At 62.7% G+C, this 56,597-nt stretch carries 56 protein-coding genes and 1 pseudogene (2 of these 57 cut by a window edge); 21 read left to right on the top strand and 36 right to left on the bottom strand.

All coding sequences use genetic code 11. From position 1 onward, the window contains the following. The 8 genes and pseudogenes from P9292_RS06530 to P9292_RS06495 form a co-directional block, all read right to left on the bottom strand. Positions 1-664: the 5' portion of an ABC transporter permease gene (locus tag P9292_RS06530; RefSeq protein ID WP_309958382.1), read on the bottom strand. The gene continues 281 nt to the left of window position 1, outside the view; 664 of the gene's 945 nt are visible here — the first part of the coding sequence; it begins with the start codon at positions 662-664; its stop codon lies beyond the left edge, outside the window. Further along, positions 661-1,617, bottom strand: coding sequence for an ABC transporter permease (locus tag P9292_RS06525; RefSeq protein ID WP_244830116.1), 957 nt, complete (start codon positions 1,615-1,617; stop codon positions 661-663). Before P9292_RS06525 ends, P9292_RS06530 begins: the two co-directional genes overlap by 4 nt. A 75-nt stretch (positions 1,618-1,692) precedes the next feature. After that, positions 1,693-1,890 (bottom strand): annotated as a pseudogene (locus P9292_RS06520) (ABC transporter substrate-binding protein); the annotation flags it as partial. A 40-nt stretch (positions 1,891-1,930) separates the two neighbouring features. Further along, positions 1,931-3,202 (bottom strand): IS256 family transposase, encoded by a 1,272-nt coding sequence (locus tag P9292_RS06515; RefSeq protein ID WP_409015145.1) that lies wholly within the window; start codon positions 3,200-3,202, stop codon positions 1,931-1,933. Next, positions 3,117-4,685, bottom strand: a complete 1,569-nt coding sequence (locus tag P9292_RS06510; RefSeq protein ID WP_309958381.1) for an ABC transporter substrate-binding protein — start codon at positions 4,683-4,685, stop codon at positions 3,117-3,119. The genes P9292_RS06515 and P9292_RS06510 overlap by 86 nt, the downstream gene beginning before the upstream one ends. Before the next feature lie 94 nt (positions 4,686-4,779). Further along, on the bottom strand, positions 4,780-6,054 hold the full coding sequence (locus P9292_RS06505) for an FAD-binding oxidoreductase (RefSeq protein ID WP_309958380.1): 1,275 nt from the start codon (positions 6,052-6,054) through the stop codon (positions 4,780-4,782). Between the two features lie 22 nt (positions 6,055-6,076). Then, on the bottom strand, positions 6,077-6,745 hold the full coding sequence (locus tag P9292_RS06500; protein WP_250468443.1) for a haloacid dehalogenase type II: 669 nt from the start codon (positions 6,743-6,745) through the stop codon (positions 6,077-6,079). Between the two features lie 196 nt (positions 6,746-6,941). Next, the gene (locus tag P9292_RS06495; protein WP_309958379.1) at positions 6,942-8,420 is read right to left on the bottom strand and encodes an aldehyde dehydrogenase family protein; all 1,479 of its coding nucleotides are present in this window, start codon (positions 8,418-8,420) and stop codon (positions 6,942-6,944) included. A gap of 237 nt (positions 8,421-8,657) precedes the next feature. Between P9292_RS06495 and P9292_RS06490 the strand changes: the two genes are divergently transcribed. Together P9292_RS06490 and P9292_RS06485 are read left to right on the top strand one after the other, a co-directional pair. Next, on the top strand, positions 8,658-9,530 hold the full coding sequence (locus P9292_RS06490) for a GNAT family N-acetyltransferase (RefSeq protein ID WP_309958378.1): 873 nt from the start codon (positions 8,658-8,660) through the stop codon (positions 9,528-9,530). A 113-nt stretch (positions 9,531-9,643) separates the two neighbouring features. Then, positions 9,644-11,053, top strand: coding sequence for an HdeD family acid-resistance protein (locus P9292_RS06485; protein WP_244830110.1), 1,410 nt, complete (start codon positions 9,644-9,646; stop codon positions 11,051-11,053). 10 nt (positions 11,054-11,063) lie between these two features. Here the strand turns inward: P9292_RS06485 and P9292_RS06480 are convergent, their stop codons facing one another. Then, positions 11,064-11,804: a beta-ketoacyl-ACP reductase gene (locus P9292_RS06480; protein WP_244830109.1), complete on the bottom strand. Its 741-nt coding sequence runs from the start codon at positions 11,802-11,804 to the stop codon at positions 11,064-11,066. Between the two features lie 34 nt (positions 11,805-11,838). Next, positions 11,839-12,477 (bottom strand): TetR/AcrR family transcriptional regulator, encoded by a 639-nt coding sequence (locus P9292_RS06475; RefSeq protein ID WP_250468447.1) that lies wholly within the window; start codon positions 12,475-12,477, stop codon positions 11,839-11,841. 95 nt (positions 12,478-12,572) lie between these two features. Between P9292_RS06475 and P9292_RS06470 the strand changes: the two genes are divergently transcribed. Continuing rightward, the gene (locus P9292_RS06470) at positions 12,573-13,685 is read left to right on the top strand and encodes an MBL fold metallo-hydrolase (protein WP_309848130.1); all 1,113 of its coding nucleotides are present in this window, start codon (positions 12,573-12,575) and stop codon (positions 13,683-13,685) included. A gap of 94 nt (positions 13,686-13,779) precedes the next feature. On the opposite strand, the gene P9292_RS06465 is transcribed toward P9292_RS06470, so the two are convergent. From P9292_RS06465 to P9292_RS06455, 3 genes are all read right to left on the bottom strand, one after another. Next, positions 13,780-14,013, bottom strand: a complete 234-nt coding sequence (locus P9292_RS06465) for a pentapeptide MXKDX repeat protein (RefSeq protein WP_309848131.1) — start codon at positions 14,011-14,013, stop codon at positions 13,780-13,782. A 70-nt stretch (positions 14,014-14,083) separates the two neighbouring features. Further along, entirely contained in the window at positions 14,084-14,860 is a 777-nt protein-coding gene (locus P9292_RS06460; protein ID WP_309958377.1) for a molybdopterin-dependent oxidoreductase, read from the bottom strand. 19 nt (positions 14,861-14,879) lie between these two features. Next, entirely contained in the window at positions 14,880-15,494 is a 615-nt protein-coding gene (locus P9292_RS06455) for a cytochrome b/b6 domain-containing protein (RefSeq protein ID WP_309958376.1), read from the bottom strand. 322 nt (positions 15,495-15,816) lie between these two features. On the opposite strand from P9292_RS06455, the gene P9292_RS06450 reads away from it, so the two are divergent. The 3 genes from P9292_RS06450 to P9292_RS06440 all read left to right on the top strand — a co-directional run bounded on the left by P9292_RS06450 (position 15,817) and on the right by P9292_RS06440 (position 17,561). Continuing rightward, positions 15,817-16,362, top strand: a complete 546-nt coding sequence (locus P9292_RS06450) for a sigma-70 family RNA polymerase sigma factor (RefSeq protein WP_250469490.1) — start codon at positions 15,817-15,819, stop codon at positions 16,360-16,362. Then, complete coding sequence (locus tag P9292_RS06445) at positions 16,359-17,000, top strand: DUF1109 domain-containing protein (RefSeq protein WP_250494149.1); 642 nt, start codon at positions 16,359-16,361, stop codon at positions 16,998-17,000. Before P9292_RS06450 ends, P9292_RS06445 begins: the two co-directional genes overlap by 4 nt. Positions 17,001-17,183: 183 nt before the next feature. After that, the gene (locus P9292_RS06440; RefSeq protein WP_250468453.1) at positions 17,184-17,561 is read left to right on the top strand and encodes a DUF1090 domain-containing protein; all 378 of its coding nucleotides are present in this window, start codon (positions 17,184-17,186) and stop codon (positions 17,559-17,561) included. 4 nt (positions 17,562-17,565) lie between these two features. Here P9292_RS06440 and P9292_RS06435 read toward each other — a convergent pair whose 3' ends face one another. The 3 genes from P9292_RS06435 to P9292_RS06425 form a co-directional block, all read right to left on the bottom strand. Continuing rightward, positions 17,566-18,429: an NmrA family NAD(P)-binding protein gene (locus P9292_RS06435; protein WP_309848132.1), complete on the bottom strand. Its 864-nt coding sequence runs from the start codon at positions 18,427-18,429 to the stop codon at positions 17,566-17,568. Between the two features lie 113 nt (positions 18,430-18,542). Then, on the bottom strand, positions 18,543-18,956 hold the full coding sequence (locus P9292_RS06430) for a DUF1801 domain-containing protein (RefSeq protein ID WP_244830100.1): 414 nt from the start codon (positions 18,954-18,956) through the stop codon (positions 18,543-18,545). A gap of 172 nt (positions 18,957-19,128) precedes the next feature. Then, positions 19,129-20,352, bottom strand: coding sequence for a PepSY-associated TM helix domain-containing protein (locus tag P9292_RS06425; protein WP_309958375.1), 1,224 nt, complete (start codon positions 20,350-20,352; stop codon positions 19,129-19,131). A 248-nt stretch (positions 20,353-20,600) separates the two neighbouring features. Between P9292_RS06425 and bluB the strand changes: the two genes are divergently transcribed. After that, positions 20,601-21,257, top strand: coding sequence for a 5,6-dimethylbenzimidazole synthase (gene bluB / locus P9292_RS06420; RefSeq protein WP_250494152.1), 657 nt, complete (start codon positions 20,601-20,603; stop codon positions 21,255-21,257). Positions 21,258-21,455: 198 nt separating this feature from the next. Then, positions 21,456-22,190, top strand: a complete 735-nt coding sequence (locus P9292_RS06415; RefSeq protein WP_309848134.1) for a DUF4148 domain-containing protein — start codon at positions 21,456-21,458, stop codon at positions 22,188-22,190. 6 nt (positions 22,191-22,196) lie between these two features. Here P9292_RS06415 and P9292_RS06410 read toward each other — a convergent pair whose 3' ends face one another. The 4 genes from P9292_RS06410 to garD form a co-directional block, all read right to left on the bottom strand. Continuing rightward, entirely contained in the window at positions 22,197-23,378 is a 1,182-nt protein-coding gene (locus tag P9292_RS06410) for a lipocalin-like domain-containing protein (protein ID WP_309848135.1), read from the bottom strand. Then, on the bottom strand, positions 23,378-25,945 hold the full coding sequence (locus tag P9292_RS06405) for an FtsX-like permease family protein (protein ID WP_309958374.1): 2,568 nt from the start codon (positions 25,943-25,945) through the stop codon (positions 23,378-23,380). Before P9292_RS06405 ends, P9292_RS06410 begins: the two co-directional genes overlap by 1 nt. After that, positions 25,942-26,643: an ABC transporter ATP-binding protein gene (locus P9292_RS06400; RefSeq protein WP_244830087.1), complete on the bottom strand. Its 702-nt coding sequence runs from the start codon at positions 26,641-26,643 to the stop codon at positions 25,942-25,944. The genes P9292_RS06405 and P9292_RS06400 overlap by 4 nt, the downstream gene beginning before the upstream one ends. 174 nt (positions 26,644-26,817) lie before the next feature. Further along, entirely contained in the window at positions 26,818-28,410 is a 1,593-nt protein-coding gene (gene garD, locus P9292_RS06395; protein WP_244830086.1) for a galactarate dehydratase, read from the bottom strand. A 195-nt stretch (positions 28,411-28,605) separates the two neighbouring features. Here garD and kdgD point away from each other — a divergent pair, with 195 nt between their 5' ends. From kdgD to P9292_RS06380, 3 genes are all read left to right on the top strand, one after another. Beyond that, on the top strand, positions 28,606-29,523 hold the full coding sequence (gene kdgD, locus P9292_RS06390; protein WP_244830083.1) for a 5-dehydro-4-deoxyglucarate dehydratase: 918 nt from the start codon (positions 28,606-28,608) through the stop codon (positions 29,521-29,523). Between the two features lie 89 nt (positions 29,524-29,612). Further along, positions 29,613-30,977, top strand: coding sequence for an MFS transporter (locus P9292_RS06385; protein ID WP_309848140.1), 1,365 nt, complete (start codon positions 29,613-29,615; stop codon positions 30,975-30,977). Positions 30,978-31,580: 603 nt separating this feature from the next. Beyond that, a complete protein-coding gene (locus tag P9292_RS06380) occupies positions 31,581-32,936 on the top strand; it encodes a hypothetical protein (protein ID WP_309848141.1) in 1,356 nt (451 codons plus the stop codon). Between the two features lie 20 nt (positions 32,937-32,956). Here P9292_RS06380 and P9292_RS06375 read toward each other — a convergent pair whose 3' ends face one another. The 5 genes from P9292_RS06375 to P9292_RS06355 all read right to left on the bottom strand — a co-directional run bounded on the left by P9292_RS06375 (position 32,957) and on the right by P9292_RS06355 (position 37,565). Beyond that, positions 32,957-33,289 carry a DUF2322 family protein gene (locus tag P9292_RS06375; RefSeq protein ID WP_309958373.1) on the bottom strand — a complete coding sequence of 111 codons (333 nt, stop codon included), beginning with the start codon at positions 33,287-33,289 and terminating at the stop codon, positions 32,957-32,959. Positions 33,290-33,334: 45 nt separating this feature from the next. After that, complete coding sequence (locus P9292_RS06370) at positions 33,335-33,829, bottom strand: MOSC domain-containing protein (protein WP_309958372.1); 495 nt, start codon at positions 33,827-33,829, stop codon at positions 33,335-33,337. A gap of 48 nt (positions 33,830-33,877) precedes the next feature. Then, positions 33,878-35,176, bottom strand: coding sequence for an MFS transporter (locus P9292_RS06365; RefSeq protein ID WP_309848144.1), 1,299 nt, complete (start codon positions 35,174-35,176; stop codon positions 33,878-33,880). Positions 35,177-35,247: 71 nt separating this feature from the next. Next, a complete protein-coding gene (locus tag P9292_RS06360; protein WP_309958371.1) occupies positions 35,248-36,048 on the bottom strand; it encodes an enoyl-CoA hydratase/isomerase family protein in 801 nt (266 codons plus the stop codon). Then, the gene (locus P9292_RS06355; protein WP_309958370.1) at positions 36,045-37,565 is read right to left on the bottom strand and encodes a CoA-transferase; all 1,521 of its coding nucleotides are present in this window, start codon (positions 37,563-37,565) and stop codon (positions 36,045-36,047) included. The genes P9292_RS06360 and P9292_RS06355 overlap by 4 nt, the downstream gene beginning before the upstream one ends. A gap of 197 nt (positions 37,566-37,762) precedes the next feature. On the opposite strand from P9292_RS06355, the gene P9292_RS06350 reads away from it, so the two are divergent. The 6 genes from P9292_RS06350 (at position 37,763) to P9292_RS06325 (ending at position 42,528) form a co-directional block, all read left to right on the top strand. Beyond that, positions 37,763-38,428 carry a TetR/AcrR family transcriptional regulator gene (locus tag P9292_RS06350; protein ID WP_244830074.1) on the top strand — a complete coding sequence of 222 codons (666 nt, stop codon included), beginning with the start codon at positions 37,763-37,765 and terminating at the stop codon, positions 38,426-38,428. 127 nt (positions 38,429-38,555) lie between these two features. Beyond that, positions 38,556-39,335, top strand: coding sequence for a 3-ketoacyl-ACP reductase (locus P9292_RS06345; RefSeq protein ID WP_309958369.1), 780 nt, complete (start codon positions 38,556-38,558; stop codon positions 39,333-39,335). Between the two features lie 8 nt (positions 39,336-39,343). Continuing rightward, on the top strand, positions 39,344-40,507 hold the full coding sequence (locus P9292_RS06340) for a dihydrodipicolinate synthase family protein (RefSeq protein ID WP_309958368.1): 1,164 nt from the start codon (positions 39,344-39,346) through the stop codon (positions 40,505-40,507). 4 nt (positions 40,508-40,511) lie between these two features. Then, a complete protein-coding gene (locus P9292_RS06335) occupies positions 40,512-41,363 on the top strand; it encodes a sugar phosphate isomerase/epimerase family protein (protein WP_309958367.1) in 852 nt (283 codons plus the stop codon). A gap of 92 nt (positions 41,364-41,455) precedes the next feature. Beyond that, a complete protein-coding gene (locus P9292_RS06330; RefSeq protein ID WP_309958366.1) occupies positions 41,456-41,914 on the top strand; it encodes a GNAT family N-acetyltransferase in 459 nt (152 codons plus the stop codon). Further along, a complete protein-coding gene (locus P9292_RS06325) occupies positions 41,911-42,528 on the top strand; it encodes an NAD(P)H-dependent oxidoreductase (RefSeq protein WP_309958365.1) in 618 nt (205 codons plus the stop codon). The genes P9292_RS06330 and P9292_RS06325 overlap by 4 nt, the downstream gene beginning before the upstream one ends. A 51-nt stretch (positions 42,529-42,579) precedes the next feature. Here P9292_RS06325 and P9292_RS06320 read toward each other — a convergent pair whose 3' ends face one another. Continuing rightward, positions 42,580-44,028 (bottom strand): PLP-dependent aminotransferase family protein, encoded by a 1,449-nt coding sequence (locus P9292_RS06320; protein WP_309958364.1) that lies wholly within the window; start codon positions 44,026-44,028, stop codon positions 42,580-42,582. Between the two features lie 105 nt (positions 44,029-44,133). Between P9292_RS06320 and P9292_RS06315 the strand changes: the two genes are divergently transcribed. Further along, positions 44,134-44,880: an NAD(P)H-binding protein gene (locus P9292_RS06315; RefSeq protein WP_309848152.1), complete on the top strand. Its 747-nt coding sequence runs from the start codon at positions 44,134-44,136 to the stop codon at positions 44,878-44,880. Between the two features lies 1 nt (position 44,881). Here the strand turns inward: P9292_RS06315 and P9292_RS06310 are convergent, their stop codons facing one another. After that, on the bottom strand, positions 44,882-46,000 hold the full coding sequence (locus P9292_RS06310; RefSeq protein WP_255784700.1) for a porin: 1,119 nt from the start codon (positions 45,998-46,000) through the stop codon (positions 44,882-44,884). A 151-nt stretch (positions 46,001-46,151) separates the two neighbouring features. Here P9292_RS06310 and P9292_RS06305 point away from each other — a divergent pair, with 151 nt between their 5' ends. Further along, positions 46,152-46,595, top strand: a complete 444-nt coding sequence (locus P9292_RS06305) for a hypothetical protein (RefSeq protein WP_309958363.1) — start codon at positions 46,152-46,154, stop codon at positions 46,593-46,595. Positions 46,596-46,863: 268 nt separating this feature from the next. Next, positions 46,864-48,894, top strand: a complete 2,031-nt coding sequence (locus P9292_RS06300; protein ID WP_309958362.1) for a glycosyl hydrolase family 28 protein — start codon at positions 46,864-46,866, stop codon at positions 48,892-48,894. A gap of 76 nt (positions 48,895-48,970) precedes the next feature. Here P9292_RS06300 and P9292_RS06295 read toward each other — a convergent pair whose 3' ends face one another. The 5 genes from P9292_RS06295 to P9292_RS06275 form a co-directional block, all read right to left on the bottom strand. Next, on the bottom strand, positions 48,971-50,242 hold the full coding sequence (locus P9292_RS06295) for a hypothetical protein (protein WP_250527952.1): 1,272 nt from the start codon (positions 50,240-50,242) through the stop codon (positions 48,971-48,973). Positions 50,243-50,408: 166 nt separating this feature from the next. Further along, positions 50,409-50,939, bottom strand: coding sequence for a hypothetical protein (locus tag P9292_RS06290; RefSeq protein WP_244830059.1), 531 nt, complete (start codon positions 50,937-50,939; stop codon positions 50,409-50,411). Positions 50,940-50,963: 24 nt separating this feature from the next. Beyond that, complete coding sequence (locus P9292_RS06285; RefSeq protein WP_244830057.1) at positions 50,964-51,902, bottom strand: CsgG/HfaB family protein; 939 nt, start codon at positions 51,900-51,902, stop codon at positions 50,964-50,966. Between the two features lie 14 nt (positions 51,903-51,916). Further along, positions 51,917-52,357, bottom strand: coding sequence for a curli assembly protein CsgF (locus P9292_RS06280; RefSeq protein ID WP_250468527.1), 441 nt, complete (start codon positions 52,355-52,357; stop codon positions 51,917-51,919). A 33-nt stretch (positions 52,358-52,390) separates the two neighbouring features. Beyond that, positions 52,391-53,071, bottom strand: a complete 681-nt coding sequence (locus tag P9292_RS06275; RefSeq protein WP_284507839.1) for a CsgE family curli-type amyloid fiber assembly protein — start codon at positions 53,069-53,071, stop codon at positions 52,391-52,393. A 289-nt stretch (positions 53,072-53,360) separates the two neighbouring features. Between P9292_RS06275 and P9292_RS06270 the strand changes: the two genes are divergently transcribed. Beyond that, on the top strand, positions 53,361-53,561 hold the full coding sequence (locus P9292_RS06270) for a hypothetical protein (RefSeq protein WP_309958361.1): 201 nt from the start codon (positions 53,361-53,363) through the stop codon (positions 53,559-53,561). A 39-nt stretch (positions 53,562-53,600) separates the two neighbouring features. Here P9292_RS06270 and P9292_RS06265 read toward each other — a convergent pair whose 3' ends face one another. The 4 genes from P9292_RS06265 to P9292_RS06250 form a co-directional block, all read right to left on the bottom strand. Then, complete coding sequence (locus P9292_RS06265) at positions 53,601-53,948, bottom strand: ribbon-helix-helix domain-containing protein (RefSeq protein WP_309958360.1); 348 nt, start codon at positions 53,946-53,948, stop codon at positions 53,601-53,603. Positions 53,949-54,047: 99 nt separating this feature from the next. Next, positions 54,048-55,631, bottom strand: a complete 1,584-nt coding sequence (locus P9292_RS06260) for a GMC family oxidoreductase (protein WP_309958359.1) — start codon at positions 55,629-55,631, stop codon at positions 54,048-54,050. 81 nt (positions 55,632-55,712) lie between these two features. After that, positions 55,713-56,360: a twin-arginine translocation signal domain-containing protein gene (locus P9292_RS06255; RefSeq protein WP_309958358.1), complete on the bottom strand. Its 648-nt coding sequence runs from the start codon at positions 56,358-56,360 to the stop codon at positions 55,713-55,715. Between the two features lie 61 nt (positions 56,361-56,421). Continuing rightward, on the bottom strand, positions 56,422-56,597 hold the end of the coding sequence (locus P9292_RS06250) for a VOC family protein (protein WP_309958357.1). Its footprint extends 223 nt past the window's final position; 176 of the gene's 399 nt are visible here — the last part of the coding sequence; its start codon lies off the right edge, out of view — the gene reads right to left on this strand; the stop codon is at positions 56,422-56,424.

The following is a 56,597-nucleotide window of genomic DNA, read 5'->3' as shown; positions in this document are numbered from 1 at the left end:
CGACGCGAGCGATATAGAACAGCTTCTCGCCGCGCGCTCTTGCCACCTGCACGTATTCGAGCGTCATGATGTTGACCGCGAGCGAGCGCGAAATGCGGAACGCGCCGGGAATGTAGGCGAGCGCGGCGACCATCGTCAGCATGGGAATCGACGAGCCGAACGCGGCGATCACCACCAGCGCGAGCACCTTGCTCGGAATGGAGATGAGCGCATCGAAGAAGCGGCTCAGGATTTCATCGACCCAGCGGCCGGACACAGCCGCGATCAGACCGAAGAACGTGCCGATGAAACTCGCGAGCAGCGTCGCCGCAAGCGCGAGGCCCACCGTGTACTGCGTGCCGTACAGCACGCGGGAAAGCATGTCGCGGCCGAGATAATCGGTGCCCAGCCAGTGCGCCGCGCTATAGCTGCCGAAGATGTCGATGGAAGTCATCGCGCCGCCTTTGTACGGCGCGACGAGCGGAGCCAGGAACGCAACCGCGAGCCAGAAGACGACGATGAAAAGACCGATCAAGCCGAGCACCGAGAAGCGTCCGGCGAGACGTCGCAACGGGCCGCGCTTCTGCACGACGACCGGCGCTTCGGCCACGTCCGGTAGTCCGGGATCCGGCTCGTACATGACCTGCGAGGCGTGTGGCACGTGAGGTGTCGAGGGACGATTCATCGTTGACGCAGCCTCGGGTTGGATACGATCTGGGCCAGGTCGGCAATCAGCACGAGCGCGAGATACGCCGCGCAGAACACCATGACGCAGCCCTGCACGAGCGGCATGTCGCGGTTGGTGACGGCATCGACCATGAGGCTTGCAAGACCGGGATAGTTGAAAATCGATTCGACGATCACCACGCCGCCGAAGAGATACGAGAGACTCAGCGCCACCGCGTTCGCAATCGGGCCGATGGTGTTGGGCAAGACGTGCCGCAACACCACGCGCATCGGCGATGCGCCCTTGAGACGCGCCATCTCCACGTAAGACGCGTTGAGCTGATCCAGCACCGCCGCGCGCGTCATGCGTGCCATTTGCGCGACGATCACGCAGCAGAGCGTCATCACCGGCATCGCGTAGACCCGCAAGAGCGCGCCGAACGACGACACATCCGAGAGATACGAGAGCGCTGGCAGCCAGCGCAGCTTCACCGCGAAGATCAGGACGGCGATGGTCGCGACGAGAAACTCGGGCACGGCCACGGTCGAAAGCGTCAGCACGTTGAGCGCGCGGTCGAGCAGCGAGCCGCGAAACATGGCCGACACGATGCCGATGAAAAGCGCCACCGGCACCGAAACCAGCGCGGTCAAACCGGCCAGCACGAGCGAATTCGGCAGACGCGAGGCGATCAGCTGACTCACCGGGAGATTGTTCGACAGCGACGTGCCGAAGTTGCCCGAGACCACGTGCACGAGCCATTGCACGTAGCGTTGCAGCGCGGGCTGATCGAGCCCGTACTCGTGACGCAGCGCCGTGACCTGCTCGGGCGTGGCCGCCTGGCCGAGCGCCTGCTGTGCGGCATCGCCGGGCAAGAGACCCGTGATGCCGAACACCACCGCCGAGACGATCAGCAAGGTCAGCAACGCGAGGCCGATGCGCGTGGCGACGAGTCGTTGCGCATGAACTTTCATCGGATATCGCCTCCGGTTTGAGGTTCGCGCGCCGTCCGTTGAGGGCGCGCGATGTCGCTTGAGACGCAGCGTGCATTACGCCGTGAGCCAGACCTTTTCCGCGAACATGAAGCCGCCGAGACCGGCGAGCGGAATTGAGCCGAGGCCCTTGAGCTTCGCGGTGTGGGCATCGAGGGAACTCTGGAACATCGGAATGCCGATGCCGCCGTCCTCGTGCACGAGCTGCTGCATGTCGCCGTAGATCTTCTTGCGCTTGGCGTCGTCCGGCTCGCCGAACCTGTCCGCATTTTTGTGTGCGAGGCGGTTAGCGGAGTCACCCGCGTGCGTTGGTAAAACGCTCTCCAAACAGGATGGCAAACTGGTTCATCGCGGACGACCAGTCGAACGCCGCGCGTACTGACTTTGCCAGCACGTTGCGCAATGCCAGCCACAGCAGCTTGATGGCGGCCTCGTCATTGGGGAAGTGGCCGCGTGTCTTGATGATCTTGCGTAGTTGCATGTTCAGACTCTCAATGGCGTTTGTGGTGTAGACAACACGGCGTATGTCCGGCGGAAACACGAAGAACGGTGTGACGTTCTCCCACGCCCGTCGCCACGACTGCACGATAGTCGGGTACTTCGCACCCCACGGGCCTTCGGCAAAGGCCTCCAGGGCCTGCTGAGCGGCCTGTTCACTCGCGGCGGCATAGACCGGGCGCAGCGCTGCGGCCACGCTCTTGCGGTCCTTGTAGCTGACGTACTCCAGACTGTTGCGGATCAGATGCACGATGCAGGTCTGCACGGCCGTGCGCGGGTACGCCGTGCCAATCGCCTCAGCCAGTCCCTTCAGGCCGTCGACCACCGCGATCAGGATGTCCTGGCAGCCCCGGGTCTTCAGTTCGTTGAACACTTTCAGCCAGAACTTCGCCCCTTCGGTCTGTTCGATCCACAGGCCGAGCACATCGCGCTGGCCGTCGGCCTGAATGCCCAGCGCCAGATACACCGCCTTGTTGCTCACCACGCCGTCGCCACGGATCTTCACACGCAGCGCGTCGAAGAACACCACCGGGTACATCGGCTCAAGCGGACGGCTTTGCCAGGCGAGCGCTTCAGCCATGACTTCGTCGGTGACCGAGCTGATGAAATCGGGCGAAACCTCGGTGCCATAGGCTTCGGCCAGAAACGCCTGGATCTCGCGCACACTCATGCCGCGCGCGTACATGGCGATGATGCGCTCGTCGAAACCGGTAAAACGGCGCTCGTGTTTCGGAATCAGGATGGGTTCAAAACTGCCGTCACGATCACGCGGCAGATCGACCCTGAGCGGGCCATAATCGGTGATGAGCGTCTTGCCGCTGGCGCCGTTACGTTCGTTGTCCTGGCCGTCGGGTTTCGGCTGCCCCGCCAGGTAGCCCAGATGCATCTTCATCTCGGCGCCCATCGCGCGCTCGATGAGTGCCTTGTTGAACGCCAGCATCAGGTCCTGGACCTCGATGGGCGTCATCGGGCCTTTGACCAGGTCATCCAGCAGACCTTCCGGAAGGGCAGGCAGCGGCCCTCGGGCCGCTGCCTGAGAAGCGACGGTGCGTTTCTTCTTCATCGGCATATCCATGACTTTTACCTCTCATAATATGCCTCGCCCACAGAATTACGGATAGGTCCCGCTCGCCGCGCGCGGCCACCAGCATCTGGTCGAACTGCGGGTTCTTCCAGTTGGCTTCGTTCCACGGTGCGTCGGACTTAAAGAACTGCGTGAACAGCACATCCGCGCTCGGGCGTGCGTTGATGTTGCCGTAGCCGAGCGGATGCTTCATCCAGTGATTCGACCAATAGCCGTCGGCGGGCACGCGCACCACTTGCAGATTCAGGCCCGCTTGCGGCGCGACCTGTTGCAAGAGCACGGCCATTTCGACCGAACCCTCAGCCGCCGGCGATGCGTACAGTTGCACCGGCGCGCTGCCGAGTTTCGCCTTCTGGAAATAGAACTTGGCCTTGTCCGGATCGAACTTGCGTTGCGGCAGACCGGCCATGTAGTACTTGTTGGTCGGATCGATCGGCTGGTCGTTGCCGATCGCGCCATAGCCGCGAAACACGGTCTGGCGAATCTGGTCGCGATCCATCAAGTGCATCATGCCGCGCCGGAAATCGCTCGTGCCCGTGATGCCGCCGTCGTCGCGCACGATCAGGTCGGTGTATTGACCCGTCTTCGTTTCCAGCACGTTGAAGCCTTGCGTGCCCTTGATGCGGTCCGTCGAGCGCGCGCTCACCGCGTTGATCAGTTGCACGTCGCCGGACAGAAGCGCGTTGACGCGCGCGGATTCATCGGCGATACCGATCAGCTCCACTTCGTCCAGATGCGGCAAGCCCGGCTTCCAGTACTTCTCGTTGCGCACGCCGACCGTACGCACGCCTGGCGTGAATTCCTTGACCTTGAACGGACCCGTGCCGATCGCCGTCTTGAAGTCGGTGGTGCCGTCCTTGATGATGAGGAAGTGCGAATCCGCGAGAATCACGGGCAGGTCGGCGTTCGCGCCGGCGAGCGTGATGGTCACTTCGTTCGGGCCGGTGGCCTTCACGTCCTTGAACTGGTCGGCAATGGTCTTGGCCTTCGAGCCGACCGCTGCATCCTTGTGACGCATCAGCGAATAGATCACGTCCTGCGGCGCGAGCGACTTGCCGTCGTGGAACTGCACGCCGCTTCTGAGCTTCACGACCCACACGGTCGCGTCTTTCGTTTCGAGCGATTCAGCCAGCGACATCTGCGCGCCGAGATGCGAATCCAGTTCGGTCAGGCCGTTGTAGATCATGAAGCCGCGCACGTAGTCGGTGCCGAGCGCGCCCTTGGCGGGGTCGAGCGTATCGGCGGACGAAGAAGATTGCGTCGCCACGCGAATCCGTCCGCCCTGCTTCGGCTTTTCCTGCGCGAACGCGGCGCCGCTCACGGAAAGCAGGCCCGTGCCGGTGACGGACAGCAAGCCGCCCGCGGTCAGCGCGCGCAGCACGCTACGGCGCGACGCGCCTTTTTTCGTCAGTTCGTCGAGCCGGATACCGGCATGGTCGACTGCATCAGGCGATTGATCGATGCTCATGAACTTCTCCGCGTGAGATTGGGGCTGAATGAATCGCCGGCTCGGTTGTTTCCGGCTGGCTGTATTTGCTTCGATGCTTCGATGCTTCGATGCTTCAATAGAAAACGTCTTTGATCGAGTAGTACGCACCGACCAACGGCAGGAACCACGGCTTGCCCGTGTGACCCGGAATGGCGGGCCAGTCGAAATCGCGCCACGGATTGGCGTCGGCCTTGCCGTTCATCACGTCGGCCATGACCTGGCCCATGTGCGTGGACATCTGCGTGCCGTGGCCGCTGTAGCCCATCGAAAAGTAGATGCCGTCGTGCTGCCCGGCGCGCGGCAGACGGTCCGCGGTGATATCGACGAGACCGCCCCAGCAATAGTCGATGCCCACGCTCGCGAGACTCGGGAACATCTGCGCGAGGTTGTCCTGCAGGATGCGGCCGCTCTTCGCATCCGAAGGTCTTTCGGATGCCGTGAAGCGCGCGCGTCCGCCGAACAGCAAACGCGCATCCGGCGTCACGCGAAAATAGTTATGCATGAGGCGGCTCGTGGTGTAGGAGCGGCGCTTGGGCAAGATGCGCGCGAGCTCTTCCGCCGGCAGCGGCGCGGTCACGATGATGAACGAGCCCACCGGCGCGAGCCTGCGTCTGTACCACGAGAAAGGACCGTGCTTGGAAGGACCGGTCGCGATCAACACTTGCTTTGCGCTCGCCGCGCCGCGCGCCGTATCGATTCGAAACCCGCCGTCTTCCTTCGTGATGCCGCGCACTTCCGCATGTTCGAAAAGCTTCGCGCCTTGCCGCACGGCGGCGTTCGCAAGACCCGCCGCGAACTTGCCCATATGCATCTGGCCACCATGACGTTGCAGCAAGCCGCCATGAAAACTGTCCGACTGCACTTCGCCGCGAACCTGTTCGCGAGTCAGCACGTCGATATCGGGATCGACTTCGCGGCGAATGAGTTCGGCGGTCCGTTCGATGTGCGCGAGATGATGCGGCTTCGACGCAAGCTTGAGCTTGCCCGTCGAAACATAATCGCAATCGATACCTTCCTCGCGAATCAAACGCTCGACGGTATCGACGGCGGCCGCATACGCGCGATAACAGCCCTGCGCACGCTCGACGCCCAGTTGCGAGCGCAACGCCGCATAGTCCTGCGCCACGCCGGTGTTGCACTGGCCGCCGTTGCGCCCGGAAGCGCCGCCGCCCATTTTCCCCGCATCGAACACGGCGACGCTCGCGCCGCGTTTGGCAAGCGCCAGCGCCGCCGACAGACCGGTGAAGCCGCCGCCGATCACCGCCGCATCGACCCGGCCATCGGCCGGGCCTTCCTGCGCCGCCGTGAAGGCGGGTGCGGTATCGAGCCAGTAGGAGTCGAGTTTCATCGGCGGGTCCGGAGGATGACGATTACAGGCCGAGCTCGGTGGCGAGATCGCCGATGGTGTCGACTTCGTAGTACTCGTAGTACGGCGTGCTCGGCTCGTGGCCGCGCTTGACGAACGCCTTGTGCTTCACGCCCATGTCGTGCGCGGTCATCAGGTCATAGCGCAGGCTCGACGACACGTGCAGCACGTCTTCGGGGTTGCAGTCGAGCTGGTCGAACATGTACTCGAAGCCTTGCATGCGCGGCTTGTACGACTGCGCCTGCTGTGCCGTGAACACGCGATGGAACGGCGCGCCGAGCTTGTCGACGTTGCTTTGAATCTGGTCGTTCGATGCGTTCGAGAGAATCACGAGCTTGTACTTCGAAGCGAGACGCGACAGACCTTCCGGGACGTCCGGATGCGGGCCCCAGCTCGGCACGGCGAGGTAGTACTTTTCGGCTTCGGCTTCGTTGAACTCGACGTTCATGCGCTGGCACGCACGGCGCACGGCATTGACGATGACATCGCGATACGGCTTCCACGCGCCGAGCACTTCGTCGCGGCGGTATCCGGAAAAGAATGCGACGAACTTTTCAAGCTCGGCGCCCTTCAGACGGTCGCCGTACATCTCGCGGGCCATATCGGCCATGCGGAACTTCGTCAGCGTGCCGTAGCAGTCGAAGGTGATGTACTTAGGCTCGAAATCGATCATGGTGTCAGTCCTATCGGGTAATGAACCGCAGGGTTCAGGGGCGAGGGCCAGGAAAAACGCATTTCCTGAAGAAAATTTAATCAGGGCAAAAATACTGATGTCGTTGAATGCGGGTGCTTCGACCATGCAAAACAACTCGTTTCGAGGCATGTCCGCAGCAGCTTATGCGGCGCGTTTCCGACGCACGATCGATCGTTCATTGACCGATGTCGATCAGCACGCTCTTGAGGCGCAAATTGGCTTCGAAGGCTTGCCGCCCGAGGTCCTTGCCGATGCCCGAACCCTTGTAGCCGCCGGTGGGAATCACGAAGTCGCTGGTGCGGCCGTAGCGGTTGACCCACACCGTGCCCGCCTCGATGCCGCGCACCATGCGCAGCGCGCGGCCGAGGTCCGCCGTGTGCACGCCGGCGGCGAGGCCATAGTCGGGGTGAGCGGCGAGTGCGAGCGCTTCCTCTTCGCTGTCGAAGGCCTGCAAGGTCAGCACCGGGCCGAAGATTTCGTGGCGCACGGCTTCCGTTTCCTGTGTCACGCCGGTCAGAAGCGTCGGCGCATAGAACGGTCCGGGCGTCGCGGCATGCGGGCGTTCTCCGCCGCAGCGCAGCGCGGCGCCGCTCGCGACGCTGCGTTGCACGATCGCTTCGATACGTGCGGCTTGCGGCTCGGAGATGATCGGCGGCAAGGTGGTGTCGGCGGCCCAGGTCGGTCCGGCATGCAGTTCGCCGAATACATGCGCAATGCGTTCGGCGAGCTCATCCGCGATCGAACGCTCGACCAGGAGCCGCGATCCCGCGACGCATACCTGGCCCGCGTTGCCGGCGATCGCACCGGCGATACGCCGCGCGACTTCATCGATACGCGGGGCATCCGCGAAGACGATCTGCGGACTCTTGCCGCCCAGTTCCAGCGTCACGGGCTTGGTGCCGGTTTCGGCGCAGGCGGCCATGATCGCGGCGCCCGTGCGTGTCGATCCCGTGAACGTCACCTTGGCGATGCGCGGATGACGCACGAGCGCGTCGCCGGTCGTGCGGCCATCGCCCTGAACGACATTGAAGATGCCTGGCGGCACGCCGGCTTCGAGCGCCAGCCGGGCGAGACGCAGCACCGAAAACGGCGTCATCTCCGAAGGCTTGAGGACCACCGCGTTACCGGCCGCGAGCGCCGGCGCGATCTTCCATGACGCCATCACCAGCGGAAAATTCCACGGTGCGATGGCGCCGATCACGCCATACGGCTCGGTCATGGTCATGCCGAGATGCCGATGATCCGTCGCCGCGACCTCACCGCCGATCTTGTCGGCGAGTTCCGCGTAGAAGCGGATGCCTTCGGCGGTGAACGGCACGTCCCAGTTGAATGCATCGCGCACGGGACGCGTGGAGCCGAGCGCTTCGAGCGGCGCGAGCGTGGCGGCGTCGGCGGCAACGAGATCCGCGAAACGGCGCAGCACGCGGGCCCGCTCGCGCGGCGCGCAGCTTGCCCAGCCGCTCGTGCGCCACGCGGTGTAGGCGTTCTGCACGGCGTGGTCGATCATGGCCGCATCGGCGACTGGAATGGATGCGTACGCGACGCCATCCGAAGGCCGCGTGACGTCGATGCGCGTGGTGCCTGCATCGACGAACTCGCCACCGATGAAGTGGCCGCGCGGCACGGCAATGACGGCGGGATCGAAACGGTCCATGTGCTTGGGCCTTGTATGCGTTGATGTCGTATGAAATCTTAGGTCCGAAGGCCCGGCATAATTCGCTGACAAAATTGCGCAATCGGCATATCGGGCGCGTTCTTGCACGCCTAACCCGTGGTTTTGCATTGCATCAAAAGCGCAACGCTTGATAGGAAGATCGTCCTAGTCATGCGCGTTGTGCGGTGTCACAGTCGCGATAACCGTCTACAGAACGCTCAGAACCAGGAGGCCGGCGTGCCCGACTCTAATCAGCACGAGGCGATTCGATATCGCGCTTTCACGCCCGACGACATCGCGGCAGGACACGCGTTGTCGAGCGCCGTCCGGTGGCGGCATCGCCCGGACGACTGGCGATTTGCCGCGCGGACCAGCAGCGGCATCGCCGCCGTCGACGCTTCCGGCGCGGTGGTCGGTACGGCGCTCGCGTGGAAGTTCGGTGTGGAGGCCGCGTCCATCGGCATGTTCATCGTGTCGCCGGAGCATCAGCAACTCGGCATCGGCCGTGAGCTGATCGAGCGGCACATACGGGAACTCGGCGCGCGCACGGTCGTCATGCATGCGATCGGTTCCGGGCTCGCGCTATGCGAAACGCTCGGCTTCGAGAAGACCGGCACCATCCATCAGCATCAGGGCGCGGCGTTTCAGCCGCCGCTCGTTTCGCTGCCGCCGGGCGAGCGGCTGCGGCCCATCGGCGCGAACGACACGCCGCGTCTGGTCGATCTCGCCTCGCGTGCAAGCGGGCTGGATCGCAGCGCCGTGCTGCCGCAATTGCTCGATGTCGCAAGCGGTATCGCGCTCGATCGCGACGGCGAGTTGCTCGGCTTCGCATTGTTCCGGCGCTTCGGCGACGGTCATGTGATTGGCCCGGTGGTCGCGCCCGACTCGCCGAATGAAAGCCGCGCGAAAGCGCTCATCAGTTATTGGCTCGCGCTGCATGCAGGTATGTTCGTACGTGTCGATACCCCCGCGAGGCTCGGACTTTCGACATGGCTCGAAGGCCTCGGCTTGCCGCATGTCGACAGCATCGAGCGCGTGGTGCGCAATGGTCCCTTGCCCGTCGATGCCACATCGATCGAATACGCCATCGCCAGTCAGGCGTTAGGTTAGGGCTTGTCATCGCGAGCTTGCCGCTTCCCCGTCCGATGCTTTATATAGTGAGTGGCCGCGTCGTTTGCGAATGGACGCACTCCACGCACCGAACAGTTCGACGGAGCTTCGACATGGTTCGTCTCGTGATGATTCTTCTCGGCGTGGACTATCTGCGCACGCGCTGGCGCGAAGTCATGGTGCTCGGCTTTCTGAGCATCGCGCTGGGCGGAGTCATTTTCGTCGATGCCCTCGACGGCTCGCTGTACTTTCCCATCATCCCGTTCGCGCTCGCCTTGCTGCTCGAAGGACTCGCCACGCTTGCGGTTGCGTGGACCGGCATGGGCGGGCAACGCACGCTGCGCTACGTTAAGAGCGCGGCGTTCTCTTTGTCGGCGCTGCTCGTGCTGATCGGCGGCGAGCGCGGCAACTTCGTGCTGTCGCTCATCTTCGGCACGCTCTTTCTCGTGGATGGCGCGTTGCAGATCGTCTCCGCGCGCGTGGTCCGCTATCGCCGCTGGAAGCTCGCGATGGCAGGCGGCGTGTTCGAGATCGCCATCGCCATTTTCTTCTACCAGCCGTATCCGGATTACTACGCGGGCACGGTGGCTTATTGCGTGGCGTTCGGCCTTTTCTTCGGTGGATGGAACATGCTGCTGCTCGCCTCGCGCGTGCGGCGTCTCGCGCGCAACCCCGCAGCCGATGACGCCGCGGCCGCCGCAGCTGCATCGCAGGCGTCCGTGCAGGCGGCACGCACGCCGGTCGCGGGCGTCGTCTGGGACGGCCCTCCCGGACCCGACGAAGCCGCCTTGACCGTGCATGTATGGACGCCGGTCGGCACCGCGAAGATGCAGCCGCGCAGGCAGTTGATCATCGACCGGTACATTGCCGCCGTCGACCGCAACGGCACCATCTCGACCGGCCATGCCGCGCTCGAAACGCCCGAGGGCGTGTATATCAGCCTGTATCCGGCGGTGGAGATAGACCGCTCGCCGGACGAGTTCTCGCGCCTCTTGCGTGCGACCCGCGATAACGATGTGCCCGGCATGTTTCAACCCGACTACGCGACCGAATCGAAAGCATGGTGCCCGTCGACGCAACAGGTACGCATCCGTAATTACGATCCTGAAAGGCTCGCGCGCTTCTGGCAGGAATATCAGCGCGACACGACCTACAACCTCACGTACCGCAACTGTTCGAGCACCGTGGCGCGCGCGCTCGAAGCGGCCATCGAAGGCGCATCGGCGCGTGTGTGGGGCAAGCGCGGCGGGTGGAATCCGCTCGTGCGCATCATGACGACGCCCGAGCTATGGGTGGCGGCGCAAGTGCGCAAGCGCGCGGCGACCATGGCATGGACGCCGGGCCTGACGCTCGACTACGCGCGCGCGCTCAGCATGCTGGCCGATCCGCGCCGTTCGGGCTGGGTGAAGATGGCGCGCATTGCGCTGGCGACGATGTATCGATCGCGTCAGCGCTGGCGTGCGGAAGAAGAGGCGGCGCAAGACGCCGCCGCGCAAGCCGGGCAAGTGAAGGAACCGGGCTGAACGCCAACCTTCAAAGCGTCATGCCGCCCGCTACCTCGATCACCGCGCCGTTGACGTAACTGGCTTCGTCGCTTGCGAGGAACGCATAGACATTCGCGACTTCCTCGGGCTTGCCGAGACGGCCGAGCGGCACATCGGCGCGCATCTTTTCTAGCACTTCGGCGGGGATGGTCGCGAGAATCGGGGTATCGACGAAACCGGGTGCAACCGCATTCACGCGGATGCCCTTCGGCCCGAGTTCACGGCTCCACGTTTTCGTGAAACCGATCACGCCGAACTTGGCCGCCGCGTAATTGGTCTGCCCGAAATTGCCGTAGATGCCGACCACCGAACTCGCATTCAGGATCACGCCCGAACCTTGCGCGATCATGCCATCGACCACGGCCTGGCTCGCGTGAAAGACGGCGCGCAGATTCACGTCGATGACATCGTCGAATTGCTTGAGCGTCATTTTCTGCAGGCGTGCGTCACGCGTGATGCCCGCATTGTTCACGAGCACGTCGATGCGCTTATAGCGGTCGCGCACCGTCGCCACCATCTCGTCGACGCGCTCGCGATCCGACATATCGACGCAAAATGCGCTCGCTTCGGCGCCCGCTTGCCGACACGCTTCGACCACCGCTCCCAGCGCTTCCGCGTTGCGGTCACATGCCGCGACGATCGCGCCTTCCTGCGCGAACTTGAGTGCCGTGGCCGCGCCGATGCCCTGCGCCGCGCCCGTGATGATCGCTACTTTTCCTTTCAGTCTCATTCGTTCGAACCTTGTTTTAAGGGAAAAATTGAAGTTATTTCGACGATGAATCGGGCACGCCATACCCCGCCAGAAAGAGATCCACCGCCGCTTCCGCCACCCGCTTCTGCTCGCGCTTGGACAAGGGCGATTGACCCATCGTGACCTGCGGCCAGAACGCGAATCCCTTGACGATGCCATGCAACTGCTGCGCCGCGAACGCCGGGTCCGACGCCACATTCAGGCGGCCATCGGCGGCGGCGGCGCGTATCCATCGCGTCAAGTCTTCCTCGCGCTCGCCAAGCTTGCCGACCATTTCCCGCGCGCGCTCGGGCGAATGAATGCCCTCCGCAATCGCCACTCGCGCAAGCGATAAAAACGCGGCGTCGTTCAACAGATTCAACTTGCGCGCAAGCAGGTCGAGCAACTGCGCACGCAACGGCGATCGAGGGTCGTAGGCAGGAGCGTCGTCGGACTGGCTTGCGGTCCACAACTGATGGAGGATCGCCGCGAACAGCGCGTCCTTGCCGTCGAAATGGTTGTAGACCGTTCTCTTCGATACCCCCGCGCGCGCCGCGATGCGGTCCATGCTCGTGGCGTCATAACCCGAGGCGATGAATTCCTCAACCGCCGCGCTCACGATGGCGGCGCGTTTGCGGTCGGTCAGACGAGGTTGGTCAGCGTTCGATTCCATCAGGCAATTTTACACTGAGCGGTTTACTTTCATCTCGAAAATAAACTACACTGGGCAGTCTACTTTCCTGCTGCACCAACCGGATGCCATTTGCCATGACGTCGATTACCGCCTCGATCAGCCGCGCGCTCGGACTCACCGCAGCCAGGCGCGGACGCGAACTGTCGCATACGTCGCCGCAGCATGACGGCGAGCGCTTTCGCAATGTCAAGCCGCGTCCGGCCGAGGGCATGGGCAAGACCTTGCGCATCATGTGGAACATGATCGTCAACAAGCCGCGCGGCACCGCGCCCGTAGAGCCGCCGGCCGTGCTGACACTGACGCGCGCGCAACTCGATGCCGCGCCGGACCGCAGCCTCTTTCGCCTTGGCCACTCCACGCTGCTCTTCAAACTGCGCGGCGAGTTCTGGCTGACCGATCCGGTGTTCGGCGAGCGCGCATCGCCGTTCCGCAATGTCGGGCCGAAGCGTTTTCATGCGCCGCCCATCGCGCTTGCCGACCTGCCGCCGTTGCGCGGCGTGATCCTTTCACACGATCACTACGACCATCTCGACCGCGAGACCGTGCTTGCGCTCGCCGCGACGACGGACGTGTTTCTGACGCCGCTCGGCGTGGGCGACAGGCTGATCGAATGGGGCATCGACGCGAGCAAGGTGCGCCAGCTCGACTGGTGGCAAAGCGTGGAGCTAGACGGCCTCGCATTCACCGCGACGCCCGCTCAGCACTTTTCCGGCCGCAGTCTCTTCGATGGCAACAGCACTTTGTGGGCGTCGTGGGTGATCGTCGATGACGCCTTGCGCGTGTTCTTCAGCGGCGATACCGGCTATTTCGAAGGATTTCGGACCATCGGCGAGCGGCTCGGACCGTTCGATGTCGCGTTCATCGAAACCGGCGCCTACGATGCGCAATGGCCCTACGTGCACATGCAGCCCGAGGAGACCGTCCAGGCGCACGTGGACTTGCGCGGCCGCTGGCTCGTGCCCATTCACAACGGCACGTTCGATCTGGCGATGCATCGCTGGCAGGAACCGTTCGAGCGCGTGACTGGGCTCGCGCTTGCACGGGGTATCGCGCTGGCGACGCCGCGCATGGGCGAGCGGCTGAATCTGGTCGAGCCGCATCGCGGTGAGAAATGGTGGCGCGAAGTGCCGGAAGTCGAGACGGTGAAGACAGGATGGCGGTGGTGCGCGGGACGTGAGTCTTCGTGATGCTCGTTGCCGCAGCGGTTGTCGCTTCGCATGGCGTTGAAGCGCATCTGTCCTAAAAGGAATAAGGCCGGGATATCACTCCCGGCCTTTGCGCTTACTGCGCCATCGCGCCCGAAGCCGCGTGATCCTTGCTCATCTTGTCGTGCTTCTTCATCTTGTCGCCCTTGCCCATCGAGTCATGCGACATCGCGTCCTTGCTCATGGGATCGTGAGACATGCTGTCCTTGCTCATCGAGCCCTGCGCCATCGTATCGCTTGCCTGCGCGTAGGCGGCCGTCGTGCCGATTGAAAGGACCGCGGTGAAAACTGCCGTCATCAATTTCTTCATGCTACTTCTCCTTGAGTGAGTGAGGTTGAGTCTTCTGCTCCGGCCAAAGCCGGATTTCAACGAGCGGCGATCATGAACCGCCGAACCAGTTGTAGCCCTGGTCGACCCAATAGCCGCCGGGATACGTGTTCGTGACGAAGATCTCGACGATATGCTTCGGGTTCTTGTAGCCGAGCTTGGTCGGCATGCGAAGCTTCATCGGATAACCGTATTTCGCCGGCAAGCGTTCGCCGTCGTAATCGAAAGTGAGCAGTGTCTGCGGATGCAGCGCCGTCGGCATGTCGATGCTCTCGTAGTAGTCGTCCGCGCAACGAAAACCGACGTACTTCGCCGTCGTATCCGCGCCGGCGCGACGCAGGAACTCCGAGAACGGCGTGCCGCCCCAACGTCCTACGGCGCTCCAGCCTTCCACGCAGATATGACGCGTGATCTGTTCGGCATGCGGCAGCGCGTAAAGCTGCGGCAAATTCCATACGCGCTGCCCCGCCACGAGCCCGCTCACCTTCAGCCGATAGTCGCTGCCATTCACGCTCGGTACGTCGTCGATTCCGTAGAACGCGTTGAATGGAAACGGCCGCGTGATTTGCGCTTCCGTGTAGGTCGGTGCGAGCCGCGCGGGATCGAATAGCGCGCCTTGCACGCGGTCGTTGAGCCGCGATACCGCAGTCAAAAATGTGTTCACCGAGTCGTCGTCGGTGATGGAGCAGCCGGTGAGCATCGCCAGTCCGCCGAGCGACAACAGGCGCTTGCCGAAAAGACGCCGCGACGGCATATCGAGTTCGCGCCGCGCATCCGCGAGAATCGATGCGCGATCGAGCGTCATGATGCTTCTGTCCTTGGGTTTCATCGTGGAGTCTCGTATCGGTTCAACGGCCGCGCAGCATGGTCAGAAGCGAACGCGGCACGAGTGCGACCATCGCCACATGGACGACGATGAACGCCGCCATCACCGCCATCGCGCAGAAATGGACGACGCGCGCCCGGTCATAGCCGCCCATGAGTTCGCGCAGCAGCGGAAACTGCACCGACTTCCATATCGCGAGCCCTGAGAGCACGAGCACCATCAGATCGATCACGACGACGAGATACGCGAGCTTCTGCACCGCGTTGTACTGGCGCAAGTCGCCATGCGAGAGCTTGCCGGTAAGCGCCGCGACCAGGTCACGCCATACGGCGCGTGGCGACACTGGGAAGAACCTGGCGAGGAAACGGCCGCTCGCGAGATTGAGTATCAGATAGAAGATGCCGTTGAAGAACAGCAGCCACATTGCCGCGAAATGCCATTGCAACGCGCCACCGAGCCAGCCGCCAAGGGTGATCGATGGCGGAATGACGAAGCCGGGAAAGACGGGCGATGCGTCGTAGATGCGCCATCCCGAGAACAGCATGATGAAAGCGGCAAAGGCATTGAGCCAGTGCGAGACGCGCAGCCAGAGCGGATGCACGGGTTCAGAAGGCTGATCGACAAGAGTGGTTTGCATGATCGTTCGGGGCGCCACGCGGTTGTGTTCCGAGTAATTCGCCGCCAACGCGCCGCCGGTTACAGCGACACATCATTTTTATCGATGCAAAGAAACTGTAACCACGGGACGCTTTGCAACGAACTACCCAGGTCGACCCTTCCACTACACGACGATGACGATGAACACCGACGGCACGTTGCACGCAATCAGCGCCAATGTTGCGACGCATCTTGGCTTCGGCTATTCTGGATCGACCGATCCAGAACGTGAACGTGACCGCGCGGCCACGCAGCGCAATGCGGAATCGCCCATTCGTCGCCTCGTCAACACAGGACCCATCTTGCATGACGCGGAACACCGCCTGAAGGCTCTGTTCGTGCTCGGCCTGGACGGCGAGCAGACTGCCTACCGCGAATTCCTGCAGGCGCTGACGCGGCATTTGCGGGCTTATCTGCGCAAACGTATTCCGCAGCATCGCGAAGATGTCGAAGACCTCGTGCAGGAAATCCTGCTCGCCGTGCACAATGCGCGGCATACGTATCGGCCGGACGAACCGCTCACGGCGTGGGTGCATGCCATTGCCCGCTACAAGCTGACCGACTTCTTCCGCTCGCGCTCGCGTCACGAATCGCTGAACGACCCGCTCGACGACCATACCGACCTCTTCGCGCTCAGCGACGACGAACCCGCGCGCGCGCGTCACGACATCGGCAAGTTACTCGAACATCTTCCTGACAAACAGCGCTTGCCTATCGTTCATGTCAAGCTCGAAGGCCTTTCCGTCACCGAAACGGCGCGCATCACGGGGCTGTCCGAGTCGGCGGTGAAGGTGGGCGTGCATCGCGGCCTGAAGGCGCTTGCCGCGCGCATCCGGGGTATCCGATGAAAACCGATGACCTGATCGATCTCCTCTCGAATGGCGCAACGCGCGTCGATCGCGCGGCCATTGCACGACGCTTCGGCGAGGCGTTGCCGCTCGGTGTGCTCGGCTCCGTCGTGTTGATGCTGATGGTCTATGGAATGCGGCCCGACTTGCGCAGCGTCGCGGGCACCGCGATGTTCTGGGCGAAGATCGCATTCCCCTCGTGCGTCGGCATCGGCGCGTTGCTCGCCGTGACGCGGCTCGGCAGGCCGGGCGCGCGCGCGGGTCATGCGTGGGCACTCGTGGTGCTACCGTTCGTCGTCGTGTGGGTCGCCGGGGCGTTCGTCCTCGCGGCCGCGCTTCCCGTGGACCGCGCGCCGCTCGTTCTTGGGCATTCGTGGCGCAGTTGTCCGTTCAATATCACGCTGCTATCGTTGCCGACGTTTCCGGCCGTGTTTTGGGCCGTCAAGGGGCTTGCACCCACACGTTTGCGGCTCGCTGGGGCGGTCGCGGGCTTACTCGCAAGCTCGCTCGCCACGCTAGCGTATTGCCTGCATTGCCCGGAGATGAGCCCCGCGTTCTGGAGCGTGTGGTATGCCATCGGCATGCTCATGCCTGCCGCTATCGGCGCATGGCTCGGGCCGCGCTTGCTGCGTTGGTGATAAGACGTCGGGCTTGCTCGCCGCGCTCGCCGTGCTTTCGCGCGTGCGTGAATGAAGCGCCGGTCATTCCAAGCCATCTTTCGTTTCGATCGAAAGATCCGCAACCGGCAAGTTGGCGCAAGCAGGCAAATGGGTCAAGCGCTTTGCGCTATGCTGACGGACCATTCATCGCGAGGATCGACTATGAAAACGGCGTTCAAGGCGGCATGTCTGGCAATGGCGGCCATGCCGCTTTTCTGTTCCGCACAGACCAGTTGCGACTCGAAGCGCGCCTCGATCGAAGAGGAAATTACCTATGCGCGTGCGCATGGCAATGCGAGTCGTATCGATGGCCTGGAAACCGCACTTGGCAAACTGAACGCCAATTGCACGGAAGCGTCCTTACGCAACGAGAGCCAGCGCAAGGTCGCATCCGCGCAAAAGAAGCTCGCCGAACGCGAGCACGATCTGCAGAAAGCGAAGACCGAAGGCAAGAGCGCGAAGAAGATCGCGGAGCGCCAGCGCAAGGTGGATGAAGCGCACGCGGAACTCGCGCGTGCGCAGACCGAAGCGGCGCCTTGAAACTTCAGCGCGAGGAAACGAGTTTCCCGATCACCGCCAGCAGCGAGACCGAGCCCTTGCGGACACGCTCCACCGGGCCTTCGAAGTCGATCCAGCCTTCGTTGAAGCCGTCGAGCATGCGCATGCGCGGCGTGGGATGCCGCATGCCCTGACTCACGAATAACGCTTCCCACTGTTCGCGCGGCACGGCTTGCGCGCGCACCGGCTTACCGAGCGTCTGCGCGAACGCCGCTGCGATATCGTTTGGGCTGACGCGTTGCGGGCCTTCGAGTTCGACATACCGCACACCACTCCATTCCTCTTGGAGCAAGGCGGCGGCGGTGCGGCCGACGTCTTCCGTGGCAATCATCGGGATGGCGCGATCGAGCGGCTGCAGGAACGAATGGACGATGCCCTCGTTGCGCGCCGTATCGACGTCCCATTCGCTGTTTTCCATGAACCAGCCCGGACGCAGAAAGGTCACGGGAATCGGCTGTTTGCTCAACGCTTCTTCCATCAGCGTGCGTTGCGAGAGCAGATTGCTTTCTTTCGCCTGCGCACCGATGGTCGACAGACAAACGATCTTCTTCGGCTTCGCTAGCGCGATAGCGGCGACGATCGCATCGATCACTTCGCGCGCGCTCGCAAAGCCGGGCGCCGGATCGAAATCCGAGGGCGGAAGAATGAACACGCCCGTCGCGCCTTCGAACGCATGCGCGAGCGCTCGCGCATCCGTCATGTCGGCGAGCGCTACCTCGCAGCCGCGCGCCTTCCACGCGTCGCCCTTCTTTGCATCGCGCACGACCGCGCGGACCGTCTGACCCGCGTCGAGCAATGCCTTGGCGAGCGCGCCGCCTACCTTTCCGCTGATTCCCGTGATGACGTACATGATCGACTCTCCGTGTTCGTTATGAAACGATGAGTCGAATGGTAGAGCGCGTATTCGATGCGAAAAATGGCTTTGAGGTTATTGGATTGATGACGCCGCGTTATGTCCGCCGTTCAGCCTTCGCTACCCGCCTTCACCCGCTTGCGCGCAGGCGCGTTCTTCTTGAGCTTGGTCTGGTTATAAGCGATAGCCGCGCGCACGAGCGCCTTCAAAGCGCGGGCATCGACCTTGTCGCCTTCGAGATAGTCGATGGCGCGTCGCGCGTTTCCTTCGAGGCCCGCGTTGAAGAGCTGGTCCGGATCGGCAATACCCGCGCCGTGCGCGAAGGTCAGCTTCACCTTACCCTTGTGCGCGTTGGCCACCGCGATCATGCCGTCGCACGACCAGACCGGGCTGCCCATCCACTTCCATTCCTCGATGATGCGCGGGTCCGCCGAGAGAACCACGCGGCGAATGTCCGCGAACGTCTCGCCGCGCCAGTCGGTGATTCCCGCGATCAATTCGTCGATCTGTTCCGATGCATTCATGAGTGCTCCATGTCTTCTTTTCATGCACCGAGTGATGGTACTGCACAGGGTCTCGCCGTCCCGCGAATCCGCGCACGCGCCACAAAAAAACGCCTCGGCGGTCTTTCGACTCGCAGAGGCGTCTTCCACTCTCAGGTCATGCACGAAGCACCCGCCGATGCCGCCCAGCAAATCAGGACGAAACCGACTGGCCGCGTGCGACGCGTTCGCGTGCCGACGCCGCCGAACGCGAGCGCGCCGTGCGTTTGCGCAGCCAGATCATCAGGCCAGTCGCGCTGAGAATCGCCACCATGACGCCGACGCAGCTGATGAGCACACGTCCGGTCACGCCAATGATGCGTCCCGAATGCAAGGGAAACTGCGCCTGCATGAAGATGTCGCCGGCCGACCCGCGTCCAGGAATCGACGATCCAGCGAGCTTGCCGGTGTAGCCGTTGTAGTAAAGCCAGGCGTTGCCGAGACCGCCGTCGCCGTGATCGTTGCCCGGAGCGAAGAAGCCGACGCCGTAAGCTTGCATCGCCGGAAGGTAATACAGCGCGCCGGGCGGTGCGGCGATATCGAGGCGCTTTGCATCCGCGACGGCGTTCGCGAGGACGCTTTCGGCCGGCAACGCCGTGCTGCCCTTGGGCGCCGCGCGCGTGAGTTCCGGGTTATCGAACATGGTCGGCGCGAGCGGCGAGAGGCGCGAGACGAGCGGACGCACGACCGGATCGCCAAGATTCATCGATATCGAAGTAATGGCGACCATCAGCAGCAAGCCCCAGATCCAGACGCCGCCCGACCGATGCAGATCGAACGTGAGCGCATAACCGCCGCGCCTAAAGCGAAACGCGAAGGACTTGCGCCATGCCTTGACGCTCGGAAACGACAGCACGAGCGCGATGCCGCTGTCGAAGAACCACAAAATCCCGACGATGCCGAGCAGCCACGTTCCCGTATCGATGCCGCCGAGCACCGGCAGATGCAGCGTGTAATGCAGTTTGTAGAGGAACGGCATCAGATCGATACGCGCCAGCGACACCGTGCCCCACAGCCGCTTGCCCTGAATGACGCCCGTTGCCGGATCGACCGCGACCTGACTGTAATCGACATCGAATGGCGCACCCGTTGCCGGGTTCGTGCGCGGCGTGACGAGCATCTGCAGCGTGTGGCCGGGTTCGGCGCCGAGTTGCAGATACGTCACCTGAACGCGCGGATCGGCGGCTTCGACCTTATGCGCGAGTTCGAGCGCCGGCAACGCGGCGCCTTCCGTGCGCGCGTAAAACAACGCCGGATTGAGCCACGCGTCGATTTCGTGATCCCACGCGATCACCGCGCCGGTGAGACCGGACACGAACAAAAAGAGCGCTGTCGCGACGCCGAGCCATCGATGGAGCCGAACCAGAACGGGCCGCACGTCAGCACGCCTTCGGAAGATCATTCAACGCAATTGCCAACATGCCAGCGACGCTCGTCAAATAAGAATGGTTCGCATTCTACGGCTCGCGCATGGTATCAATCAAGGTTTTTGTAAGCTGTTGTTGCATTCAGCATGGGCTTGTTTGCACTTGATGGAGACATCGGCCATGCAGCACGAACAGCGCGAGCGCACCCGCATGAACTAGAATCCGCGCAGCACGAACCCACTTTCCAGCGCATTTCTCAATGAACGAGCCTTTCGACGAAGCCGCGCGCGATGCCGTTTATCGTGCAATCCACGAACGGCGCGACATGCGCCACTTCACGCGCGAACCGGTCGCGCAAGACGCGTTGAAGCGTATCGTCGATGCCGCGCTGTGTGCGCCGAGCGTCGGCTTCATGCAGCCTTGGCGCATGCTGCGCATCACATGCGATGCAACGCGCGAAGCGCTTCACGCTATCGTCGAACGGGAACGTGTCGCCACCGCCGATGCCCTCGGCGAGCGTCGCGAAGCTTTCATGGCGCTCAAGGTGGAAGGCATGCGCGAGTGCGCGGAAATCATCGTGATGGCGCTCATGGACGGACGCGAGGCGCACGTCTTCGGCCGGCGCACCTTGCCGCAGATGGATCTCGCGTCGGTGGCGTGCGCCATCCAGAACATGTGGCTTGCGGCGCGCGTGGAAGGCATCGGCATGGGATGGGTCTCCATATTCGATCCCGACGACGTCGCCGACCTGCTCGGCATGCCGGAAGGCGCGCAGCCAGTCGCGATTCTCTGCTTGGGACATGTCGAGCGCTTTTACGACGAACCCATGCTCGAAACCGAAGGCTGGGCCAAGCGCCGTACCCGCAAGGAATGCGTGTTCGAGAACCGCTGGCCGGCGGCATCGGATCAAAGCTGATGCCTGGACCGCGCGTTGCGCACTACAAGTGACGCGGCGGCGCGGTGATCCTTCACATCAATCGAGTGAGTTTGGCGGCGATTGGCGAACGATTGGCGCATCCGTCGGACGGCATCGCGCGTACCAATCTGATACGCGGTGGTCCGATGCACGCTGTCCGCCATATTCGCCAGACGATTCAAGGAGGATCACGCTCTCATGCTCCGCTACGCAGACCGCATTACGTTTATTGGCGCGGGTGTCATCGTGCTGTCCTTGCTGGCCGTCAACCTGCTGCCCAAGCAGGACCGACGCAGCGACGACAGGACGAACATGATGTCGCGCGACCGCGGCGCAGTCGTGCGCGGCAGCGTGCGCGAGGAAACGCCGGAGCCTGCAAAGGCGCCTGTCGTAGCCGTCGCCGATGCGCGTCCCCAGACCGAAACCGCGACCGCGACCGCAACGGCAACCGCGACCGCAACGGCAACCGCAGCCGAAATTACACGCGATGAACCCGCGCCCAGGCCGGTTGCACAGGCAGAACCGGCGCGCGTGCATCGCGCACAGAAGCGGGCATTGGAAACCAGAAAGACTGCGCGCGAAAAGCATCGCGGTAACCATGCCGTCGCGCAAACCCGCGTGGCGCCGCCTGAAGCCGCGGCGGTGCGCGCGCCTGTGCCGCCCGTGCAACGCGCGCCGCTCGAATCCGCGGCCGCGAATACGCTCGATAAACCCGCGCGCGCTCCGGCCACCGATGCGCCCATCCCAGTAGCCGCGAAACCAAGCCCGGTTGCTAACGCGGCGCCGGCTTACGTCGTATCGACTCAGGCGCCGAAAACGCGCGCCGAAGTGCAGGACGAGTTGCGCCGGGCGCGCATGAACGGCAACTTGCCTCGCTTCGGCAATCCCGATCCTTACGGTCCCGGCGGCACGCCGAGCGCGACGGCGCCGTAACCGGCGTCAGCGCTTGTCGACTTCGATGGCCTTCGCATAACCCGTCAGTTCGAGATAGCCGCGCCCCCGTTGAGCGGGCGCGGAACCCGTCCCTGTCAGCGTTACCGCGCCCTCCCAGTAAAGCGCGCCGGTGGAATCGCGCGAGTCGAGTTCCTGATCGTCGATGAGCGGCGCGAGCTGCCATTGCAACGCACCGACGCGCACTCTCATCGCCACCGGATACGTCGTGCCCGTGCGCGGCGAGCGCCATTGACGTTGCGGCGTGAAGTCGACATCGGCGGGGCCGTATTGCGTCGCGTGTCCGGCGGCATCGCGTAATGCGGCATGCGCCCAGATCGCGTGGCCGTCGCGGCTGCGCACCTTGAAGGCCATGAGTGCGGAGCCGTCGTCGAGATTCGCGCCGAGCCAGTCCCAGCCGGATGCATCCGACGAAAGCAGCGTGCTCGACCATTCGTGATCGAGCCAGGCCTTGCCGGTGACGGCGACCGTATCGCCTTTTTTCTCGGATGCCGACGGCCGCGTGACGCTTCCGCTCACGCTCAATTGCGGCTCGCTGTAGTAGTAGCTCGCCTGCGCGGGAAGCGGGCCCTTCTGCGAGTAGCCCGCATCGCCTTGCAGCATCGGCGGCTGCGTCGGCGCGAAGACGAGGTGCAATGCGAAGCCGGCGGCATCGGCGCTGACGGTGTAGCGGCCGTCCGCTGCGCGCGTCATGCGCCATGAATCGAGCTTGACGTCGGTGTTGCCGTTTTTCGCGTAGGCGAGATCGAAGCCTTGTCGCGCGACGTTCTGATCGTGCACGAGGCGGCCGTGCGCGGGATCGCTCAGGGCGGCATGCGCGATGATGAGTTGCGATGGATCGAAAGCACTCGTTGGCGCGCCCTTGCCGGTCTTCGAACGGAAGAAGGTGATCTGGAAGCCCATCGGCTTGTGATCGAGTGTTTCGAGCCAGCCGGTTGCGTACCACCATTCGGTGCGGTAAGCCGGGTGGGAGCCGGTGTCTTGGGGCCATTGGATGGAGTGGCCGGGGCTGACGGATGCAAATTGCCGGTCGGTGGAGCTGGCTGTGTCGGACGTCTCCGTGGTGCTTGCCGCTTTCGCCGCATCTGCCGCATCTGCCGCGCCTGCCGCATCTGCCGCGCCGGCGACGGTCGCCAAAAGCATCATCGTCGAAAGCAAAGACGCACGCATCACCAATCCTCCCGCACCGCGCGCACGGCATCGATGGACACCGCGCGTCTTCCCGCCAGCACCGCCGTCGCGCATGAAGAAGCGAGCATCACGCAGCCGATGATCGCGATCATTGACCAGGGCACATGCAGTGACATCGTCCAGTGAAACGACTGTGGATTGACGATGAACACGAGGATCAAACTGATCGCGAACCCAAGCACGCAACCCATCGCAATACCGAGCAAGGTAAGCAAGCCACCTTCGCTTGCAAGCAGCGCCAGGATCTGCCCGCGCGTGACGCCGACATGCCGCAGCATGCCGAACTCGCGAGCGCGCGCAAGTGTCTGCACCGAAAACGTCGCGCCCACGCCGAACAGGCCGATCACGATAGCCACGCCTTCCAGCAAATAAGTCACCGCGAAACTCCGGTCGAAGATGGTGAGCGTGCGCGCGCGGATGTCGCCCGGCTGCGAAAATTCGAGCGCGGCGCCGAACGGCAAGCGCTTTAGCGCGTCGATCACCTGTGCGGCCGGCACGCCCTTCGACAGCGTGATGCCGGCGTCGGTCGCGGTGGTGTCGCCCGTGATGCGGCGGTAATCGGCGAGCCGGATCTGCAACGCGCCCGTCTGCCGCACGTAGTCGCGCCAGATGCCCGCGATGACGAAGCGCTCCTTCGCCGCGCCGACCGGCAACGCAATGCGCTCGCCGACCCGATAGCCATAAAGATCGACCGTCGCCTCCGACGCCCATACCGGCGTCTCGTTCGGTTGCCACAACGAAGGCGGCAGCACGGAACCCGTCATCTGCAACGTGGCGCCCGGATCGGCGGCATCGATTTCGCGTGCAATCAGCACGATAGGCGGCTTCGCCGAATCGAGCGTCACCTGCGAGGTGCGCAAAAACGCCGTGTGTTCGATGCCCTTTGTCGCCGCGAGTTGCGCCTGCTCGGCCGGACGCAAGCCGCCCGTATCGCCGCTCGACGCCATGCGCACGTAGAGATCGGCGGAGAGCAGATGCATGAGCCATTCTTCCACCGACACGCGAAAGCTCGCCACCATGATCGCCATCGCGACGATCAGCGTGAAGCTCGACAGCACGCCGCCCATGGCAATCGACGCTTGACCGGGCGCATTCGCAAGCCGCGCGAGCGCGAGCGTGGCGATCGTGCCGCGCGCGCGCGGCGCCTTATTCTTTTGCGATGCATACCCGACGCTCGCCGCGCGAAACACGATGGCCGTCAGACGCGGCATGAGCGCGATGCCACCGACGAGCAGAAACGCGACGGCGAGATAACCGGCGATGGGGGCATCGAAGACAGGCGGCACTTGCGTCAGCACCACGCCGAGCGCAAGACAGATCAACGCCGGCCACGGCTTGCGCAGCGGCGTGAGCGCGGCTTCCTCGCTGCCCGCCTTGAGCGCGGGCGCGGGCCGCGCGCGCGCCGCTTCGAGCGCGGGAACGAGCGTCCCCGCCAGCGCCACGCCAATCCCGAGCGCAAGAAAGATGGCCGTCGCAAGCGGTTCGAAACCGACTCGCGGCTGCACGCCCGGAAAGTAGCCGCCGCCCAGATCGCTGCCGAAAAAGCGCAGCGCCACCGCCGCCACCGCATAACCCAGCGCAATGCCGATGATCGCGCCCACCACGCCCAGCAATGCGCCTTCGAGCATGATCTGCCGCACGAGTTGCCTGCGCGTCATGCCGAGCACGCGCAACATCGCGAATTGCGCGCGGCGGCGCACGACGCCCGCCGCTTGCGTCGAAAACACCAGAAACGCGCCGGTAAAAAGCGCGACGAGCGCCAGCACGTTCATGTTGATGCGATACGCGCGCGAAAGCCGGTCGGTGCGGCTTTCGACATCGCGCGTCTGTCCGACGACAAAACGCGCTCCGAGCGACTGCTGCAGCTCGCGCTGGAAGGCGTCGCGATCGACACCGCGCGCGAGTTGCAGATCGACGCGCGACAGCTTGCCCGTCATATGGAAGCGCGTCTGCACGGCCGCAATGTCCATCACCGCGATGCGCTGTCCCGGCAATGCCCGCGCGATTCCGCCCGCCACCCGTAACGGCACCTTCTCGGTCCCGCTCAACAACGCAACCTTGCCACCGGCGCGCGCGCCGAGCCATTGCAATGCGGCGGTCGACAGAAAGATGGCATCGCCCGACAGCACGTCGAACGGCGCGTCGGCGGACGGCACGCCCGTGAGGTCCGGCGCGACGCGCTTGGCGCGGAACACATCGATGCCAAGCACCTTGAGCGGCGCATCGCGGCCGGGCACGGCGGCATCGACTTCGAGCACGGGACTCGCCATGACCACGCCTTCGTGCGCGGCGAGTTGCGGATAGATGTTTTCATCGACGAACGGCTGTGCGCCGCGTACCTGCAAGTCCGCCTGGCCGGACAGACTGCGCGCGGCGGCGGAAAACTCGTTGAACGCGGCGCTGTTGATGAGTTGCACCGCGTAGCCGAGCCCGACGCCAAGCGCGATAGTGAGTATGGCGACCAGCGCGCGGCCGCGATGACTGCGCCATTGCGCGCCGAGCAACCAGCGCGTGAGCGTGCGGGGCGCGGCGGCGAGCGCCGTCATTGGACGCGCGCTGCGTTGAACGCCGCGAGCGATTCCGCCTCGTGCAAGGTGCCGTCCGCGAGCACGAGCACGCGATCGGCAACCGCGGCGGCCGCTTCGGAATGCGTGACCATGATGGTCGCGGCGCCCGTCGATTTCGTTTCGTGGCGCAAGAGCGCGAGGATTTCGTGCGCCGTTTGCGGATCGAGATTGCCGGTGGGTTCATCGGCGAGAATGAGGCGCGGCCGATGCACCAACGCGCGCGCAATCGCCACGCGCTGCAACTCGCCGCCGGACAACTGTCGCGGCAAATCATCGTCGCGGCCCGCGAGACCGACAGCGGCGAGCATCGCGTTCGCGGGCGCGGGCGGCATGGCGTTGAGCAGCAGCGGCACGGCGACGTTTTGCGCGAGCGTGAGATGCGGCAGCACGTGAAACGCCTGAAAGACGAAGCCGAGCTTCTCGCGGCGCGTGCGCGTGGCGGCATCGTCGCTTTGGGTAGACATCGGCGCGCCATCGATCAGTACGTCGCCGCTGTCGGCGGTATCGAGACCGGCGATCAGATTCAGCAAAGTGGACTTGCCGACGCCCGAGTCGCCCATGATCGCGACGAACTCGCCCGATTCGAGGATGAAGTCGAGGCCCGCGAGCACGATGCGGCCGTTGCCGTAGGACTTGCTGAGGCGGCGGCATTCGAGTGCGGGAGCGATGGAGGGCATGAGGGCCAGGCGTGGGACGGTCGTTTCAAGGGGCAAGTAGTGTACCCGGAGCCATCGCGGCAAGCAGCGACGGCAGCGCTCGCCTCGACGCGCTCACGACCACAAACCACTGCGCCCCGTTCACCAGCCATGCCGGTGACGGGGCGCATCGTTCCAGCGAACAGCGATAAAAGATCAGGTCACCGGCGCCGGATTGAATAGAACCAGCGCGTTATGCAGTTTCAGTTTCTCGGCGCGCGTCTGCTTCTTTCCGCTCGCGACATCGAGCATGAGACGGAACAACTCCCAGCCCACGTCCGCAATCGTCGCTTCGCCCGTCGCGATGGTGCCCGCGTTGATATCCATCAGATCGTGCCAGCGCCGCGCCAGATCCGAACGCGTCGCGACCTTGATGACCGGTACTTCGGCCAGGCTGTACGGCGTGCCGCGTCCGGTGGTGAACACATGCAGGTTGATACCCGCAGCCAGTTGCAGCGTGCCGCAGATGAAGTCGCTCGCGGGCGTCGCCGCGTAGATCAAGCCCTTCTGCTTGACCTTTTCGCCCGGCGAAAGCACGCCCGAAATGGTCGAACTACCCGACTTGACGATGGACCCCATCGCCTTCTCGACGATATTCGACAGCCCGCCCTTCTTGTTGCCCGGCGTGGTGTTCGCGCTACGATCCGCGCCGCCGCGCTTCAGATAATCGTCGTACCACTGCATCTCGCGGATGATTGCCGCCGCCACTTCGCCGTTCGCGGCGCGCGCCGTCAACTGGGCGACGCCATCGCGCACTTCGGTGACTTCCGAGAACATGACGGTCGCGCCTGCACGCACCAGCAGGTCGGTCGCGAAACCGACTGCCGGATTCGCCGTCAGACCGGAGAAGGCGTCGCTGCCGCCGCACTGCACGCCGATCACGAGGTCCGCCGCCGGACACGTCTCGCGGCGACGATTGTTGAGGCGTTTCAGGTGCGAGTCGGCCATGCGCATGATGGAATCGATCATCGACTCGAAGCCGACGTGCGATTCGTCCTGCAGCACGACCGCGCCCCCGTTCTCGTCCGCCGTGAGATCGCCGATATCGGCAACGTCGTCCACTTCCACCGATGCCGCCGCAATAGGAATGGTGCCAGGCGGCATCAGGCGCTCGGGCTGCAGCTTCTCGCAGCCGAGACTCACCATCATCACTTCGCCGCCGAAGTTCGGATTCAGCGCGATATTGCGCACCGTGCGGATAGGCACCATGGCGTCGGGCGCGTCGATGGCGACGCCGCAGCCGTACGTATGGCCGAGGCTCACGACATCGTCGACATTGGGGTATTGCGGCAGCAGTTCCGTCTTGATGCGCGTCACCGCGTGCTGCACGACGTCGGCCACGCACTGCACGGTCGTCGTGATGGCGAGGATGTTGCGCGAGCCGACCGAGCCGTCCGCATTGCGATACCCCTCGAACGTGAAGCCTTCGAGCGGCGAGTTGTCCGGCGCCTTGATGGTCGCGATCGGCAGATCGTGCAACTCGGGCGGCGTGGGCATGCGCAGCACGTGCTCGTTGATCCAGCTTCCCTTTGGCAGCGGCTTGTTCGCATAGCCGATCACGACGTTATAGCGGATGACCGCGTCGCCTTCCTGCAGATCGGCCAGCGCGACCTTGTGGCCTTGCGGCACGCGCTCGCGGAGCACGAGGCCGTCGGCGAACGTGGCGCCTTCGCCCAGACCGCCGTCGTTGACGACGATCGCGACGTTATCGTCCGGGTGCACGCGAATATAGAGCGGGGACTGATTCATTCTTGATGATCCTTGGCGCGAAAACTTCTGCCGGCGTAGAGTTATGTCATCCTACAACATAGCCACTGTCTTTTGGTCGGTGTTTACCCCTAAGAGCGTCGATTCCATTTACTTTTGGTTGTACGACGTCACCCCATGTTGTACGATGACCTATAAGCGCTGCAACCGCCGGACGCTGCCCACCGAGATAACACCATGACGACACCGCAAGAACTCAAGCAAATCGTTTCCGAAGGCCTGCTTTCTTTTCCCGTGACCGACTTCGACAGCCAAGGCAATTTCCGCGCGGATACTTACGCCGAACGCCTCGAATGGCTCGCGCCCTACGGCGCATCGGCGCTATTCGTGGCGGGCGGCACGGGTGAGTTCTTTTCGCTGACGCAACCCGAATATTCGCAGATCGTGAAGACGGCCACCGAAGTGTGCCGTGGCAAGGTGCCCATTCTCGCTGGCGCGGGCGGCCCAACGCGCACGGCCATCGCGTTTGCGCAGGAAGCCGAGAAGAACGGCGCGCAGGGTATTTTGCTGATGCCGCATTATCTGACCGAAGCGTCGCAAGAAGGTATCGCGGCTCACGCCGAAGAAGTCTGCAAGGCCGTGCCGAAGATGGGCGTCATTATCTATAACCGCGCCAACTCCAAGCTCAACGCCGACATGCTCGAACGTCTGGCCGACCGCTGCCCGAACCTGATCGGCTTTAAGGACGGCGTGGGCGAGATCGAGCCCATGGTCACCATCCGCCGCCGTCTGGGCGACCGCTTCTCCTACCTCGGCGGCCTGCCGACCGCGGAAGTCTACGCCGCCGCCTACAAGGCGCTCGGCGTGCCGGTGTATTCGTCGGCCGTGTTCAACTTCATTCCGAAGACCGCGATGGACTTCTATCGCGCCATCGCGGCGGACGACCACGAAACCGTCGGCAAGCTGATCGACGACTTCTTCCTGCCGTACCTTGCCATCCGCAATCGCCGTGCGGGCTATGCGGTGAGCATCGTCAAGGCGGGCGCGAAGCTGGTCGGTCACGACGCGGGCCCGGTGCGCGCACCGCTCACCGACCTGACCGAGGAAGAAGTCGCCCAGCTCGACGTGCTGATCAAGAAGCTCGGCGCACAGTAAGAGTACGACAGGCAGGAGACACAAAAACGCGCGGCGCCGTCATCAACGAGCGCCGCGCGTTTTTTTGCCGTAACCAAAAGGAGATTGCCATGTCGATGAGCCGCGCTGCTGCTCCGGCCGACGCCATGAAGCGCACGAAAGTGCGTTACGTGATTCTGTTGCTGATCTTCGTGATCACGACCTTCAACTATGCGGATCGCGCGACCTTGTCGGTCACCGGCTCTGCGATGCGCGCCGAGTTCGGTTTCGACGCCATCCGCATGGGGTATATCTTCTCGGCCTTCAGTTGGGCGTATGTGCTCTCGCAGCTTCCCGCAGGCTGGCTGCTCGACCGCTTCGGCGCGCGGCGCGTGTATGCGGCGAGTATCTTTCTGTGGTCGCTGTTTACGCTGCTGCAAAGCTCGATCGGCCTGCTCGGCAGCGCCGCCACCGCCGTGACCGCGTTGTTCGTGCTGCGCTTCATGATGGGCGCGGCCGAAGCGCCCGCCTTCCCCGCCAACGCCAAAGTGGTCGCAAGCTGGTTTCCGACGAGCGAACGCGGCACGGCATCGGCCATTTTCAATGCGGCGCAGTATTTCGCCGCTGTCGTGTTCACGCCGTTGATGGCCTGGCTCACGCACGCTTTCGGCTGGCATCACGTGTACATCGTCATGGGTATCGCCGGCTTGCTGCTTGCGCTGACATGGCTCGCTGTCATGAAGAATCCCGCCGATCATCCGGGCATCAACAAGCAGGAACTCGATTACATCGAGGAAGGCGGCGGCCTCGTGCGCGGGCATCGGCGTGGGCGCGTCGGCGGCAACGGTGGCAACGGCGGTGGCAACGCTTTGGGCTGGAGCGCCGTGCGTCAGTTGCTCACGAACCGCATGCTGCTCGGCGTGTATCTCGCGCAGTTCTGCATCAACGTGCTGACGTACTTCTTCCTGACGTGGTTTCCCATCTATCTCGTGCAGGCGCGTCACATGACGATTCTGCAAGCGGGCCTGATCGCCTCGCTGCCTGCGATCTGCGGCTTTCTCGGCGGCGTGCTGGGCGGCGTGCTGTCCGACTCGCTGATCCGCCACGGGCGTTCGGTCACGTTCGCGCGCAAGCTGCCGATCGTCGCCGGCATGTTGCTGTCGTCGTGCATCATCGGCTGCAACTACGTGGATGCGGACTGGCTCGTCGTGGCGTTGATGTCGCTCGCGTTCTTCGGCAAGGGCATCGGCGCGTTGGGCTGGGCGGTGGTCGCGGATACGGCGCCGAAGGAAGCCATCGGCTTGTCGGGTTCGATCTTCAATATGTTCGGCAATGCGGCGGGCATCGTCACGCCGATCGTGATCGGCTATATCCTCGCGCGGACCGGCTCGTTCAACGGCGCGCTGGCGTTCGTCGGCGTCAATGCGCTGATCACGGTGTTTGCCTATCTCGTGATCGTCAAGGACATCAAGCGGGTGGAGTTAAGGCCGGTTTGACTTTCCATCTGACTTGATGGAAAAAATAGCAGCCCGGTCGCTAAAAACGATCGGGCTGTTTCATTTCGTGCAACATCTTTAATTGCGCTTGCGATTATCTCCATCGTCTCGTTCTCGACGATCCTCGGCTAATCAAATCATTGGAAAAAGCGCCGGCCATATTCTAGAGTGCTTGTTGAAATCCGGCCGCGGCTCCTGGGTTATCCGTCCGCCTTTTAGCTTGATCACAGCCGTTTTTGAAAACTTCCAGATAAACGAATATCGCACTCGTTGAGCGTCGTAACGCAATGCGAACTTAAGCGACATCCCATCGTTTCATTCAATGATATTTAGGATATCTTCGTGAATAAAAAACAGCTTATTCAAGCAATATGTTCGCTGCTTGTCTTGATAGCAGCGTCGTTCACATTGCTGCCCGCGCGCGCCGCAGATCCGGTCCCCAATCCTTATCTTTCCGCACCCAAATACGCCGTCACGCATTTCGATTCGGCCCAGACCGACGCCTTCCCCTATCCGGCGCCGACGGGTACACGCAACGTTTCCGCCTTGCTCCCGGTACCACTATTACAAGTACCGCAAGTCCCGGCAGGGCCCATCAACATCATGACGCTGGCCTCGACCTCGCCAAATTACATGTGGGGTGTATCGACGACGGGCGTGAGCTATATTTCGACTGCCGGCGGCAGCTTCAAAGCCGTGGCGCGGGCTTTTTTGCCAGGACTTACCCAGACCTTGTCGAGTACGCTGAACGGCTTGCTCACGGCCCCTGTCGCGACACTGCAGCAGGCGCAAAGCATCGTCAACCAGATCACGACGAGTCTTCCGCTCGCGGGCGGACTTTCCTCGGCCTATAACGTTGTCGATCTCGACAACGTTCTCTATGTGAATTACGGGAAGAAGGTTTATGCGTTCGCGCTGCTTTCGCCAACGCTGCCGGCGCTCGGCATCCAGATCATCCGCACGCTGGATGCAACGACCTTTCTGCAGAGCGACGAACAGATTGCCGGCATTGTCATGACTTACGACGGCAATTTGGTCGTGCTCGGCACGCATTCGGCAACCATAGTCTCGCGTTCATTCACTGGACCCACGCATACCGTGCAATTCAATAGCGACGAGAGCATCAGCAATTCCGCTGCGGTCGATGAAAACAACGGCATTTACATCGTCACCGACAAGCTCATGCGCAAAGTCGTGTGGACCGGGACGACGCTTTCGCAAAGCTCCGCGGATGGCGCATGGTCGTCGCCTTATCCCACGGGCGATACGTATCCGACGCTCTTTGGCTCTGGCTCGGGCAGCACGCCCACGCTCATGGGTTTCAACACCGATACCGACAAGCTGGTCGTTATCACTGACGGATTGAAGCGTATGAGCCTGATGGCGTTCTGGCGGGACGCCATTCCGCCCGGCTTCACGGATCGAATCGCCGGCACGATACAAGTCAATTGCGGCCTGCCCGCCGCCTATGAGATTCAAACCGACCAATCGGTCGCCGTGGATGGCTACGGCGCTTTCGTCGTGAACAACGTCTCGTCGGCTGATGGTTCAACGGGCTCGGGCAATATCGCCGTGGATGGTTTTCTGGCACGCGGCCCACTGGTGCCATCGCCCGTCGGCGTCGAGCGCTTTGCCTGGAACCCTCAGACACACGCGTGGTCTTCGACCTGGGCTCGCGCCGATGTTTCGTCCAACACCATGGTGCCGGGTATTAGCTCAACCTCGCACATCGTCTTCGTGAACGGCTACTATCAAAGCACCGGCTGGGAAGTGACCGGACTGGACTGGTCGACGGGCGTAACCGTCCATAGAACGATTTTCGGCCCGGGCATATTGGGTAATGGACTTTATGCGCTTATCGAATTCCTGCCGAACGGCGACCTGATTTTCAATAGCGTCATTGGGCCCACGCGAGTCACGATGCCAAGCGGCGTCATTCTTCCGCCACCGCTTCTTTGAGAGTTTCCAGGCCCATTCGCTTACGCGGCGGCGATCACTTCAATACGCAACGGTTCGCCGCCATTTGCAATCTCGACCAGCCGATCCACATTCGAATGCGCGCCCGGACGGCTGCGCGCATCGGTCGTATGTTCGGCGAAAAGAGCGAGGCCATACTCGGCGGCCTCGACATCGAGCGTGCCGAAGGCCTGCTTGAGATAGTGATACACCGCGAGCGAGCCCTGCTTGCCCGGCTTGTTTTCGATGCTCGACACCACCGCGCCTCGGCTATCGATCAGATCGATACGCCCGATACCATCGATGCCCGGCAATTGCGCCAGGTTGTCCTTGAATACGCTCTTCGGCTCGATCACGCTTGACGCTCCTGTTCGATAATGGACGTTCGGAAGCGCGCTATCTTACGTCAAAGGCACGATCACATCGCCAAGCGCGATCTCTCCGCCTTCGATCACGCGTGCCGTGATTCCGCCGAAGCCGCGCACGGCGTTATAGCCGCCGACGCCGAAAGTCTCTTCCATCCGCGAACAGGGATGACATTCGCCGCTCGCTTCGAGCACCGCATCGCCGATACGAAACCGACGGTCCTTCAGCGCATGCAGATTGATGCCCGACGTGACGATATTGCGTCGCAGATCGAATGGCGAGACTTCGTCGCGGCCAAGATGACTCGCTATGGCACGCATGCTTTCGAGCTGTATCAGCGTCACTTGCCGGTTGCCCTGCTTGCGGCTGTAGTGGTCGCCGTCAAGGCCGCCGCCTGTCAGCGCCGTCGTGCTCTCGACCTGTTGCATGGGCGCGCGCCGCGCCGTGCGCAAGCCTATCCATACTATTCCGCCGGGCAGCACGGGCGCGAACATGAGACGGGCGAGCGGCGAAGCAGGATTGAGCGGCATGAGGACGATGGAAGCGCACGGCGATGCGTAGGATTCTATCGTTTGCCTTCAACTCGCGTCGGCCTGCAGGCCGTCGACATCGGTCACCGTCCTGGACGCGCGAATCACGCGCATCAAGAGCCACGCAATGAGATAAGCGCTGCCGCAGATCACGAAGATGACGTTGTAACCGGCGCCGATGTTGCCGAGCAACTTGAAGTGGTCGAGCACCGCGCCCACGAAAAGCGGAAAGAGCGTCGCGCCCAAGGCACCCGCCAATCCGCCAATGCCGACCACGGAGCCGACCAGTTGCTTCGGGAACATGTCGGACGCGGTAGTGAAAAGATTCGCCGACCAGCCCTGGTGCGCCGCCGCCGCGAGACTGAGCAAACCGACCATCGCCCACATGTTGTCGATCCACGGCGCAAATGCAATTGGCGTGACGAGCAGCGCGAGGCCGAACATGGTCGTGCCACGCGCCTTCGAAACGCTCCAGCCGCGCGCAATCAGTTTCGACGATACCCACCCGCCACCCACGCTGCCGATGGACGTCGCGACATACACGATCACGAGCGGCAGCCCGAGGTTCTTCAAGTCGAGATTGAAGCGCGAATTGAAGTACGAAGGCAGCCAGAACAGCATGAACCACCAGATGGGATCCGTCAGCAATTTACCGACGAAGAACGCCCATGTCGGCCGCAACTTCAAGAGCGCGAACCAGCTGATGCGCGGTTGCGGCGCGGCGTGGGTGGAAGCGCCATCGTCGATCAGGCGAAGTTCTTCCCGCGACACCTTCTTGTGTTTCAAAGGCGCCTGATACATGAAGTACCAGAAGCCGAGCCACACGAAACCGGTCAGGCCGGTGACGAAGAAAGCCGCTTCCCATCCGTACACGGCCGCGAGCCAAGGCACGGTCGCCGGCGCCACCACCGCGCCGATGCTCGTGCCCGAAGTCAGGATGCCGACCGCGAACGCCTGTTCCTTGCGCGGGAACCATTCGGATACGCTCTTTACCGCGCATGGAAAGCTGCCCGATTCCGATAAGCCGAGCAAGGCTCGCATCACGCCGAAGCCGAAGGTGCTGCGCACGAGCGCGTGTCCGCACGCCGCGATGCTCCACAACAACACGCACACGCCATAGCCGATTTTCACGCCGACGCGATCGACGAGCTTTCCCGACAGCAGCATGCCCACTGCATAGCAAGCGGTGAAAATGACGACGATGTAGCTATATTGCGTCTCCGTCCAACTGAACTGCACCGCGAGCGCGGGTTTGAGCAGACCAAGCACTTGCCGGTCCAAATAGTTGATGGTGGTCGCAAAAAACAGCAGCGCGCAGATGCGCCAGCGGTAGCTAGAACGGTCCATGTCTTGTCTCTCTCCACTTCATACGGTTTACTAAGTAATTATCTGGCCCGCGATGACTACGCCGAGAGGCATCAAAATCTCGCGTTGCGTTTCTCGCGAAAAGCCGCCACTCCTTCGAGCGCATCCGGCGATGCCTTGCATACCGAAGCCGCCAGTTCGTGCGCGATTTCTGCCTGGCCCGTTTCGAATAGTCGAAGCAGCCGCTTTCCAACCGACAGCGAGGTCCGCGACCGGCCGACGAGCAACGCGCTCACGGCATCGACACGTGCGCGCAAGGTATCCGCGGGCAAGGCTTCGTTGACGATTCCCCATGCCACCGCGCGCGCGGCATCGATAGGTTCGCCGAGCAGAATCAGTTCACGCGTGCGTACCGCGCCCACGAGTTCCGCGAGACGCGCGCAGCCCATCCAGCCGGGAATCGCGCCGACGGAGGCCTCGGGAAAACCGAGCTTCGCATCGACGCTCGCATAGCGCAGATCGCATGCAAGCGCGAGTTCCAGTCCGCCGCCAAGCGCACTGGCCGAGAGCACCGCGATGGTCGGAATATCCAGTTCCGCGATGCCACGAAACACGCGATTTCCCTCGCGTATGAAGCGCGTGCCCATCTTCTGGGGATCGATGTCGCCCCACTCGTTGATATCCGCGCCGCTCGAAAAGAAGCGCGGACTCGCGGTTTCGAAGCGCAAGACGCGCACGTCATCGTTGCGTTCGACTTCTTTCACGGCGCGCGCGATATCGTCGAGCATGTGAAGCGTCAGCGCGTTATGACGCGCCACGCGTTCGAGCGTGATGACCGCGATGCCGCCCTCGACGGCAAAGCGAATGCCGGACTCCGATTGCATGCCTGTCTCCTCGTTCAGATTGGTTTTCATGCAGCCGACTCCGCTTCGAGCAAATGCTCGTCGACGAGCGGCTCGAACGCCATGCGCGCGAGCACGTCGCGGCGCACGTCAATACCCTTCGCCACTTCGATGAGCCGCACGCCGAGCGCATCGAGCCGGAACACGGCGCGCTCGGTCACGTAGAGGACTTCCTTGCCTTCGAGACGCGCCTGCACACCGCTGAACGTGACATGGCGCACGCGCTTCACGGCCTTGGGCACCGAACCGGGCGTGACTATTTCGAGGCTGTCGGCGTGCTGCTTCACTTCGAGACCTTTCGCCTCGAATGCGCCGCAGAAGACGATCTTCTTCGCGCCCTGTGCAATGTCCATGAATCCGCCCGGGCCGACCACCGTGCTGCCGAGCTTCGACACGTTGACGTTGCCTTCTTCGTCGAACTCGCCCATGCCGAGGAAGGTCACGTCGATACCGCCGCCGCTGTAAAAGTCGAACTGATCGACGCTCGGGAGAATGGCATCGGCATTTCGCGCCGTGCCGAACATGGCGCCGTCGAGCATTACGCCGCGATGCACGCCCTGCTCCACCGATCCCCAGTAGTCGTTGGCGCGCCCCCGTCTTGCGAGCACGGCGGGAATCGCGCCCGGAAAGCCGAAGCCGAAGTTCACCGACTGGTCCACGCCAAGTTCCCGCGCCGCGCGCTCGGCGACGATCAGGCGCATGCCTTCGGGATAAGCCGCCTCATCGTTCGAAGAGTGCGCTTCCAAGAGCGCTTCGCCGCTCAACGCCGCGTCGTAGTCGCTGATCGCACATTGACGTTGCGCGGGCGTCTCGACGATCCGGTCGACCATCACGCCGGGAACGCGCACGAGCCGCGCGGGCACGTAGTCTTGCGAACGCGTCTTCACCTGCGCGACGACCGTGCCGCCGCTGTTGTGCGCGGCGAGCGCGACCGCGTAGATATCGAGGTCGGCGGGTTCGTGGCGCGTGGTGAGGTTGCCGCTGTCATCGGCGGAAGACGCCATGACGATGGCCCAGTCGATGCGAAACGGCATGTAGCGCAAATACTCTTCGCCGCCCAGCGTCACGAGTTCGACGAGATCCTCATGCGTTTGATCGTTGAGCTTGCCGCCGCCGAAGCGCGGATCGACGAACGTGCGCAAGCCGACGCGCGTCAGCACGCCAGGACGCTTCGCCCCGATCTCGCGAAACAGCGTGGCAATCACGCCGCCCGGAAAGCTGTACGCCTCGATACGGCCGCTCTCGGCGAGTTGCTGCATGGCCGGCGACCAGACCCAATGTCCGTCGATCACGCGCCTGACCATGCCTTCGTGCGCAAAACGGCCCAGACCGCTGCCGCGCCCGTCGCCGACGCCGAGCGCGTGAACCACCGTCAAGTCACATGGATGCCCCGTCGTCAGAAAACGCGTTTCGATGGCGGCGAGCACGGCGTCCGGTTCCAGCAAGCCGCCGCCGGAACCGGTGATTGCAATCGTCGCGCCGTCGGGGATCGCGTTCGCGACGGCCTCGGCGTGAATCCATTTATCCAATTTGAATTACCTCGCTCTGATTCTTTAAAAAACGAACTGGTTCGTTACTTAAAGAAGATGTTGGCACACGCTCGGATTGGCTTCAAGCGCTCGATGAACAAAGCGGGGTTTACGATGATCACGTCGACAGTGCGCGCATTGCCAGTGCTGGCGGCGTCGGCTAACGTTCAGGCTTCGAACACGAAAGAGACGGGGCAATGCCGATAACGACCGCCGAAGCGCCGGACGCGCCGAAGAAAACCAAACGCACGCGCGATCCAATCCAGACGCAGACGAAGATCCTGGCCGCGGCCAAGGCGGAATTTGCGAAAGTCGGGCTAGGGGGCGCGCGCATCGATTCGATCGCCGAGAAGGCGGGCGTCAACAAGCGCATGATTTACGAATACTTCAAGGGCAAGGACGAACTCTTTCAGGCGGTGCTGGAAGACGCGTGGTCCGATATTCGCGACGCGGAGCGCAAGCTGGAACTCGGCCACTTGCCGCCCGCCGAGGCCATCCGCGCGCTCATGACGTTCACCTGGGAGTATTACCTCAAGCATCCCGAGTTCATGGCGCTCGTGAACAGCGAGAATCTGCATCGCGCGCGGCATGTGAAGAAGTCGCTGCGTTTTCGCGAACTGCACGGCGGTTTCATCGACATGCTGCAGTCGATTCTCGACCGTGGCGTCGCGGCCGGCGACTTCCGCAGCGGCATCGACGCGCGCCAGTTGCATCTGACGCTCGCGGCCATCGGCTACTACTACCTCACCAACCGCTTCACCGGCGAAGTCATCTTCGGCTTCGATTTCGTCTCGAAAGAGGCGCTGCGCGAACGGCTCGAATTCAATATCGATACCGTGCTCAGCCTGCTGCGTCCGCGCTGACCGCATTTCGGCGGCCTTTCTCTGCCGCCGCTCTCCTGCTAGGTAAAAACCCTCTTCGGCTCGATATCGCTTGATTTTATAAATAACGAACCGTATCGTTACTTATAAATCATGGAGGGAAAGGGCAATGAACGAACGTCCCGTTGCGCTCGTCACCGGCGCGCGTCGCGGCATTGGCTGCGCGATCGCGCTGGAACTCGCAAGCGTCGGTTTCGATATCGCCATCACGGATATCGCCGCATCCGCCGAACTCGACGATGCCCGCGACGCCGTCACCACACGCGGCGCACGATGCGCGGTGCAACTCTCCGATCTCGCCGACATCGCGCAACACGACAGCCTATTCGGCGCAATCGAAGAACGTCTGGGACCGGTGACGTGTCTCGTCAACAATGCGGGCGTCTCGGTGATGTTGCGCGGCGATTTGCTCGATGTATCGCCGGAAAGTTACGACCGGTGCCTCCAGGTGAACACGCGCGGCACGTTTTTTCTGATGCAGGCGTTCGGGCGGCGCATCGCGCGCAATACCGCCGCGCGTGGCGCGAACTATTCACCTTCGATCATCACCATTACTTCGTCGAATGCCGTCGCGGCCTCCGTGCAGCGCAGCGAGTATTGCGTGTCCAAGGCCGGTCTCTCCATGGCAACGACGCTCTTCTCGCTACGGCTCGCGGACTTCGGCGTGGGCGTCTACGAAGTGCAGCCGGGTTTCATCGAAACCGAGATGACGGCGCCCTCGAAAGCGCGCTACGACGTGCAAATGGAACACGGTCTCACCGCGATCAAGCGCTGGGGCACGCCGCAAGAAGTGGCTACCGCCGTGCGCACGCTCGCCACGGGCGGCTTGCCCTACAGCATCGGCCAGCCGATTCGCATCGACGGCGGTCTTCTCGTTCACAAATACTGAGCATACGCATGCAGATCACGCTTCCGACCGAACGCGGCACACTGGAAACCTATCGTCTGATTGGCACGCCGCTCGTGCCGCGCCAACCCGATGCGCCGTTCAATCGCATCGCGTACTCGGCGGCACATGTCGTCGCCGATCCACGCAAGAGCGGCGAGCTTCACGAACCCGTTGCGATCGACTGGGCGCGCACGCTCGAGTATCGGCGCTATCTGATCGGGCAAGGGCTCGGTATCGCCGAAGCGATGGACACCGCGCAGCGCGGCATGGGCCTGCCGTGGAAGAGCGCGCTCGAACTGATCACGCGCACGATAGCGGACACGCGTGACATGCCCGGCGCTTCGATCGCTTCGGGCTGCGGCACCGACCACGTCGCGCCGCATACAGTCGGCTCTTGCGACGACGTGATCCGCGCCTACGCCGAACAACTCGAAGCCATCCAGCACGCAGGCGGCCGCGTCATCCTGATGGCAAGCCGCGCGCTCGCACGGGTGGCGCGAAATGGCGACGATTACCGGCGCGTCTATCGTGAAGTCCTGTCGATGTGCAATGAGCCCGTCATCCTGCACTGGCTCGGCGACATGTTCGACCCGGAACTCGCGGGTTATTGGGACGCGCCAGACTACGAGAGCGCGGCGCGGACGTGTCTTGACATCATCGGCGAGAACGCGGCGAAGATCGACGGCATCAAGATTTCGCTGCTCGACGACGCGAAGGAGATCGCGTTCCGGCGCCGCCTTCCGCATGACGTGAAGATGTACACCGGCGACGACTTCAACTATCCCGGCCTGATAGAAGGCGACGAGGTCGGGCATTCGCATGCGCTGCTCGGCATTTTCGATGCCATTGCGCCCGCCGCTTCGCAGGCGCTCGCCGCGCTCGCCGTCAACGATCACGCGCGTTATCACGCGTTGCTCGCGCCGACCGTGCCGCTATCGCGCCATATTTTTCGTGCGCCGACGCAGTACTACAAGACGGGCGTCGTGTTTCTCGCGTATCTGAACGGCTTTCAGGATCACTTCTTCATGCTCGGCGGGCATCACGGCATGCGGCCGCCCGTGTATCTCGCGGATGTATTGCGTCTTGCCGATCGCGCTGGCCTACTGCGCGATCCCGAGCAAGCGATTGTGCGAGCGCGCGCGGTTTTATCGGCCCTCGGTTGCGGCGCCTGACATCATGCGCAGCCTGCAAGGAAGACCTGATCTATGCTCGATCAACACGGCGACGCTTGGCCATCGCGAGCCGCTCGACGTGACCATCGACCGTATCGCGCGTGCGGGATTCGGCGGCATTGCGCCGTGGCGGCATGAGGTGGAACAAGCAGATGTCAAGCAGATTGCACGGCAGATTCGCGCGCACGGACTCACGGTGACAGGCTATTGCCGCTCGACTTACATTCCGGCGACGACGCGTGCCGGGTTCGACGCGAACATTGCAGCGAACCGCGCGGCTCTGCGCGATGCAGCGATTCTCGACGCACGCGCCTTTGTCATGGTCGTGGGCGCGCTGCCCGATGACAGTCGCGACCTGCGCGGCGCGCGCGAGCAGATAGCGGAAGGCATCGGCTTGTTGCATGAAACCGCGCATGACTGCGGCGTGCCGCTCGCGCTCGAACCGCTGCATCCCATGTACGCGGCAGAACGTTCGGCCATCAACACGATCGCGCAAGCGCTGGCGATATGCACGGACATCGATCCTCATGCGGATGGCTTTCTCGGCATCGCTGTCGATGCCTACCATTGCTGGTGGGACCCGGCGCTCGTCGAATCGATAGGCGCGGCGGGAAGCGACAAGAGGATTCGTGCGTTTCACGTATGCGACTGGCTGCGCGAAACGCGCGACATGTTGCTCGATCGCGGCATGATGGGCGACGGCGTGATCGAACTCGCGGCGCTGCGGGCCGCGGTTGAACGGGCGGGCTATGACGGTTTGATCGAAGTGGAGATTTTTTCGAAGGACAACTGGTGGCGCCGCGATCCCGTCGATGTGCTCGACATTTGCGCGCAGCGTCTGCCGAGTGTGTGCTGAAATCTTGACCTAGTTGATTTACGTTTTCTTGGCTCTCGTCGCTGGGTCATCGAGAATGTATCGTACGGTTCATGCCTCAAGGAGAAACACGCATGAACCCAAGGATCGTCATACGCCATCTCGATACGCCCGCCGACTGGACGCGCGCTTTCTCGGTAATGAAACAACTGCGTCCGCATCTGACGGATGCCACGGCTTTCTGCACGCAACTGCGAGCACAGCATGAACAAGGCTACCGTTTGATCGCCGCGTCCGACGCGGACACGGTCCTCGGACTCGCGGGTTATCGCACGCAGATGAATCTGATCTATGGACGCTTCGTCTACGTGGACGATCTCGTCGTCACGAACGAGTTGCAACGTAGCGGCATCGGCGCAAGCCTGCTCGATGCCGTGCGCAACATCGCGCGCGAATACGATTGCGCCCACTTCGTGCTCGACACAGGCCTGCATATGGCGCTTGCGCAGCGCTTCTACTACCGCAATGGCTTGCTCGCGCGAGGCATGCATTTCGTCGAGACGCTGAACGACACGACGGAGCAGACGCGATGAGACTTCTTCTGCTCAACGCCAGCCCGCATGGCGAGAACAGCCACGGCCATCGACTCGCCATGGAGATGATCGAGCGTCTGCGCAGCACCAATATCGTCGAAGCGATCGAACGCGATCTGACGGCGCATCCGCTTGCGCCCATCACACGCGATTATGCCGGCAACGTTACCTCGCGCACGCCCGATGCCAGCGCGTTCGATCTCTCCGAAACGCTGGTCGGCGAGATAGAAGCGACCGATGCGCTCATCATCAACACGCCGATGCATAATTTCACCGTTCCCGCCGCGTTGAAACTATGGATCGACTATGTGTTGCGCATTCATCGCACGTTCGCGGCCACGCCCGAAGGCAAGATCGGCTTGATGCGCGACCGGCCCACGTTCGTGATCGTCGGGTCCGGCGGTTTTCATACAGGGGAACGCGCGCGTCAGCCGGACTTTCTGACGCCGTATCTGCGATATGCGCTGGGTTCCATCGGCATTCACAGCGTGCAGTTTTTATTGCTGCAGGGGCTCGTCATGGGAGACGCCGCAGTCGAGGACGCGTTGCGTGTTGCACGCGCCAGGCTCGCGCATCATGCCCTCTTCGCTTCGAGCGATTCCGTCGCGCTCTAATCGCGCTCTAATCGCGCTCTAATCGCGCTTTAATCGCGCTTTAATCGCGCTTTAGCCATCGAACGCGCGCCTCAGCATGCGCGCAAGACGCGACGCTTCCGCTGCGGTGCCGACATTGGCAAAGCCGAGCACGAGGCCACTCAACGTGCGCTTCGTGCGTTTGCCCAGATACCACGCTGATAAACCGATCACCGCGAACCCTGCCTCGCGGGCGCGCGCGGCGACAGCGAGATCATCCACGGGACCGTCGCGGCCCGCATTGAAGATGGCCACCAGATGCATGCCGCCAGCGGGCAACTCCACGCTCAGCCTCGCCCCGAACGCCTGCACGAGCGCATCGGCAAGCAAGGTGCGACGCTCGTCGTACAACGCACGCATGCGCTTGAGATGCCGCGCGAAATGCCCTTGCGCGATGAAGTCCGCCACGGCCGCCTGCAATAGATACGGCGAGCCCGCATTGGTGCTCCTCGTCAATTGCCCGAAGCGCGCGACGGCCCGCTCCGGCACCACCACATACGAAAGCCGCAAGCCCGGAAACAGCACCTTGCTGAAGGTGCCGCAATAAATCACGCGATCATCCCGGTCGAGGCTCTTCAACGCCGGCAACGGACGCCCGACGTAGCGAAACTCGCTGTCGTAATCATCTTCCACGATCCAGCTTCCCGCGCGATTCGCCCAGTCGAGCAGCTTCATGCGCCGCGCGAGCGAAAGCGTGACGCCAAGCGGACTCTGATGCGACGGCGTGACGAACGCAAAGCGCGCATCCGGCGCGAGCGCCACGCCGCGTTCGACATCGAGACCTTCGTCATCGACCCGGACCGGCACGAGCCGCAGTCCCGCTTCGATGAGAAAGTTACGCGCGAGCAGATAGCCCGGTTCCTCGAACCACGCGCTGTCGCCCGGTCGAGCGAGGCCGCGCAAGATGAGTTCGAGCGTCGCGCGATAGCCGTTGGTCACGAACACCTGTTCCGGCGAGCATTCCACACCGCGCGACAAGCCGACATACGTTGCAATGTGCTCGCGCAACGGTCCATAGCCCGCTGGTTCCGGATAGGTGAGCGCGGCGACATCGCCGCTTCTCGCGCGATACGCCACGAGCCTGCTCCAGACCTTGCGCGGAAAGGCATCGAGCGCGGGCAGGCCGGGGCGTAGCGGCTTCGCGTCGTTGCCGATGTCATCCGCACGCGGAGGCTGCGCGGGCGCAAGCGCGCGGTCACGGCTCTTGCGCGATCGCGCGGCGGTCGCCGACGGAGGCAACGACGACGATACGAACGTACCCGCCGCGCCGCGCATGTGCAGATAGCCTTCGTTGACGAGGATGCTGTAGGCCAACTCCACCGTGCCGCGCGCGGTGTTGAGCTGCGTCGCCAAGCCTCGCAAGGCGGGCACGCGGTCGCCGGGCCGCAAATGCCCCGCCGCGATAGCCGACTTGAATCGCTCGCAAATCTGCAGATAGATCGGCAATTCCTCGCGCCGGTCGATTTCCATGTTCCACGCCATGACGCGTCCTATGGCCTAGTCAATCTTGAGAATCTTGTCCCTTCTGGGTGAGCCATCATTCTTGCACAATGGCTTCAACCATTCATCTACTTGAAGAGGCTGGACATGAAGATTGTCGTTATTGGCGGAACGGGGCTCATCGGTGCGAAGGCAGTCGCCATTCTGCGCGCACAGGGTCACGATGTACTGGCCGCATCGTCGCGCAGCGGTGTGAATGCCGTCACGGGCGAAGGCTTGAAGGAAGCGTTGACGGGCGCGCATACGGTCATCGACGTAACGAACGCGCCTTCATGGGCGCCCGATGACGTGATGGCGTTCTTCCGCACGTCGACCATGAACCTGATCGAAGCCGGACACGCCGCTGGCGTGAAACATCATGTGGCGTTGTCGATTGTCGGCACGGATCGCATGCCGGACAACGGCTATTTTCGCGCAAAGGACGAGCAGGAAAAGCTGGTTCGCGAATCGGGTTTGCCTTACACCATCGTGCGCGCGACGCAGTTCTTCGAGTTTCTGCAAGGCATCGCCGATGTCTGTACGAGCGATGACCAAACGCGTCTCTCGCCGCATCGATTTCAGCCGATTGCAGCGGACGACGTGGCCGCCATCGTCGCGGATATCGCGCTGACCGCGCCGCTGAATGGCGTGCTCGATATAGCTGGACCGGAGCGCGCGCCCATGAACGAATTGATATCGCGCTATCTTCAGGCGGTGAGTGACACGCGCGATGTCGTCGTCGATACAAACGCCACGTACTTCGGCGGCACGCTCGAAGAAAATTCGCTCGTGCCGCTCGCCGATGCGCGTCTGGGTCGCACGCGTCTTGCAGACTGGTTGCGCCGCGAAGCCTGAATCAGAAGATGTGCATCAGGCCGACATACGCACCCGTTTGCGATTCTCCCGCGAGCGGGCTCGTGCTGGGCGTCGTGTCGCGCGGCGTGGCGAACACCGAAAACGTGCCGTTCGCGCTGTTGCGCACGTAGGCTACCGTGCCATAGACGAACGTGCGCTTGGTGAAGTTGTAGGTCGTGCCGAGCGCATAGAGCGTCGCGTGACTGGCTGGATCGTGCGCCGTATCGCCCGTGCCGTCGCCCACGTGAATGTAAAAGCCCGCGGCCGTCACGGCCCATTGCGGCGTCCACTGGTAAGTCGCGCCGAGCCAGTAGTGATCGGCGCTATCCGCCACGCCTGCGGGCGAATCCGGCGCGGCGTAGTGCGTGTACGCGGCCTGCAGCTTGAACTTGTCGACCTTCACGTTTGCACCGACAAAGTATTCGCGCGACGCCTGGAAGATGTTGTCGAGCCGGCCATCCACGCTGCGCAGTTCATCGTAGATGCCGCGCACGTCGAGCATCGACGAATGATAGGTAAGCATGATGCCGTCCGAGCGGCCGAACTCGCCCGTCGCGCCCTTGTTGAACGCGCCCGGCTGATTGCCGAACGCATACTGCCCCTGCACGTCGAGGCCATGAAACACCGGGCTGTGATATTCGACGTTATTGCTGCTTTGCTGCCAGTTGCGTCCTCTCACGAGCGATGCCGACGACACCGCCTGCTGCACGAAGGGATCGAATTCCCAGACGCCGTCGCTATCGATGAAAAGATTACGGCCGGCCTGCAATTGCCCCCACTCTTTCGAAGTCAGCCCCACATAAGCGCGTCGCGACCACATGCGTCCGCCGCCCGTTGTGCCGTTCATGATCTGCAAGGCGGTTTCGAGCGTGAAGATGGCCGACGTGCCGCCGCCCAGATTTTCGATACCTTTCAGCCCGAACATGCTCGTGCCCCAGTCGCCGCCTTCGGCGCTCCAGCGCGAGGACGTGCCGCCTTGACCGTTCGCCACGTGGTTCAGATATTCGATGCCGCCATCGAGACGGCCATACATGGTGACCGTGGATTGCGCATACGCGCCCGACGCAAAACCTGTCGATAAGAACAGGATACTTGCCGCTTTGATCAAACGATGTCTCATGATGTGTTGCACTCCTTTGACTGGCGCAATCTTATTGACGGAAGTATCTCCGGCAGCAACATAGCACCAACTCGCGAAGTCTTCACGAATGACGGCGATGGAACATGTTAAGCATACAATCGCGTCTCTCACCGACTCGAAGCCTCGCCGCATGATCAAGCCTAAACAACGCGACGCCGAACGCACGAAAGCGGCCTTGCTCGAAGCCGCCGCCGAAGCGCTCGCGCAAATCTGCGCCTTCACGTTCGATTATTACGTGAGCCATCCGAGCTTCGTGCGGCTCGTGGCAAGCGAGAACATAGAAGGCGGCGCATTCCTCGCGAAATCGGGCGTGGTGCGCGAAAGCAATCAGGGCATCATTCGCCTGCTCGACGCCATCCTCGAACGCGGCCGCGAGCAAGGCGTATTTCGCCGCGATGTCAGCGCGAAGGACGTGCACATGACCATCAGCAGCCTGGCTTTTTTCTGCATCGCGAATCAGCACACCTTCGGCACGCTGTTCGATATCGACATGAAAGCCGAAGCGTTTCTCGTGGCCAAGCGCGCGCAGATCGTGGATATCGTCGACCGGTTTTTGATGCCTTCTAGCAGTTGACGGGGTCTTCTCCGTACCCGCCAGCCAGGACGCGCTTACGTTGAAACCGATTCAACCGGCGATTTCGAAGACAGATTCGCCGGCGATTCTTATGTTTTTCTTATAAATGGCTTAAGGGACAAACCCAAGTATCTCTCTTGATTCGGATCGCTAAGATTCTCCTCGAAGTTGTACGACCACATGAGAAGATTGCGCCGCCTTATCGGATGACATCAGGCAGCGTTCTCCCTCGGATGACGTATTCAAACAACGAGGCTTTGACCCAAGCATGAGAAATTGCATCCACAGCAGTTCAAAGAGAGAAACCAAGAGCAGTCCGTCGCGGATCGCGGCCGCGTGGCTTTTATCGGTTACGACGGCTTTCGCGCTCGGCGCTTGCGGCGGCTCTTCGTCCACGCCGACAAACGCGGCGGTCGAGAATAACGGCGAAGCACCGGCTGCTTCGGCGGCTTCAGCGGCTTCAGCGGCTTCAGCGGCTTCGTCCGCTGCGCCTGCATCGGCAGCTATTCCTGCATCGACCGCTACACCGGCGCCAACCGCCTCCGACGCCACGCCTGCGCAAACCGCGTCCGATGCCGCGCCCGCCAGTGACTCGGCCGTCGTCACGCCGCCCGCAGGCTTCAAGGTCGGCACGACGCTCTACGACGCCGCATTGCCGCCCGAACCGTCGTTGCCCACCGCCGCGCAAGTCTGCAAGGAACTGCCCGCCACGCTCTCCGCGCTGCCAAACGGCCTCCTGCCCGATAGCGCCGACGCCACCGACACTGCGCCCGACACCGCGCGCATCCAGGCCGCGCTCAACGACTGCGCGAACAAGTCGAGCACGAGTCTCGCGACCAACAAGGCCGTGCATCTGATGGCCGGATCGGGCGGCGCGAACGCGTTTCTCGCAGGCGCGCTGACCATGCCGACCGGCATCACCTTATGGATCGATCAGGGCGTCACGCTCTTCGCGTCGCGCGACCCGCGTCAGTACGACAAGACCAAGGGGACGGCGAGTTGCGGCGTCATCACCGCGAGCGACAACGGCTGTCTCGCGCTCATCAACGCGAGCAAGGTCGCCAATGTCGCGGTGATGGGCGACGGTGTCATCGACGGGCGCGGCGGCAGTCCCCTCGTGAGCAGCGTGCCGAACGACCCGAATCTGCTCAAACGCCCCGACGGCACCGCCATGAGCTGGTGGGACATCGGCTGGAAGGCCAACAAGGTGCTGAATCAGGCGCAGAACAATCCGCGCCTCGTCCAGATCAGCAACGGGCGCAATTTCACGTTGTACCGCGTGACGTTGCAGAATGCGCCGAAGTTCCATGTGGTGCCGAGCGGCATCGACGGCTTCACGGCATGGGCCGTCAAGATCTACACGCCGACGGCCGCCTATGAAGCCATGACGAACTATCTCGGCATGCCGTATAGCCCCGCCACGGCGAAGAACACCGACGGCATCGATCCCGGCAGTTCGGGCGTCATCACGAGCAATGCGGGCAATCCCGGCAGGCTCGCGGGGGACGCGAGCAACATCCTGATCGTCTATTCGTTCATCCGCACCGGCGACGACAACATGGCGATCAAGGGCGGCACGGGCACGGTCAACGGCCGGACCTATAACCTCACCGTTGCGCATAGTCACTTCTACGAAGGCCACGGCATGTCGATCGGCAGCGAAACCGCTGGCACCGACAACGGCGCGGCCAATCCGGATGTCGTCGCGGTGAACGGCGTCTTGCCGAGCGTGAGCAACGTCAATGTCTACGATCTCGCGATCGACGGCGCGGACAACGGCCTGCGCATCAAGTCGGACTGGAGCCGCAGCGGACTGATCTCGAACATTCGCTATTCGAACATTTGCATCCGCACGCCTTCGTCGTCGCCGGACGGCAACCCGCAGGCACTCATCTTCTCGCCGTATTACAGCGCGACGAAGAATGGCGGCCTTTATCCGAACATGCAGGGCATCGCGCTCGATGGCGTGCGTATCGTGAATGCATCGAGCTATACGTTCCAGGGCTTCAATTCGGCAAGTCCCATCATGCAAGGCTCCGGATGGTCCGGCGGCACGGCGGGTGTGCCGAATCCGCCGGTCGTGAATCCGCTCGTGATTTCGCTCAACAACGTTATCGCGGATATGGCGCCGGCTGGCTTCGCCGTGTCGGATGCGCTTATTGCCATTGGCGCGGATGGAACGAATCTGCCCTTTCAGACCGCCGGCAGCGTAACGGTCACGCGTTCGACCAACACGGGCACGTCAGGCCCGGTCGATTGCAGCGCCGCCTTCGTGCCTTTCCCGGGGCAAGGCGCGTAACGCAATAAGACACGCAAATAAAAAACGGGCGGCTCCCGCATGAGCCGCCCGCAAGGTACTGCAAGAACCGCGATGCTTACTTCTGTGCGATGGTCGCCTTGTTGCCCGTGCCCGTTTGCGTCACGACAGCCGTGTTGCCGTAGCCAGCTTGCGTCACCGATGCGTTGTTGCCCAGGCCAATCTGCGTGATCACGCCGACGTTGTTGGCGCCCGTTTGCGACGAGGTCGCGACGTTGCCGAAGCCCGCTTGCGTCAGCAGCAAGTCTTCATACGAGCCCGACTGCGAAGCCTTCGCCGTGTTCAGATCGCCGATTTGCGACGACACGATGTTCGATTCACCCGCACTGTCCTGCGTCAGATCGGCCTTGTTCGACGAGCCGAGTTGCAGCGAGCTTGCCGTGTTGCCGCCGCCGAAGCGCTGTGCAACCGAAGCCGTGTTGTTGCTGCCGGTCTGGACGACGGTCGCGTGGTCGTTCGAAGCGTACAGTTGATCGACGTAAGCGGTGTTGAACGCGGCGCCCGACTGAACGATGTTGGTCGTCTCGTTTTGCGCGTTGATCTGATGCACGCTTGCAAGGTTCGGCAAGCTGGCGCCGCTCTGGTCGATGGTCGTGTGGTTGTTGCCACCGTTGGTCGACGAGACGTTGGCGATTTCCGCGCCGTTCTGCGTGATCTTGACCGTGTCGGCGTATTCGTTGTTTTGCTGAACCGACGTGTCGGTCACGCCGCCCGTTTGCGTCACGGTCGTGTCGTTGTAGCCGCCGCCCGTGGTTTGCACCACGGCCTTGCCGTGGTCACGGTCTTGCGAAATCTTCACCGTGTTGCCGATCGTGGCCGACTGCGTCACGGTGGCTTCGCCGCCGTCGATCTTGCCAAGCGTCGAACCTTGATTGATGGTGACGGTGTTCGAGCCGCCGCCCGTTTGTGAGATCGTCGACTTGCTGTTGGCGCCGTATTGGTTGACGGTGTCCTTGTCTTGCGACGCGTTGGTTTGCGTTACGTTGGCCGTCGAGTTCGTGCCGTTCTGCGAGATGCGGGTGGTTTCGCTGTGTGCGCCGTCTTGCGTGACCGTCGCGCCGAGCTTCGAGTTCGCTGCGCCGCTCAGTTGCTTGATGTCCGTGTCGTTGTTCGAGCCGTTCGACGACGTGACAGTAGCTTGCGCGTTGTTCGCGCTTTGCAGAACATTGACCGTGTCGTTGCTCGATGCCGTCTGCGTCACGGTAGCCGTGTTGCCGGCGCCGATCTGCGTCACGAAGGCTTTTTCGCCTACCGACGAGTTGTCGGCGAAAGCTGCCGTCGATGCCAGTGCTGCCAGACCCATAGCGATGATAGATGCCTTGACTTTCATTTTTATGCCTCGTTGATTTGATATTTTGAGTACTTCGATTAGTCACCCTAACGGCTGACGGCCCCTACCGTCAGCCGGCACGACTCCACCTACTCTCCTGCATCACACCTTACTGCTTTACCGCGGTCTCCTCTCACCCTGGCACTCGACCATGGCGTTCAGGCACCTACTTCATGAGGACCGAAGCCCTCGCGCCGCCCGTCTGCGTCACAGACACGCCTGCGCCGTTGCGGCTTTGCAGGATGGAAACCTCGTTGCCGGCGCCGTACTGCGTCACCTGCGAAGACATCGAGGAACCGATCTGCGTGACCGCTGCTGCATTACCGCTGCCGCTCTGCACCGTGACCGAGCGGTTGTTCGTTCCGGCCTGATAACCGGCGTACTGGTTGCCGCTGCCCGACTGCGAAAGCGCCGTCCAGTTGTCGTTGCCTGCCTGCGCCGTCGCGGCGGCGTTCGCCACGCCCGCCTGATTGGCGAGCAGCACGTTCTGTCCTGCCTGCACGCCGACGATGCGATTGCCCGCGCCCGCCTGATTGACACGCGCCGTCTGCCCGCCGAAGCCCGGCTCCGAAGGACCGAAGTCCGAGATCGGCGAGAGGTCCGCCGCGAACACCGCGAGCGATGCACTCACGACCGCGCCGCACGCCGCGAGCAGCGCGATTTTCGGGGCGCGTGTCAAGGAACGCATTGACTTCATTTCAGTCTCCTCCATCAATGTGCCTTAACTCTTGGCCGCCGATGCGCTCGGCGGATCGATCTTCTCGGGGCTATACGCGGGATTGATCTGCTCCATCGTCGCGGCATAGCCCTGGTTTTCCTGCAAGTAGCGCTGCATGGTCGGGTCATACCAGTCCTTCGTGTCCTTGAGCGACCACGACTGATTGGCCACGCCTTGCACGATCAGATGCACGAGCGCCGATTCGATCGCTTCGTTCACGCACAACTGTTGCGGCTCGTTGCGCGTCATGCCGAGTTCGGCCTGCAACAGATCCTTGAAGCCGATGAAGCGGTACACGCCCGTATCGACCTGAATCGAATAGATGGTCTTGGTGGTCGAGACGCTGTTGAGAATGGTGCCGTTGCGAATATCCACGGCACGCAGGTTCACCGTCACCTGATCCACGCGATACTGCTGCGACGCCGAAATCCCCAGATACGCGACGCCCGCGCCGCCCGTGCGAATGTTCGAGTCGTAGCCGACGATGCCGCCTTCCAGCACGATGCTCGCCGGCGCCAGCGACCCTATCTGCGGAATCGCGCGGTTCTTGTCGTCGGGCGTTTCGAGCGCCCGCATGATCTTGCGTTCGGTGAGCAGGTCCTGGAGATTCTCGCGTTCGACCGGCGTGAACCAGCCCGAATCGCGCATGGCTTTCACGAGGAACGACGCGCCGCCTTGCGTCACTTGCGAGGAAAACGAACTGTCCGGCGACGGCTTGTATTGGCCCGTCAGATCGCGAAAGCCATACACGGCCGCGACGATGCGTCCTTTAGGCGGCGGCAGATGCGTGAGATCGCGGGTCACGCGCGTCGGCGGCGTGAGGGTTGCGTTTCCCGCCGAGGGCATCGGCGCGGTCACGCAACCGGTGAGCAGCATCGAGCCGATGACGGCGGCGCCGAGCGCGGCGCGCATCGCGGAAAATTTGAAGTTGTTCTTATTCATGACGATGTTCGAGCTCACTGTCCGTTGCCAACGACGAAGGTCGTCGATGCGCCCGTGGTCTTGTCCGTGGTCGTCACTTGCAGATTGCCGCCCGTGACTTGCGTGATCGCAATCGAGAAATTGCCCGTGTTGATCGTGCCCGGATGCAAGGTGCCGTCGGTGCCGACGATCGAGCTCGAAATCGACGATGCGACGCGCGACAGGATCGCCTGCTGCAGTTGCGTGTTGAACTGGTCGAGCGTGGACTGGCTGCTCGTGCCGAGATCCGACAGCGACGGGTCCTTGTACTTGTTTTGAGCGTTCGCTTCGTTGAGCAGGTTCGTGCCGTTCAGCGGATTGCCGCCGAAGTTCGGATTGACCGGTTCATAGACGAGCGAGGTGGCGTGTGCGGCGGCGAGCGTCGTCGAGAGCGCGCAGGCGAGCATCGCGCGTTTTGCGGGCGCAGTGATCTTCATCGTGAATCCCCGTGATTGGCCGTGTTGCTTTTTTTAGAGTTCGTCCGTCGCCATGTCGGCGTCGCGGAACAAGAGGCGCGATATGTCGGCCTGCATGACGTTCTGAAACGCGATCTGCGCCGCGTTTTCCGCCACCGGCTTCACATTGGAGCGAGCGATCGGCAGGAACGCCTGGAACACGCGGCGTTGCCCGAACTCGACCCACACGAGGCTGCCGTAGCGCGCCGAGGGCCGCTCGTGCACCGAGACGATGTAGCGCTCGGAGAGGGGAATCGCGCCCCATGCCTGCGCGAACCAGTTGTAGAAGTCCTGGCCGGCGAGCGTCACGGTGTCGGTGGTGACGACGCCGCCGAGCGCATCGTCGAGCGGCTTCTGACCGTTGACGTCGGCGCCGCGGGCACGCGGGGTATCGGCGAGGGTATCGCCCTTGTCGAGCGATGACGAACCGTTCACCGTGCCGCGCGAGCTGAGAGGCGCGCCATTGGCGGCGGGCAGCGCGGTGCCGCGGTTCAGCGGGCTGGGCGTCGGCGTGCTCGGCAGCGAAATGAGCGGCTGAGCTTGCGCCGAGGTCGTCACATGCGTGGCGATGGCTGGCGCTTCCGCGTCCTGCGCGTGAGCGCCCGTGATACTTCCCCAAAACGTGATGCACACTGCGGTCGTTCGCCGGAGGGTTTTGAAACCCTTCTCGAGCGAATTGTTTTTATCTCGCTGCATGACTTCCCCGTATGCCTCTGGCCGCTATGGTGCTGCCTTGAAGCGTTTGTTTTTATTCGTAAGACGGAACCGATTCTGATCGAGACGCGACGGCTTTTATGTTGTTGTCGCCACATTCGACTGAGGAAATTCGCAAGAAATGAAAACGTGTTGGAAAGGCCACTCAAAGCCAGTTGAAAATCACTGTAAAGAAACGTTTGCCGATGCCGTTAATCGGTGCAGAGCGTGCCGAATTAGGGTTTTCCACAGGCAGCGCCGCTGACAGAATTGATTGCGACAAGAGATAACGATGGTTTTCAGCTACAGAGATATGTTGGTCACGCCGGCAGCAGTCCGGCATGGAGATGCGTTTGCCGCAATGGCGCGCGTTCAGGACGTGGACGGCCGCGAGCGCTCGGTGCAACTGCCAGGGGAATTCGATTGCGTGGAAGAAGCGATCAGGTTTGCGATCGCTTCGGGGTTCGAGTATATCGATGGGACTTGTAATTGAAGGGTTCAGCGCTGTCTGGACTGGCGGCGGCGCTAGCCGCTACCGCGCCTTCAACACCCTCAACCCCGAATCATTCAACGCATTGCCCACGCGCGCTTCGCTTTCGGCTGGCGCCTTCTTCGCTTCGCTAATCGACAGATACCGCAGGCAGCACACGCGCAAGAACGAGGCGAAGTTGGTTGGCATCTCGCCACGCAATGCGATCAACTCGTCGTAGAGCTTCACCGCGAACTGACTCGTCGTCAGATTTTCGCGCTCCGCGATTTCCTGCAGCACATCCCAGAACAGATTCTCCAGCCTGACCGTGGTGATCACTCCGTGAATGCGCAGCGAGCGCGTGCGCGATTCATACAGAATCGGATCGGCGTTGATATAGACCCCGCACATGAGAAAGCCCTCCCGTGATTGCCGGTCAACCCTACTCCCGGGCGACTCGTCCAGCAATCGAGTCGGACCCGGAAGCACGGCAGGCATTAGTGCATCCATTTAGACGCGGCGCGCGTTCATCTGTGCCGCGATGTAATCCGCCTGCCGGATCGCGAGCGTCACGATGGTGAGCGTCGGATTTTCCGCCGCCCCCGTCGTGAACTGGCTGCCGTCGGAGATATACAGGTTTGCAACCTCGTGGGTCTGGCCATGCTTGTTGCACACGCCGTCCTCGGCGCGCGCGCTCATGCGGGCCGTGCCGAGATTGTGCGTCGATGGATACGGCGGCACGCGATACGTCATCTTCGCGCCGGCCGCCTCGTACACGGCGCTGCCCTGCTTGTAGGCATGCTCGCGCATTGCTTGGTCGTTCGGATGATCGTCGAAATGGACGTTCGCCACCGGCTGGCCGTATTGATCCTTCACGTCCGAATTGAGCGTCACGCGATTCGTCTCGCGCGGCATGTCCTCGCCGACGATCCACATGCCGGCTGTGTAAGCGTACTGATCCATGGTCTGCGCGAAGCTCGGACCCCACGCGCCCGGATCCACGAAAGCAGCATAAAACGGCAGACCGAGCGACACCGTTTCCAGATGGTAGCCACCCGCGAAACCGCGCTTGGGATCGAACACGGCTTCATCCTCGATGATGCCCGCCATCGTCGTGCCCTTGAACATCTCGACCTTGTCTTCGAACACGCCGTAGACCGAACCCGTCGTGTGGCGCATATAGTTGCGGCCCACCTGTCCCGAGCCGTTCGCGAGCCCGTCCGGAAACTTGCTCGATTGCGAGTTCAGCAAGAGGCGCGGCGTCTCGATGGAATTGCCCGCCACCGCGACGACGCGCGCTTTCTGACGTTGCAGCTTGCCGCTCGCGTCGTAGTAGACGACGCCGCTCGCCTTGCCGCGCGCATCGTGTTCAATGCGCACCACGTGCGCCTGCGTGCGCAACTCCATGTGCCCCGTGGCCTGCGCGCGCGGCAGTTCGGTATAGAGCGTCGACCACTTCGCGCCCATGCGGCAGCCTTGAAAGCAGAAGCCACGCTGGAAGCAATGCGCGCGGTCGTCGCGCACGGTGCTGTTGATCGCCATGTGGCCGGTGTTGCATTCCTTGTATCCGACCTTCTCCGCGCCCGCCGACATCACCTTGAAGTTGTTGTTGCCGGGCAGTCCGGGGAAACCGTTGGTGCGCGTGACACCCAGCTTCTTCTCTGCGCGGTCGTAGTACGGGTTCAGCTCGTCGCGCGTGACGGGCCAGTCGAGCAGGTTCGCGTCCTTGATATCGCCATACGTGGACTTCGCCTTGAACTCCCACGGCTGGATGCGCAGGCTCGCGCCCGCCCAGTGCACGGTGGTGCCGCCCACCGTCTTGCAGATCCATGCGGGCAGATTCGGGAAGTCCTTCGCCACGCGCCACGACCCGGACGTCGTGCGCTTGTCGAGCCACGACAGCATTTGGAACGCGTTCCATTCCTCCGTCGCAAAATCGCTTTGCGTATGCGAGCCGCCCGCTTCCAACACCACCACGTCGATCCCTTTCTGCGCAAGTTCGTTGGCGAGCGTCCCGCCGCCCGCGCCCGAACCGATGATGACGACCACGTGGTCGTCGCTCTGCTTGAACTGCACCTTGTTGCCTGCGTACATGTCTGTCTCCGCTGTGTCCGCTGTATCGCGAGAGTCGGCGCTGCTGCCTGCTCGCCCGATGTCGTTTCGATCCGCGCGCAATCAGCCGTCTTTCGGAATCGGTCCGCTTGCGGCGACCGGCGGGTCCGGCAGCCATGACAGATTGTTGAAGCCCTGATAGAGATAGCCTCCGTCTCCCTTCGATGCCCCATAGCCGAAGTGCGCATACGCCATCGCGTTGCTGTAGAGCGAGACGACCGCGGTGCTGCGAATGGTTTCGAAGAACGGTGTGCCGGCAAGCGCCGCGACATCCTTTGCCTGGTCCGCTGCGGCGCGTTTGGTCCAGTCGGAACCGGCGCCGGCATCGAGCTTGCCGATGCCATCGGCGAGTTGTTGACGCACGGCCGGATCGGCCTTGGCCTTCGCGTCGAGGTCTTTGACGACGAGCGCATACACGGCGTTGTCCAGCGTGGGATGCGGAAACACCTGGCGCGTGAACGCAAGCAACACTTCTCCCTGATGCGTGTCGAACCCTTGCAGTTCGAGCGCCCACACGCGGCTTGGCGCCAGGCTCGCGAACACCGAGGTCACGGCGAGCGTGCCGACCAGCACGCCCGAACCGCGCAGGAATTCGCGTCGTGTCAACGCAATTTTAGGTGGCGCGGCTTGCGCTTCAGAGTGCCGCACGCCCGCCTCGATGACGTCGCCCGCCCGCCGCGGCGCGACGATCGGAATGATCGTGTCTCGCATGTCTATCTCCTTGTGGGGTACTGCAACAGCTTATTTATGTGTATGCGCTGCTCGAATCGTGTTACTGATAATGGCCGTGCCGCTCCAGCACTTCGATCTTGTATCCGTCCGGGTCCTGAATGAAGAAGTAACGGGCGATGAGCGCGCCGTCGTCGTCGCGGAATTCGCGCAGGCCGTTGGGCGTCATGCCCAGTTCGATGAGACGCTCACGCTCGGCCTTGGCATCCGCGACACTCA

It is taken from the genome of Caballeronia sp. LZ001, from assembly GCF_031450875.1.
Taxonomy (GTDB): domain Bacteria; phylum Pseudomonadota; class Gammaproteobacteria; order Burkholderiales; family Burkholderiaceae; genus Caballeronia.
Note: the sequence above shows the minus strand (reverse complement) of the source record. Positions and strands in the feature narration are given on the sequence as shown.

Excerpts from the sequence above, each read along its gene's own strand:
- P9292_RS06525 (WP_244830116.1), bottom strand. The coding sequence starts at position 1,617 with ATGAAAGTTCATGCGCAACGACTCGTCGCCACGCGCATCGGCCTCGCG.
- P9292_RS06515 (WP_409015145.1), bottom strand. The coding sequence starts at position 3,202 with ATGCCGATGAAGAAGAAACGCACCGTCGCTTCTCAGGCAGCGGCCCGA.
- P9292_RS06510 (WP_309958381.1), bottom strand. The coding sequence starts at position 4,685 with ATGAGCATCGATCAATCGCCTGATGCAGTCGACCATGCCGGTATCCGG.
- P9292_RS06505 (WP_309958380.1), bottom strand. The coding sequence starts at position 6,054 with ATGAAACTCGACTCCTACTGGCTCGATACCGCACCCGCCTTCACGGCG.
- P9292_RS06500 (WP_250468443.1), bottom strand. The coding sequence starts at position 6,745 with ATGATCGATTTCGAGCCTAAGTACATCACCTTCGACTGCTACGGCACG.
- P9292_RS06495 (WP_309958379.1), bottom strand. The coding sequence starts at position 8,420 with ATGGACCGTTTCGATCCCGCCGTCATTGCCGTGCCGCGCGGCCACTTC.
- P9292_RS06485 (WP_244830110.1), top strand. The coding sequence starts at position 9,644 with ATGGTTCGTCTCGTGATGATTCTTCTCGGCGTGGACTATCTGCGCACG.
- P9292_RS06480 (WP_244830109.1), bottom strand. The coding sequence starts at position 11,804 with ATGAGACTGAAAGGAAAAGTAGCGATCATCACGGGCGCGGCGCAGGGC.
- P9292_RS06475 (WP_250468447.1), bottom strand. The coding sequence starts at position 12,477 with ATGGAATCGAACGCTGACCAACCTCGTCTGACCGACCGCAAACGCGCC.
- P9292_RS06470 (WP_309848130.1), top strand. The coding sequence starts at position 12,573 with ATGACGTCGATTACCGCCTCGATCAGCCGCGCGCTCGGACTCACCGCA.
- P9292_RS06465 (WP_309848131.1), bottom strand. The coding sequence starts at position 14,013 with ATGAAGAAATTGATGACGGCAGTTTTCACCGCGGTCCTTTCAATCGGC.
- P9292_RS06460 (WP_309958377.1), bottom strand. The coding sequence starts at position 14,860 with ATGAAACCCAAGGACAGAAGCATCATGACGCTCGATCGCGCATCGATT.
- P9292_RS06455 (WP_309958376.1), bottom strand. The coding sequence starts at position 15,494 with ATGCAAACCACTCTTGTCGATCAGCCTTCTGAACCCGTGCATCCGCTC.
- P9292_RS06445 (WP_250494149.1), top strand. The coding sequence starts at position 16,359 with ATGAAAACCGATGACCTGATCGATCTCCTCTCGAATGGCGCAACGCGC.
- P9292_RS06440 (WP_250468453.1), top strand. The coding sequence starts at position 17,184 with ATGAAAACGGCGTTCAAGGCGGCATGTCTGGCAATGGCGGCCATGCCG.
- P9292_RS06435 (WP_309848132.1), bottom strand. The coding sequence starts at position 18,429 with ATGTACGTCATCACGGGAATCAGCGGAAAGGTAGGCGGCGCGCTCGCC.
- P9292_RS06430 (WP_244830100.1), bottom strand. The coding sequence starts at position 18,956 with ATGAATGCATCGGAACAGATCGACGAATTGATCGCGGGAATCACCGAC.
- bluB (WP_250494152.1), top strand. The coding sequence starts at position 20,601 with ATGAACGAGCCTTTCGACGAAGCCGCGCGCGATGCCGTTTATCGTGCA.
- P9292_RS06415 (WP_309848134.1), top strand. The coding sequence starts at position 21,456 with ATGCTCCGCTACGCAGACCGCATTACGTTTATTGGCGCGGGTGTCATC.
- P9292_RS06410 (WP_309848135.1), bottom strand. The coding sequence starts at position 23,378 with ATGCGTGCGTCTTTGCTTTCGACGATGATGCTTTTGGCGACCGTCGCC.
- P9292_RS06405 (WP_309958374.1), bottom strand. The coding sequence starts at position 25,945 with ATGACGGCGCTCGCCGCCGCGCCCCGCACGCTCACGCGCTGGTTGCTC.
- P9292_RS06400 (WP_244830087.1), bottom strand. The coding sequence starts at position 26,643 with ATGCCCTCCATCGCTCCCGCACTCGAATGCCGCCGCCTCAGCAAGTCC.
- garD (WP_244830086.1), bottom strand. The coding sequence starts at position 28,410 with ATGAATCAGTCCCCGCTCTATATTCGCGTGCACCCGGACGATAACGTC.
- kdgD (WP_244830083.1), top strand. The coding sequence starts at position 28,606 with ATGACGACACCGCAAGAACTCAAGCAAATCGTTTCCGAAGGCCTGCTT.
- P9292_RS06385 (WP_309848140.1), top strand. The coding sequence starts at position 29,613 with ATGTCGATGAGCCGCGCTGCTGCTCCGGCCGACGCCATGAAGCGCACG.
- P9292_RS06380 (WP_309848141.1), top strand. The coding sequence starts at position 31,581 with ATGACGCTGGCCTCGACCTCGCCAAATTACATGTGGGGTGTATCGACG.
- P9292_RS06370 (WP_309958372.1), bottom strand. The coding sequence starts at position 33,829 with ATGCCGCTCAATCCTGCTTCGCCGCTCGCCCGTCTCATGTTCGCGCCC.
- P9292_RS06365 (WP_309848144.1), bottom strand. The coding sequence starts at position 35,176 with ATGGACCGTTCTAGCTACCGCTGGCGCATCTGCGCGCTGCTGTTTTTT.
- P9292_RS06360 (WP_309958371.1), bottom strand. The coding sequence starts at position 36,048 with ATGAAAACCAATCTGAACGAGGAGACAGGCATGCAATCGGAGTCCGGC.
- P9292_RS06350 (WP_244830074.1), top strand. The coding sequence starts at position 37,763 with ATGCCGATAACGACCGCCGAAGCGCCGGACGCGCCGAAGAAAACCAAA.
- P9292_RS06345 (WP_309958369.1), top strand. The coding sequence starts at position 38,556 with ATGAACGAACGTCCCGTTGCGCTCGTCACCGGCGCGCGTCGCGGCATT.
- P9292_RS06340 (WP_309958368.1), top strand. The coding sequence starts at position 39,344 with ATGCAGATCACGCTTCCGACCGAACGCGGCACACTGGAAACCTATCGT.
- P9292_RS06335 (WP_309958367.1), top strand. The coding sequence starts at position 40,512 with ATGCGCAGCCTGCAAGGAAGACCTGATCTATGCTCGATCAACACGGCG.
- P9292_RS06330 (WP_309958366.1), top strand. The coding sequence starts at position 41,456 with ATGAACCCAAGGATCGTCATACGCCATCTCGATACGCCCGCCGACTGG.
- P9292_RS06325 (WP_309958365.1), top strand. The coding sequence starts at position 41,911 with ATGAGACTTCTTCTGCTCAACGCCAGCCCGCATGGCGAGAACAGCCAC.
- P9292_RS06320 (WP_309958364.1), bottom strand. The coding sequence starts at position 44,028 with ATGGCGTGGAACATGGAAATCGACCGGCGCGAGGAATTGCCGATCTAT.
- P9292_RS06315 (WP_309848152.1), top strand. The coding sequence starts at position 44,134 with ATGAAGATTGTCGTTATTGGCGGAACGGGGCTCATCGGTGCGAAGGCA.
- P9292_RS06310 (WP_255784700.1), bottom strand. The coding sequence starts at position 46,000 with ATGAGACATCGTTTGATCAAAGCGGCAAGTATCCTGTTCTTATCGACA.
- P9292_RS06305 (WP_309958363.1), top strand. The coding sequence starts at position 46,152 with ATGATCAAGCCTAAACAACGCGACGCCGAACGCACGAAAGCGGCCTTG.
- P9292_RS06300 (WP_309958362.1), top strand. The coding sequence starts at position 46,864 with ATGAGAAATTGCATCCACAGCAGTTCAAAGAGAGAAACCAAGAGCAGT.
- P9292_RS06295 (WP_250527952.1), bottom strand. The coding sequence starts at position 50,242 with ATGAAAGTCAAGGCATCTATCATCGCTATGGGTCTGGCAGCACTGGCA.
- P9292_RS06290 (WP_244830059.1), bottom strand. The coding sequence starts at position 50,939 with ATGAAGTCAATGCGTTCCTTGACACGCGCCCCGAAAATCGCGCTGCTC.
- P9292_RS06285 (WP_244830057.1), bottom strand. The coding sequence starts at position 51,902 with ATGAATAAGAACAACTTCAAATTTTCCGCGATGCGCGCCGCGCTCGGC.
- P9292_RS06280 (WP_250468527.1), bottom strand. The coding sequence starts at position 52,357 with ATGAAGATCACTGCGCCCGCAAAACGCGCGATGCTCGCCTGCGCGCTC.
- P9292_RS06275 (WP_284507839.1), bottom strand. The coding sequence starts at position 53,071 with ATGCAGCGAGATAAAAACAATTCGCTCGAGAAGGGTTTCAAAACCCTC.
- P9292_RS06270 (WP_309958361.1), top strand. The coding sequence starts at position 53,361 with ATGGTTTTCAGCTACAGAGATATGTTGGTCACGCCGGCAGCAGTCCGG.
- P9292_RS06265 (WP_309958360.1), bottom strand. The coding sequence starts at position 53,948 with ATGTGCGGGGTCTATATCAACGCCGATCCGATTCTGTATGAATCGCGC.
- P9292_RS06260 (WP_309958359.1), bottom strand. The coding sequence starts at position 55,631 with ATGTACGCAGGCAACAAGGTGCAGTTCAAGCAGAGCGACGACCACGTG.
- P9292_RS06255 (WP_309958358.1), bottom strand. The coding sequence starts at position 56,360 with ATGCGAGACACGATCATTCCGATCGTCGCGCCGCGGCGGGCGGGCGAC.